We start from the raw sequence: 57,481 nt of genomic DNA, 5'->3' as shown, positions 1-57,481 counted from the left end.
CGGGGCGGTCGCGGACGCTGACCCGCAAGGAGGCATTCGACGCCTTTTCGATGATCCTGCGCGACGAGGTTGAACCGATTCAACTTGGTGCATTCCTGCTGATGTTGCGGTATCGGGCGGAAACACCCGAAGAACTGGCCGGAATGATTGAGGCGGTACGCGATATTGCCCGTCTTGAACCTGATGACAGCGATATCCCGGCAGCCTGCCATCCGATGCTGGACTGGCCGTCTTATGCCGCAGGCAAAAGCCGTGGCCTGCCGTGGTATGTGTTGTCGGCATTGTTATTGTCGCGCAATGGCGTGCCGATCCTGATGCATGGTTACAATTCGCATCTGGTCAATGGCATCGGGGCCGAGGCGGCATTCAAGGCGCTGGGCCTGCCGATTGCCATGTCAGCCGAAGAAGCGCGGTCTGATATCGCGTCCCGGGGCATTGCCTATCTGCCGTTACGTCATATCCATGCGAAATTGCAGGAACTGATTGGTTTACGTCCGCTTTTGGGGTTGCGCACCCCGGTCAATACCCTGTTGCGCCTGATGAACCCGTTACAGGCACGGGCGGCGTTTTTGGGGGTGTTTCATCCGGCGTTTCTTGATATCCATCGCGAAACCGGCAAATTGCTTGCCCTGCCGCGTATTGGCGTGATCAAGGGCGGCGGCGGCGAGGCCGAACGCACCCCGTTCAAGCATGTCGATCTGCGGTTGCTTGACAAGGGCGAGTTATCCGATCTGCGTTGGCCTGCCTTGTTGAACCGGGTGGACAAGCCCGATGAGGATACCGGCCCGGTGAAGATGGATTATTTCCTGTCGGTATGGCAGGGAAAAACCAATGATCCGGCGGCTATCGCCAAAATCAAGGGCAGTGCGGCAATGGGCGCCTTTTTGGCCGGAAAGGCCGAATATGTTGACGAGGCCGAAAGCCTTGTTGAAAGCTGGTGGCAGAACCGCGACACCGATCTTTGATCAGAACGACGAACCTGGTTCTTGTAAAAACGCTATTTCTTCGGGCGTGGAAACCCGCCCGAGAATGGCATTGCGGTGCGGATAACGTCCGAAACGGTCAATGATGCGTTTATGCTTCACTTCGTAATCCAGTTTATCCTCAAGCCCCGGCTGACCGAACAGTTTCAGGGCGACATCGTGGATGATTTCCGATTCCGAATGCATATAGGGCATATATAAAAATGCCTTTTCTGCCGGTTTGGTCAGGCGGGTATCGAGTTTCTGCGCCACAGCTTCCTGCGCCAGCATCAGCGCCATCGGGTCGGCGGCAAAGGATTGCGGCTGATCGCGGAAAATATTGCGGGAAAACTGGTCCAGAATGATGATTTCCGCCAGACGGCCGTGAATGGTATTGCGCCATTGATAAAGTTCACCCGCGCAGGCCGCGCTGTGAAAATCGGCAAACCGTTCCTGAATATGCCGGTCAAATGCCAGATCCTTGACGAACCACTGTGCCGGTTCAAGTTCCTTGAACCAGAAGACCAGAATTGTTTCGGGTTTCATGAACATGCCCCTTTTCCAAAAATTGCGGCTTGCAGGGTAAGGGCAGGACGCATGATCGGCAAGGGGCAGAAAAACCTTATTGGGTGTCTTGCTTTTTGGCGCGGCTGGTGCAGCCCGACTTGCTGATCTGATCGGTGATTTGGCCCGATGACAGTTTGACGGTACGGGTGGCGACCTGATCCAGAAAATTGCGATCATGGGAAATAATCACCATCGCCTGGGGCAGGTTTTTTAAAATGCCGGTCAATCGATGTTCGACATGGACATCCAGACCATTGGTCGGCTCGTCCAGCAAGAGGACCTCCGGCTCCATCGCCAGAACCGTCGCCAATGCCACCAGCCGCTTTTCCCCGCCCGACAACTGATAGGTGATGCGATCTTCAAACCCTTCAAGGCCGAGTTTTGACAGGATATTGCGGGCAATCTGATCGGCATCAAGCGGGCTATGGCCCAGATTAAGCGGGCCAAAGGCAACGTCTTCAAGAACCGTCGGGCAAAATAACTGATCATCGGAATCCTGAAACAGCAACCCGACCCGCCCGCGAATGGCACGAAAATCATCCTCGTTCCGGCATGGTTTGCCAAAAATATCAATTTCGCCCGACGTGATGCGGATCAAGCCCATCATCGCATGAATCAGGGTGGTTTTTCCCGCGCCATTGGGGCCGGAAAGGGCAATTTTTTCGCCTGCAAACACATCCAGATTTGCGCCGCGCAGGACAGGGCGTTCTTTGACAAAGGAAAAATGGATGTTGCGCATCCGGATCAAAGCAGCGGCGGCCATAAAAATTCCATCCAGATGATTGTCCCAAGAATGAAGGCCATCATAACCGCAAAGCCGACATCACGGGCCTGTAACGCAGGCATCGCCCCCAGATGCAGCCGCCCGTCATAGCCGCGGCATTTCATGGCTGCCAGAATGCGTTCAGAGCGGTCATAACTGCGCACCAGCAACATGCCAAACAAATAACCGATCGTGCGCCATGTGTGCATATTGCTGCGCAATTTAAAAGCCCGCGCCCGCATCGCCAGACGCAGGCGCAGATATTCCCGGTGCAGAACGTCGATATAGCGCACGGTGAACAGGAAAAGCTGCACCAGTTTGTTGGGAATACGCAGCGATTCAAGTGCGCGGCCCAGTGTTACCGCATCCAGCGAGCCCAACAGCGCCAGCACCATGAAAATCACGGCATTGGCTTTTAACGCAATCAGAATAGCGCGCAGGAAACCTTCATAAGATGCAACAAATCCGAAAATGGTAAAAAGCGGCGTTCCCGGATAACTGAAAGGCAACATCAACAACATGACAATGATGAAACCATCCATTGTCATCACCATGCGCAAGGTGCGCGGCCAGTTCGGGCGGGACGTGCTTTTGATCGCCACCGCCAGCCCAATCATCACCAGCAGCGGTTGCCAGCTTGAAAAGCCGACGGCGGCAATGGCAAAGCAAAAGGTCGCCAGCAAACGCATGCGCGGGTCAAAGCGCCCGGCCAGACCGGATATGTCATGTGTTTGCAGAACGGTGCGTTTGTCGCTCACATCGGGTCCTTGTGATTGGTCACGATGACTGGCCGGGGCGACTGCGCCACCAGACGAACGCCCCGAAAATCCCGACGATAAAGCCAATGCCACCCAGAATGTCGGAAAACCGTACCTTGTCTTCATAGGATACCAGTTGTTCACGCAGCGGGCGCACCTGTTTGGCCACGGCAGAACTGACCAGATCGGCAAGCTGGTCCTGATCCAGCATCACCATGCCGGAATGGGATGTGCCCGATGCCAGAGCAGGTGACGATGCAACGGTCGGGGCCGGTTTTGCTGTGTCGGTGATCAGGCTGGTGATGATGGCCGGGATGTCGGCCTTGGCCGCAGGCAGGCTGTCGGACAATTCATCGGCGGCGACTTCGTATTCGGCGACATGGCCGTCATGGGTATCGGCGCGAATGATATAATCCTGCCGCTGATCGACCTGATAGAGAAACTCACCATCGTTATTGGTGCTGCCCTGAAACAGAACGGTACCATTGGCGTCCACCACCTCGATACCGGCATTGCGCGGGCGACCGCCACCGCCAAAATAGGCGTATCCTTCGATGATGTCGCCATCGCCAAGGGCAAAGACATGGAAACTGTGTGCCCATCCGGCCTGTGGTGACAGAACCGACAGGGCAGCCAGCAGAAAAACAACATAACGCATGATGCCAGACAACCTTTCAGGCCGGGCTGCCCGCAACCTGCATCGGCGAGAGCAGGGCAGGACGGACTTTTTTAATCAAAACAAGGGCGGCGGCGGTCAAAACCCCTTCAACCACCATCACCGGCACATGCGCAATAAAGACCAGCTTGGCCGCAGGGATGAATTCCTGTCCGCTCAGTGCCAGGGAAATGCCGACAAATACACTGGTCAAGGCAATTGCCAGCGATCCGGCGGCAAAGCCGATCCCCCATAACCATTTGCCATCGACCCGGTTCAACATGAAGCCGAAGGCCAACCAGACCAGAACGCCGGGCAGGGCGATATTGACGGTATTGATGCCCAAAACAGTCAGGCCACCAAACCCGAAAAACACCGCCTGCAACAGCAAGGCAATCAGCAAGGCCGGAAACGCCGCCCAGCCCAGCATCAATCCGGTCAGGCCATTGAGGATCAGATGCACGCTGGAAGGGCCAATCGGCACATGGACCAGTGACGCCACGAAAAACACCGCGCTGAGTACAGCGACGCGCGGCATGGTTTCGATATCCATGCGTTTCAGGCCATAGGCCACGGCGGCAATCCCAAGGACAGCCCCGGTGGCGACAACTTCGGTCGATAAAGCCCCATCAACGATATGCACCATCTTTCTCCGGTCTGTTTGTGATCAATCCATATCCGATGTGTGAGCCCAGATCACACCACCGCGTTCAACCGGCAGGTCGGATTGACCATCGGGTGACTTCAGGGTGCCGTCTTCGATCAGGGCGGCAAAGCCCCACCAGCCGGCATGGGGCATGGCATAGGAAAACACACCATTGCCATCGGCCTTGACGATCTGGGTGGCAAAACTGTCGCCGGGCAGGGACACCGACCCGTCATTGGCGAATTCGACCTCGATTTCGGCAAAGGGCACCGGATCGCCATTATGGCGGACAATGCCCTGAAACAGATTGCCGGTCCACAGACCATAGGGCCGGGTCAGGGGATCGATTTCGACAGGGAAACCAACCATTGCATCCCAGTTATCCCCGGCACCAAAGGCGTCGATTACGGTTTTGGTGTAAAGGATGATGTATTTTTCTTCGGCACTTTCGTAATAGGGGGCCGGTTCGACGTAAAAAACATAACCGCCGGGCCGTTTGATCGAGATTTCGGCGCTAAAGGCGGATTGCCCGTCAACCGTTTTTGGGGTCAGTTGATCCAGAAGATCGGTGTTTTTCCCGTCCAGCATATACCCGAATTGCGCCGGAAAGGCCATTTCCATTGCCGGACCCTGTGTGCCCGGATGGGTCAGAGACAGATCGAAACGGACATCGCGTCCGGTTGAAGGATCGACAATATTGCTGGAGGGATAGAGCGTTTGAAAATGTGCGGTCGCCGGTGATGCGGCCAGCACGGAAATACTGGCCCCAAAAAGCAGGCTGATTTTGATGTGTTTGAATAACATTTAAGGCATAACCCTTTGCAAACAGGAGTTATGCGGGAAGCAAGCGGAAAGGTTGAGAAATCGCGCAAAACGCCATTTCCGCGCCGTTCCACCGGTACACCCCGCCCGGTACAGCAGTTTTGGACAGGGCAGGTTTCCTGGCTCGTGAGACCGGTTTCCGCCTTCCCAGATGGTTGCGCCATCCAGTGGCCGTTGGAAACCACATTCACTTACAGTTGCGGGGGCAGCCCCGGAATAAATGGCATTGCGCCATCGCACCGAATTCCCTTTTCGTCCGGTATCAGATACCGGACCACCTCTATCCGATGCGGAGACTAGCGATGCAGGCGATACAAAGTCAAGAGCCGCAAGGCCGAAAATCATATTAATACCCAAAAAGTATGAAAGCCCGACATGGAAGGGTCGGGCTTTCACGATATTGGCTACGGCATATCTGTTGTTTTGACCCAGATGACACCGCCGCGTTCGACTGGCACCGCTTCGCCATTTTCCGGCGACGGCATGGTGCCGTCTTCGATCAGGGCGGCAAAGGCCCACCAGCCGCCGCGCGGCATGGCATAGGAAAACACGCCATTGCCATCGGCCTTGATCACCTGCGTTGAAAAACTGTCATTGGGCAGGGTGATGCTGCCATCATTGGCATATTCGACCTCGATTTCGGCAAAGGGAACCGGATCGCCATTATGACGGACGACACCACTGAAAATATTACCGGTCCAGATGCCATAGGGCCGGGTCAGAGGTTCGATTTCCACCGGAAATCCGACCATCTGGTCCCAGTCGCTGCCATCGGCAAAGGCATCAATGATGGTTTTGGTATATTGGATGATAAATTTGCCTTCGGAGGGTTCAAAATAGGGAACCGGTTCAACAAAAAAGGCATAACCGCCGGGTTTTTTCAGCGATACCGTGGCGTCAAAAGCCGTCTTTCCGTCAACCTGTTTCGGCGTCAGGGAGGATTTCAGATCGGTTTTTACACCGTCATGCTGCATGCCAAATTGAATCGGTTCAGACATTTTCATCGCCGGACCATTAGTCATCGGATGGGTAAAGGTCAGATCAAATGTCACATCGCGGCCGGTGGACGGATCCACGACATTGGTGCTGGGCACCATTTTCTGAAAATGGGCATGGGCAGGAGCGATGAGTGACGCCGTTACGGCGAAAATTGCGACGGTTTGGATCAACCCTTTGGCAGGAGTCATGAAACAGCTTCCCTGAAAATCGGTTTTGCGGATGCGGTCAAGATACCGCGATGCGGAATGGCAGGACGCTAGGCGGCAGAGAAAACAGCGTCAAGTCCTTGAAATACATAAAATCATAAATTTATAAAATTCGTATGATTCACAAGAGCTTGTAGATTCCAATGGCGTACCGGTTTTCCTGCGATAGGATGCAAACAGGCATTTGCCATACGTGAAACAGGACAGACTCGATGACTCCTTTTGCCAGTTCCGCTTTCCGTTCTTTGTTTTCGGCCCAGGTGACGGCCCTGATCGGCACGGGGTTGACGACGGTTGCGTTGTCGTTGCTGGCCTATGATCTGGCCGGTGGGCAGGCCGGGGCCATTCTGGGATCGGTTCTGGCACTCAAGATGGTGGCTTATCTGGTGATTGCACCGGTGGCCGGGGGAATGGCGCATCTGGTGCCGCGTAAAATCTGGCTGGTCGGACTGGATGTGGTCCGGGCTGTGGTCGTGTTGTGTTTACCCTTCGTCGATCAGATCTGGCAGGTTTTTGTGCTGGTTTTTGTCGTCAATGCCGCATCTGCCGCCTTTACGCCGGTTTTTCAGGCGCTGATCCCCGATATCCTGACTGACGAGGCCAGCTATACCAAAGGTCTGTCCTGGGCCCGACTGGCCTATGATCTTGAAAGTCTTGCCAGTCCGGTAATGGCCGCGGTGCTGCTGGCCTTCTGGCAATATGACAGTCTGTTTCTGATCAACGGTCTGACCTTCGTCGTGTCGGCCTTGCTGATCCTTGGTACCCCGGTTCCGGCGGCGGCCCGCACCGACCGCCCAGGCGGATTTTACGCCAATACGATTTTTGGCCTGTCTGCCTATTTGAAAACGCCGCGTTTGCGCGGGTTGTTGGCACTGCATTTTGCTGTGTCGTGTGTCGGGGCGATCATCATCGTCAATACAGTTGTTCTGACCCGATCGTTTTTGGATGGGGATGCACAATTGACCACCGTGTTTCTGGCCTGCGCCGGTGGCGGCAGCATGGCCGCCGCCCTGTTATTGCCGCGGTTTATCGATCACATCGGTGAACGTAAACTGATGACCGGCGGGGCGGTGCTTGCCGGTCTGGCGATACTGGCAGCCTCGGTCATGGCGCAGGCAACGGTGCAGGTTGTCTGGGCCTATGCAATGGCGTGGACCGTTGCGGGGATCGGCATGTCGGTGGCGCAAACGCCGGGTGGGCGTCTGGTGCAACGTTCTGCCGGGGCCGGGGATCGTCCGGCCTATTTTGCGGCCAATTTTGCCCTGTCGCATGGCGGCTGGCTGTTTGCCTATTTACTGGCCGGGTGGGTCGGCAGCCGGTTTGGCCTGGCGGCGGCCTTTTGGGTGTCAGGCGGGGTGGCGTTACTGGCGGTGGGAGGATCATTACGGCTTTGGCCGCGTCATGATCCCCTCGAACTGACCCATGCCCATGAAGGTATCTGGCATAATCATGATCATGACCATGACGATCCGCACCATCATCATGAACACGGGACAGATGGCGAAGATGCGCATACGCATCCCCACAAACATTACCATCCGCCGGTGGTACATACGCACCGCTTTGTGATCGACAGCCATCATGCCCACTGGCCGGTGGAACATGGCGAACGGGTATGACCTGACCGTTCGCCATGTCGGGGTTTTATCGGGTCTGGTCGGCAATTGGCAGGGTGATGTTATCTTCATCACTTTCGGTCTGTTCTGCCCGGTGCTTTGCGCGCCAGTCTTGCAGAAACAAAAGGATCGGGGCGGCGATAAAGATTGATGATGTGGTGGCGATCAAAACGCCAAACACCATCGGCACGGCAAAACTTTCAACCGCACTGCCACCCCAGATTGCCATCGGCAACATGGCAAACAGGGTGGTCAGGGACGTAAAAGCACACCGCGCCAGCGACTGGTTAATCGACATATCAATAATTTCGCGCATCGTTTTTTTGCGAAACAACCGCATATTTTCGCGCATCCGGTCATAGACCACCACCTTGTCATTGACCGAATAGCCGATCAGGGTCAGCAAGGCGGCAATCGCCGTCAGGTTAAAATCCAGCCCCATAATGGCAAAAAAACCGATGGTCTTGGTGACATCGAGTATCAGGGTGACAATCGCCCCGACGGCAAACGGCCATTCAAACCGCCACCAGATATATCCCAACATCGCCAGACAGGCCAAAACCACCGCGGTTAATCCCGATGTCGCCAGTTCGCCACTGACTTTCGGGCCGACGACTTCGGTGCGTTCGATTCTGGCATCCGGGGCAATTTTTTGCACCGCCTGTTTCAGGGCCTCGACCGTGGCGGTTTGGGCCAGTTCCCCGCCCGGTTGCCGCTCTACCCGGATCAGGGTGTGATTGTCAGTGCCGATATCCTGCAAACTGATTTCACCCAGCCCAAGCTGATCCAGCGCACCGCGCAGGGTGGTAAGGCCCGGTGCAGAGCCATCGCCCGGATTGCTGGCGATTTCCATCTGAATGCCGCCTTTGAAATCAACGCCGTAATTCAGGCCCGGTTTCAGGAATAATCCGACAGATGCCAACGACAATATAATCGACATGCCAATGCCAAAAAAACGGGCCTTCATGAAGGACAGGCTGGTTTTTTCGGGGAAGATCCGCATCATCGGTTCGATATGCAGGGTCTTCATGCGTTTGCGCCAGACAATTTCCGTCATGATAACGCGCACAACGGCCACGGCGGTAAACATTGAAATCAGAATGCCGAGCCCCATGGTAATGGCAAACCCGCGCACCGGTCCCGATCCGAACTGGAACAGCAGGGCGGTGGCGATCAGGGTGGTGACATTGGAATCAATAATCGTGGCATAGGCCCGTTTGAAGCCGGCATCCAGGGCGGCAAAGGCCGATAACCCCTTGCGTGTTTCTTCGCGGATGCGTTCATTGATCAGGACATTGGCGTCCACCGCCAACCCGATTCCCAGAATGATCCCGGCAATACCGGGCAGGGTCAGGGTGGCACCCAGGAGGCTGAGAACGCCAAATGTCAGTACCACATTCATACCCAATGCCAGATTGGCAATCATGCCCCAGCGACCATACAAAAACACCATCAGGGCGACCACCAGTGCAAAACCGGCGATCCCGGTATAAAGCCCCATTTCAATGGCATCCCGGCCCAGATCCGGGCCAACGGTGCGTTCTTCGATTACGGTCATCGGGGCGGGTAGCGACCCGGCACGCAAAAGGGCAGACAGCGTGACGGTTTCACCGACTGAAAAATGGCCGCTGATCTGGCCGGAACCACCGGTGATCGGTTCGCGAATGACCGGCGCGCTCAAGACCTTGCCATCCAGAACAATGGCAAAGGGTTTGCCAACATTGGCGCGCGTTATGGTGGCAAACTGGGCAGAACCACTGGTATCAAACCGGAAAGAGACAATCGGTTCATGGGTTTCGGGATTGAAACCGGCATGGGCGTCGGTCAAATGATCACCGCCAAGGGCGACGGTTTTTTCAACGGCATAACGGCTGGTGCCATCATTGCCGGGCAGGATCATTACTCCGGTGGGGATGCGTCCGGGATTTGTGCTATTGGCATCAACCTGATCGGCCAGCAGGTGAAAGCTCATCTTCGCTGTACTGCCCAACAGGGTGCGTACCTGTGACGGGTCCTGCACGCCGGGTAACTGAACCAGAACGCGGTCACTGCCGATACGCTGGATGCCTGGTTCGCTGACGCCGACCTGATCAATACGTTGCCGGATGATTTCAAGGCTTTGCTGGGCGGCGGCATCGACACGATTGCGGATGCCTGCCTCGGTCAGGGTCAGGTGGATGGTCTTGTTGTTGGGGGTGGTCAGGGTAAATTCCGGTGTCCGGGTGTTTTTGATGGTTTCAACCGATGAACTGATCACCGCGACCAGCGCCTTAAGCCCGTCATCACGCGAAACACCGGTGGGCAGGGTGATGGTCAGGCCATCGGCATCGGTACGGATATTTTGCCCGCGAATACCGGCCTGTCGCAAATCGTTGCGGGCTTCGTCGCTGGCAGCTTGCAGGCGTTCGGCGATCATGGCCTTGGTGTCAATTTCCAGAACAAGATGCGACCCGCCCTTTAAATCAAGTCCAAGGGCGACCTGACGGGTTGGCAGAAAATCGGGCCATTTTGCCAGTTGATCGGCAGTAAACAGATTGGGAAGGGCGGTGATCAGCCCGATCAGCAGGATCAGGGCATAGGACACCATGCGCCATTTGGACGTTCGCATGAAAATACTCCGGGCAGACGGGCTGCCATGCAAGATGAGACGATTTCAAAAAGGAAAATCAGCCGCCAGAAAGGCGGTTGTCGTCACATGCGGGTCGGAGGGGCGCGTTGAGAAAAAGGCCTGTGAACGGCTGTATGGGGTGCCGATGAAACTGCCAATTCCGCTGCGACAGGCCGAAGGGCGGGCCGCAAGACCAGGTCGGCAGGGCTGATGACAGGATCGCTGGTATCGGCCAAAGACCCGGTGGCAGGGTCCGGTATCAATCGTGTCGGGTTTGAAATGATCCGTGCGGCATCACCGGGCAGAAGGGCCAGTTGCATTCCGGCATTATGATGAATGCCATGCAGTGGCGTGTCTGCGCCATTGAACTGGATCAGGTTCCCTTGACGCATTCCGGCATTGGCACCCGACAAAAACAGCGCACAGGCCAATACCCAGAACAGAAGGTTCCGGTGTTTTGAGACAAGGCAATTACGCAGTTTTTCAAATGTCATGGAACGAACCATCGCCAGAGACCCGGCGGATATGGGCCTGAATCATATCGGATACAAGCGATATTTCTGTTTTTTCGGGAATTTTGAAGAATGCCCGGACCAGGATCAATGAAGGACGTCAACTTAAATCAGGGATGTCCGGTGATGACGTAAGCGTAAATTTATTGACTTTGACGTTGCGTTGTTGCGATGCTTGCCACCTGCATTCATTTATAAGAAAAAGAACATGAACGAGAAACTTTACAGCATTACCGAACTGGCAGAAGAGTTCGATATTACACCCCGTGCCATCCGTTTTTATGAAACCAAGGGTCTGTTGTCTCCGCAACGCGCCGGGGCGACCCGCGTCTATAATTATCGTGACCGCGCCCGTCTGGTGCTGGTTTTGCGTGGCAAACGCCTTGGCTTTTCGCTGGAAGATATCAAGGAATATATCGATCTTTACGACGCAGACCGGACACGTAGCGAACAATTGGCGCATCTGATGCTGGTCGGGCGCAAGCGTATTACCGAACTGGAACAGCAACTTGATGATGTTCAGACAACTTTGGCCGAATTGCGCGTGATCGAGGCCGAGGCCGCCGACGCCCTGCGCGCACGGGGGCTTGACCCGGAACGTGCCCTTGCGGAAATCGCGCAAAAACTTTTGGTCGAGGCGATCTGAAACACAACAGCCCCGCAACAGTAAAATGATACGGGGCTGTTTGATTTCGGGCCGGATCAGACCGCGGGGGGCGGCAGATCAAGGGGCAGGGTGACTTCAAAAACTTCTTCATCGGCCAGATACCGGCGCGAGAAACCGAGTTTTTCACACAGGGTCAACATACGTCGGTTGTCGGGCAATACTTGCCCGACAAAATTCTGAACGCCTTTGGCCCGGCAAAACTCAATCATTTTTTCCATCAGAATACGGCCAAGTCCGCGCCCCTTAAGGTCGGATCGCACCATGACGGCATATTCGGCATTTTCGTTTTTGGGATCGATGGCGACCTGGACAATGCCCTGAATCTGGTCTTTTTCCGGGCCATCCATGACGGTTGCGACGAATGCCATGGCACGGTCATAGTCAAGCTGGGTCTGGCGTGCCATTTCGGAATGCGGCAATTCCCGGACCGAACCAAAAAACCGGAAATGGATATCTTCGGGGGTCAGTTTCGACATGAATTGGTAATGAGCCGGTTCGTCTTCCGGTTTGATCGGCCGCAACATATAGGTTGTGCCGTCTTCCAGAACGATTTCCTGTTTCAGGTGGCGCGGATAAGGGTGGATTGCCAGACGCTGGTCATCGCTTACGACTTTGGGCGTTACCTTGATGCGGGCATCAAGGGCAATGACGCCGGTCTGATCAATCAGAAGTGGGTTCATATCAAGTTCAACCACTTCGCCCAGATGCACCACCAGTTGCGACAACCGCACCAGCGTCAGATACAGCATCTCAAGATTAACCGCCGGGACATCGCGATATCCCTTCAAAAGGTTGTAAATGCGTGTGTTTTCAACCAGTTCACGTGCGAGCTTCATGTTCAATGGTGGCAAGGCCATTGCCCGGTCGCGGACGACTTCGACCTCGACCCCGCCATGACCAAACAGGATCACCGGGCCAAAAATCGGATCGGTGGTCATGCCGACAATCAGTTCGCGGGCATTTTGACGTTTGACCATTTCCTGTACAGTAAAGCCGCGCAAACGGGCATTTGGAAACATCTTTTCGATGTTTTTAAGCATCTTGGTGCCAGCCATGCGGACTTCTTCGGCACTTTCCAGATTAAGGACAACCCCGCCGACATCGGATTTATGGCTGATATCGTCCGACAGGATTTTAAGGGCAACCGGGTAACCAAGGCTGTCGGCAGTGGTGACGGCTTCATCAACCGTTTCGACCGACAGGGTTTTCACCGTGTTGATGCCATAACATTCCAGAACCGCCTTTGCTTCGGGTTCGGTCAGCATGTCGCGACCGGCATGGATCGCCCGGTGAATAATAGTTCGGGCTTCTTCGGTGGCCGGGGTGAAATCCTGCGGGACTGATGGCGGTGTTTCCATCAGCACATCCTGCAATTTTCGGTAATTGACCATATGCTGAAAGGCGGCAACCGCCTGTTCAGGGGTGTTATAGGTCGGGAAACCGGCATTGTTAAACAGAGTGCGGGCCGCCGCCACCGTGGATTCCCCTACCCAGTTGGTCAGAATGTTCTTGCGCGTCCCCTTGACGGCCTCGATCACCCCTTGGGCGACTTCTACCGGGTCGGTGATGGCGGTTGGCGCATGCATGACCAGCAAACTGTCGATTTGCGGATCGGCCAGCAAATGTTCAATCGCATGGGCATAACGTTCGCCCGGCGCATCGCCAATGATATCGACCGGATTGGCCCGCGACCAGGTGGACGGCAATACCTTGTCTAGGTTTTCAATCGTCGTGGGAGACAATTCGGAAAGATGGCCATGCCGTTCGATCAGGGCATCAACGGCCAGAACGCCAATGCCACCGCCATTGGTCACAATGCCCAGCTTGTCGCCCCGGAAAGGTCGCATGCGCGACAGGGTTTCGGCGGCAGAAAACATCTCGGCGATGGTATAAACCCGCAAGACACCCGCCCGTTTGATCGCGGCATCAAACACATCATCCGCCCCGGCTAGCGCCCCGGTATGCGAGGCCGCGGCGGCGGCACCTTCGGCGAAACGGCCCGATTTGATGCACAGGATCGGCTTGTTGCGCGAGGCGGCACGGGCGGCTGAAATAAAGCTTCGCCGTTCATGAATCGATTCAATATAGAGCATGATCGATCGGGTTTCCGGATCCGATCCCAGATAATCAATCACATCGCCGAAATCGACATCGTCGCATTCGCCCAGCGAAATGAAATGCGAAAATCCGATGCCGCGCGCCGCAGCCCAATCAAGAACCGCCGTGCATAACGCACCCGATTGCGACACAAAGGCAATTTTGCCCTTGCTGGCACTTTGATGACTGAAGCTGGCATTCAGGCCAATCGGCGGCACCATCAGCCCCAGACAATTGGGGCCGAGAATCCGCATTTTGCATTGGGCAGCAACATCAAGCATGGCCTGCTTGACGCTGCGATTTTCGTCATAGGCCACGGAACCCAACCCGGCGGTCAGCACAATCGCGGCCATGCACCCCTTGGCGACCAAACATTCAATGGTTGGCACCACCCCGGCAGGCGGGACGCAGATCACCGCCATTTCCGGGACAACCGGCAGGCTTTCGACATCGGGATAGGCCAGAACACCCCCAATCGACTGACTTCGGGGATTGACCGGCATGATCGGCCCGTCAAATCCGCCTGCCAGCAAGTTGCGCATGATCACCTGTCCCACGGAACGCGGGCGGTTTGATGCACCGATAACCGCCACCGATGACGGTTTGAAAAGATGTTCGAGATTAACGGTACTCATGGCCGGGTTTCCCTGTTGTTGGGGTCAGGATGGTCACCCTTATATAGGGTGGAAATTCTGATTTCGCAGTTGCGAACAAAACCTAGGTCAGAAGACGGTATTTTGCCTTGTTCTGAATCAATTCAAATCTGCCATTCGCACCGGACGACAGAATTTCGCAATCCTGAAACAATAGGGGGAAAATCGGGGCAGGCGGGGGATTTTTCAATGAAACCGGAAATAATCAGTGCAGATGCGACGAATCATGGTCGTGATCATAGCGTTCGGAATCTTCGATCCATTGTTCAACTTCGGCCCGGTCCGTCATCGCCAGTGCGACTTCAAGATCGTTTTGAACATGTTCAAGACTGTCAAACATCGGGCACCAGCCAAAGGCCTGAATGCGTTCATCGGTATTCGATGAAATGGTGAAAAGGTCACCGTCTATATGGTGGACCATGCCGTGAATGACGTCATTCTTGCCGATCACCAGCCAGCCTTCGGTGGTGCCACCTGCGATTCCCAGACTGACTTTGCGCAGTTCTATTTTGACGGTTTTCTTCACAAACATCATCCTTCGCAAAGACAGGGGTAAAACAAAAGGGACCGAACAAATGTTCGGCCCCTCTTGAATTGGCTCCGGCAGCAGGACTCGAACCTGCGACCCAATGATTAACAGTCATTTGCTCTACCAACTGAGCTATGCCGGATCAGGCGACACACCGTGTCCGGTGCGTGGCAGGGGTATATAAAAACACCCCCGATGCCGCAAGCCCTTTTTTCTAAAAAATGACGGGAAATTATGCTTTTTTCGTTCTGTCTGGTTAATGGATTGAAAGGGACCGGGGACAAAATGAACCGCAATTATTTCAACAATCCTGCCTCGTTTGGAGAAACAGGCAAGAACACCGGGGATTCGGTCTATCGCCCTGAAACCCGAAACCGTCACTGTGATTGCTCCGGGATTATCAAGTATGGAGCATTCCAATGTCAGGACGGATCAGGAACAGTATTGGTGCGGCAATGGTGTTGACGGCCATGTCTGCGGGCACCGTATCAGTACAGGCGGATGAAACCCAATCACCGCATCCCTATGTGGGGATGTGGGTCACCAAAGATGGCCATGTCCGGCATCATCTTTTGCCAAACGGACGGTATGATGAGGCCCGCGGCCAGCGCGAAAGTGCGTATCAGGGGCGTTACGAGGTGCAAGGCGATCATATCGAATATTGGGATGATACAGGCTTTACCGCGGATGGCGATTTCCGCGATGGCGTACTGTATCACGCTGGCATGATTCTGTATCGCCAGTAAGGGCCTGATCGTCGTTCAGGGCACGGGATGTCCCTGGGCAGCAACCAGTATGGTGAACCAGTCCTGCCGGTCAAATTCAATACCACAGGCCTGCGTTGCATCAATGATTCGGGTTGGTTTCATTGTGCCCAGTACAGGTAAGGGCTGACAAGGCAGGTGCAGCAGCCAGGCAATAGCGACTTCGGCAACCCCCGGCAGGCCGTATTTGGCACGCAAATTTTCCAGAATCGGGCGTAAGCGCGCGGCGGCATCGTCATTCTGGCCGGAAAACAATCGGGCCCCGCCCAGTGGCGACCAGATCATCGGGAATACCCGGTGTTGCTGCATTTGATCAAAGGTGCCGTCAAAAATCGGTGCCAGTTCGACCACAGAACATTCGACCTGATTGGTCATCAATGGCTGGTCCAGTCGGCTTTGCAGCAAATCAAACTGTGACGGCGTGAAATTCGATACGCCAAAATGCCGGACCTTGCCGCTTTGGCGCAAGGTGGCAAAGGCATCAGCCACTTCATCGGCGATCATCAGCGGATCGGGGCGATGCAGCAACAGCGCATCAATATGATCGGTATGCAGATTGCGCAGCGAATTATCGATCGATTGCAGGACATGGGCCTTTGAGGTGTTGTAATGGCCGATACGGTGTTCCGGTCGGGCGTCGCCCAGAAGGGCAATATTGCATTTGGTGACGATTTCCATGCGCCTCCGCAAATGCGGGGCTTTGGCCATTGCCTGTCCAAAAAAGGATTCGCACTGATAACGACCATAAATGTCGGCATGATCGAATGTCGTAATCCCGTGATCAAGGGCGGTTTCAATCAACCGCAGGACATCATCTGCATCGGAAACGTCCTCGCTACCGCGCAGACGCCATGCCCCCCAGGCAAGTTGCGAAAATTCAAGATCCGCAGCCATTTTGCGGCGGGCAACCTGTGATTTCATGGCGATGTTCCCAAAATTGCGAATGTTCCCGGCATCATAGACGGCAAGACCCAAAAACAAAAACCTCCCGGGAGGTTATCCCGAGAGGCTTGTGGCTCCGGCAGCAGGACTCGAACCTGCGACCCAATGATTAACAGTCATTTGCTCTACCAACTGAGCTATGCCGGATTAGTGGAGGCGCGAGCCGGAATCGAACCGGCGTGCAAGGATTTGCAGTCCTCTGCGTAACCACTCCGCCATCGCGCCATAGTGCCATCGCGTTAGCAGGGCGGTGTATAGCCCTATCGAATGCAGGCCGTCAAGCACACAAATTTACATTTTTGAAACAAGGTCCTGCTGCGATATTCGGGTTACTTTATTTGACGGTCCAGCCACGGTTTCAAAACTGTTTCGCGTTCCGGGGTTGTGGTGAAATCCAGATTGACGATCCTGTCATTGGCGTTTTCGACCTCGAAGGGCAGGTTGGCGTCGATGCCTTTGATCCGGATGGTGCCGCGATCACCGCGCTTTAGCGTCTTGGCAAGGCGGACCTTGCTGCCGCCCAGCGAGATATCCATGGTTTCACCCTCAATTTTTTCGCCGTTGACGGTGAGCGTCGCCTCGACCGTCATATTGTAACGCGGATCGCGTCGCCGGTTGACTTCAGGGGTGGCGGTACGGACGATTTTAACCAGGGTGGCGCGCAAACTGGCGATGCTTTGATCAACTTCCCGGGCGATGCTGCTCATATTTTCGGCGCGTTCCAGATTGCTTTCAGCTTCGACCGAGACGTCATTGATTTTTTCGGTCACCTCGGTCGAGGCGGCGGCGGTTTCCACAATATTGCGGGCAATTTCCTGGGTGGCGCTGTCTTGTTGCCGGACTGAGGTTGCGACATGGGATGCCACTTCGTCGATCCGTCGAACGTCGCTGGTGATTTCCTGCACACTTTCGACCACGGAATCGGTTACCGTCCGGATTTCAGATATCTGGCGGGTGATTTCCTCGGTTGATTTGGCTGTCTGGTTGGCAAGGTTTTTGACTTCCTGTGCAACCACGGCAAAGCCTTTGCCGGCATCACCGGCACGGGCGGCCTCGATTGTGGCATTCAGGGCCAGAAGGTTTGTCTGGGCGGCGATATCGCCGATCAGTTGGGCCACCTCACCAATCCGGTCCACACTTTGTTTCAGCGACAGAACAATTTTTTCGGCTTCTGTGCCTGATTTGCTGGCATCGGCGGTGGTTTGGGTGGCTTCTTCGATCTGGCGGGTGATTTCCTGAATGGAGGCGGCAAGTTCCTCGGATGCGCCCGATACGGTTTCGGCATTGGCAAGCGCTTCCTGAGCGGCAGCGGCGACACTTTCCGAACTGGTGGAAACCCGGCCCGACGAATGTGCCATTTCGGTTGCGGCGGAACTCAGGCGGGTGGTTTGGCTGATGATCACCTCAACCACTTCCTGCAATTCACGTTCCACGGTTTCGGCAAGGTCTTCCAGTGCTTTGGTCCGCAGCGAACTGGCCTTTTCTTCGTTTTCTTCGCGTTCGATGATGCTGTAATTGATTTTGGCCTGCAAAACCCGCAATTGCTGGGTCAGAGCCTTGAAATCGGATACTTCGGGCAATCCGATCAGATAGGTGGTGTCGTTCCGGGCAATGGCATCAAAATGTTTTTGCATATCGACAAGCGGCTTGCGGAATTTGCGGACCAGCCACAGGCCATAAATCATGATCAGGGCGACAGTAGTCGCTAGCAGGATCAGCTTGACGACAACGGCGGTGACAAAATCGCCGGATGCTTCGTTAATCCGGGTTGCCGTCAGGTCGTTCTGAAGTTTTGACAATGCGCCGATTTTATCGGTCAGTGGGTCGATGGTTTGATAAAGTTCATCCAAAACAAGGGCGTCAAGGGCGGCTTTATCCTGTTTTTGCAGGATATTTCGCAAGCGGGTAATCAGGTCATCCGCACCGGGCAACATGGCTCGGATATCGGCGACAATCGGCGTTTCCTGGGGATGCAATTCTCGACTGAAATAAACGCCCAGATTTTCGCGAATGCGGTCTTCGGCCTCGTCAAGGCTGTCGATGCCCTGTTGCCAGTTGAAATTGCCATTGCGCACCTTGTGCGAGGCATCGACGACAAAGACGGCGTAATCATCCGATATCTGTTTGAGAAGGTTCAGTGGTTTGACGCGGTTTTCATACACATCATCAAGATATTGTGCCGTCTGATATATGCCCCACAACCCATAACCGCCAATAATCATCATCAGCACGATCATATTGGCAAATGTAACGGTCAGGCTGCCCTGAATGCTGGCCAAAAACCTTTTGAGTTTGGGGCGGAAACCGGTTTCGATGATTTCCCCGTCATCAAGGGCGATATTGTGTGCCGCACCCTTACGCATGTCGGCATAGACTTTTTCGGCATATGTCTTTTCGGCGTCTGACGGTTTTGACCGGATGGAAATGAATTCTTCGATTTTACCGTCTTTGAGGATCGGTGTCACATTGGCGCGGACCCAGTAATGGTCGCCGGATTTCGCCCGGTTTTTGACCAGCCCCTGCCACGGGCGACCGGCCCGGATGGTCGCCCACAGATTTTCAAAGGCAGCCTTGGGCATGTCGGGATGACGCACAAGATTGTGGGGAGAACCGATCAGTTCGTTTTCATCAAAGCCGCTGATTTTGATGAAGGCATTGTTGGCCATGCGGATTTTACCGCCGGTATCGGTGCGCGATACCAGAATGTCGCTGTCGCGCATTGGAACTTCACGATTGTTTACCGGCCCGTTATCCCGCATTTTTGTTCCCCGTCTGATGATCATTGTTGGGTCATAAATAGCACATCACTATTTCCAAAAATAAACTTTTGTATCGGTTGGTCATGCAAAAGTTTATCGCGGGACGCGAAGATAACGATATTTCAGGCAGGAAGATCAGGTTGCTATAATTCTGGGTTGCGATCATTTACTGCCATGATCGGTTCGGCGCATTCGAAATCGAGCGCAAGAAAGGCACCGGAACAGAAAAAGGCATCTTGTTCTGTTGTCAGTTGGCAAAGGGCTGACTATAAACAGATGGCAGTTGTGATTTCGCGTCCGGTATGGTTTCGGGTCACATAGGATTTCTCGCGGGAATGTTCAGGTCAGATATGATGGATTACCAAATCGCACGCCATAACATGGTGGAAAATCAGGTTCGTACCAACAAGGTCACCGATCCTTTGGTCGTGGCCGCGATGGAAGAGGTTCCGCGTGAACTGTTTCTACCGCAGGACCGGCGCGGCATTGCCTATGTTGACGAAGATATCCCGGTCGGGGATGGCCGGTTTGCGATGGAGCCGATGATCATTGCCCGGTTGATGCAATCTGCTGAAATTGCCACAACCGACGTCGCCCTGGTGATCGGGGCGGGTTATGGCTATAGTAGTGCCTTGTTGTCGCGCATTGCCGAAACGGTTGTGGCGGTTGAGAGCAATGCGGCGATGACGGCCTCTGCCGAGAAAACCTTTCAGGATAACAGCATTGATAACGTTATTGTGGTTGAGGGTGATCTGGCTGCGGGTTACGCGAAACAATCCCCCTATAATGTTGTGCTGTTTGACGGCGCGGTCGCCGAAGTGCCTGCGGCCATTCTCGATCAACTGAGTGAGGGCGGTCGTCTGGTCGCCGTCGTACGTGCCGCCGGGAAAGTTGGCGTTGCGCGCCTCTATGAACGGGAAAACGGTGTGGTCGGATATCGCGATCTGTTCGATGCCAATATTCCCTATCTGCCGGGATTTGAACCGGCAAAAAGTTTTGTTTTTTGATACGGGACGGCGCGGGCAGGCCATATGGTGCGTGATCTGAGATGTGTGGAACTTGCCGCCAGCCTTGAGAGCGACAATCCGATTGTGCTTCTGGATGTTCGGGAAAGCCGTGAATTTGAGATTTGCGCGATTGAGGGCGCAATTCATATTCCGCTGGGTGAATTGGCCGGGCGCCTTGACGAACTGGACGCGAACCGGCCTGTCGCGGTTTTGTGTCATCATGGAATCCGCAGTCGCCATGGTGGTATGTTGCTGGAAGCCAACGGTTTTAAAGATGTTTTTAACGTGACAGGCGGTATTGATGTCTGGGCGCTTGAAATAGCGCCGGACATGCCGCGTTATGACTGGTAAGAATGAGACGAAATGAACGTTGAAATGGGGTATGTGGATTTTTTTGTATCCAACCGCCTCTTTTCTTGGACATTTTCAGTTCCATCGTTACCATGTGGGCACTGCGCCGGGGTCGGGACTTGGTGTAGGACTTTAAAGGGTAGTTAAATGTTAAAACGGTTCTTGCTGACCTGCAGCATTCTGGCGACTTCGGGATTTGTATCGGCAGCAGTGTCTGCGGAAACACTCGAAGATGCTTTGATCAAGGCCTATCAGAGCAATCCGACGCTGGAAGCTGGCCGGGCTTCCTTGCGGGCAACCGACGAAGAGGCATCCCAGGCCCTTTCCAATTGGCGCCCGACAGTGCAATTGACCGGCGAAGCCGGTCTGCGCGAAATTGACAGTGAAATTGACGGCGGTGCGTCGTCAAACAACAGCCTGACCCCTTATACGGTTGGGCTTGATGTGACGCAGCCGTTGTATCGTGGTGGCCGGACCGAGGCGCAGACGCAACGCGCCGAAGCCCGCATCCGTTCGCAACGTTCGACCTTGCGGTCGACTGAACAGGATGTGTTCCTGGAAGTGGCGACGGCTTATTTCGATGTGCTGCGCGATACGGCGGTTGTCGAACTTAACCAAAACAACGTCCGCGTGCTGGAGCGTCAGCTTGAAGCAACGCAGGACCGGTTTTCGGTTGGTGAAGTCACCCGAACCGATGTTTCGCAGGCAGAAGCCCGTCTGGCCGGATCAAAAGCCAGCCTGATTTCAGCCCAGGGCAATCTGGCCAATACCCGGGCGCAATATGAACGACTGGTGGGTAATCCGCCGTCGGACTTGACCATTCCCGATCCGCTTTCAGGCTTGCCGACCGATGTCGGACAGGTTCTGTCGATGGCAGCCAGTCAGCATCCGGAAGTGATCAGTGCCCAATTTACCGAAGAAGCAGCCCGTCACGACATTCGTCTGAGTGAAGGTGCGCTTTATCCGCAAGTCAATCTGTCGGCAGGTGTTTCGCAGGCCTATGAAGCCTCGACCGAGGATCTGACCGCCGATACGGCCGAAATCATGGCTTCGGTCACGGTGCCGCTTTATCAGTCCGGTGCAGAATATTCCAATATCCGGGCATCGAAACAAACGGCCGGACAGGCGCGTGTCAATGTGGAAAGTGCCCGCCGGACAGTGATTGAAAATGCGACCAGTGCATGGGAAACGCTGGTGACAGCGCGTGCCAGCATCGAATCGCAACAGGCACAGGTTTCGTCTGCCGAAGTCGCCCTTGATGGTGTGCAGCGCGAAGCATCAGTGGGATCGCGTACCGTTCTTGACGTGCTTGATCAGGAACAGGAACTGTTGCAGGCGCGTGTTGATTTGGTTGGATCGCGTCGTGATGCCGCCGTTGCCGAATTTCAGGTCAAGGCCGCCATTGGCGCGCTGAATGCCATGGTGCTTGGCCTGCCGGTTGAATCCTATGATGTCGAAGCAAACTACAATAAAGTCAGAGACCAGTGGTGGGGAGCGGATTGATCCGCACCCCGATCCCTGACCGTTAATCAGGGGCGGTTTCGGATGGGTCCGGTGAAATAACTAGCGCGGAAGAAAACCAATGAGTGACGGGCAACAAGAACCTTCAATGGAGGATATCCTCCAGTCAATTCGCAAAATTCTTGCGGATGAAGGCGATGATGACAAAAAAGAGCCTGCGAAAAAGGCTGCGCCGAAGCCCGCGCCGGAACCCGAACCGGAACCGGAAGACGATTTCGACGAACTCGTGCTGGATGAAGAACCCGAAGAGCTTGAGCTTGAAGACGAAGAGCCCGAACTTCTGGACCTTGACGAGCCCGAAGAAGACGAAGTTGATCTCGACGATATGCTTGATTTCGACGAGGAACCGGAAGAAGAACCGGAATTGCCCGATGACATCATCGAAGATTTCGATGATGAACCGGAACCGCCGATTCCTGCCCGTTACGAAGAAGATGACGAACCAGCCCTGATTTCCGGCATGACCGAAAATTCGGCGGCAGGCAGCATGACGGAACTGGCGCAGGCGGTTGCCCGCAAACGGGCGATTGCGCTTGGCCTGAATGCCGGTCATGCCACACTGGAAGATCTGGTGCGCGACATGTTGCGCCCGATCCTGAAGGAATGGCTTGACGAAAACCTGCCCTATATGATCGAACGCCTTGTGAAGAAGGAAATCGAGCGGATTGTCAGCCGCGCCGAAGACCTGTAGGCGAGCCGAAAATTGATTATCAGCGGCGCGCCCTTGGTGCGCCGCTTTTTTCTTTATTGTCCCTTTAAAAACCCGCAGTGGATCAAAAGACCATGTTGGAGAAGACTTACAGCCCCGCCGAAGTCGAAGGCAAATTATACGATAAATGGGAAAAATCGGGGGCTTTTGCTGCCGACCCGGCATCAAAGGCCGATCCCTATGTCATTATGATGCCGCCGCCCAACGTGACGGGTAGCCTCCATATGGGCCATGCCCTGACCTTTACATTGCAGGATATCCTGATCCGTTATAACCGCATGCGCGGCAAGGATACCCTGTGGCAGCCGGGCACCGACCATGCAGGTATCGCCACCCAGATGGTGGTAGAACGGCAATTGGGTGAACAAAAGGTTTCGCGCCACGATCTGGGCCGCGACAAGTTCATCGAAAAAGTCTGGGAATGGAAAGAACAATCGGGCGGCACCATTATCGGGCAGTTGCGCCGTCTGGGCGCATCACCGGACTGGCCGCGTGAACGGTTCACGATGGATGAAGGTCTGTCGGCGGCGGTGCGCAAGGTGTTTGTATCGCTTCACAAGGACGGCCTGATTTATCGCGACAAACGTCTGGTCAACTGGGACCCGAAACTTCTGACTGCGATTTCCGACCTTGAAGTCGTTCAAAAAGAAGTCAAGGGCCATTACTGGCATTTCAAATATCCGATTGAAGGCCGCGAGGGCGAGTTTATTACTGTTGCTACCACGCGTCCGGAAACCATGTTGGGGGATACGGCTGTTGCGGTTCATCCCGATGATGAACGTTATCAGGACCTGATCGGCAAATATTGTATTCTGCCAATTGTTGGGCGGCGCATTCGCATTGTCGCCGACGAATATGCAGATCCTGAAAAAGGGTCGGGGGCGGTGAAAATCACCCCGGCGCATGATTTCAACGACTTTGAAGTCGGCAAGCGCAACGATCTGGAAAAAATCAATATTTTCAACGATCACGCCTGTCTGAATGACGATGTTCCTGAAGAATATCGTGGTTTGGATCGATTCAAGGCCCGCGAGCTGATCGTGGCGAAGATGGAAGAACTGGGCCTGCTCGACAAGATCGAGGATACGGTTCACATGGTCCCGTACGGGGATCGTTCCAATGTCGTGATCGAGCCTTATTTGACCGATCAGTGGTTTGTGAATGCCGAAGTTCTGGCGAAACCGGCCCTTGAGGCGGTTGAAGACGGTCGCATCCGGTTCGTGCCGAAAAATTGGGAAAACACCTATTTTGACTGGATGCGCAACATTCAGCCCTGGTGCATTTCCCGGCAATTATGGTGGGGGCATCGCATTCCGGCATGGTTCGGTCCGGATGGCACCTTTTTTGTTGAGGAAACCGAAGAAGAAGCAATGACGGCAGCCCGTGTCCATTATGGCAAGGATGTCATTCTGGATCAGGAAACTGACGTTCTTGATACGTGGTTTTCATCCGCCCTGTGGCCGTATTCTACCCTTGGCTGGCCGGACAAAACCCCGGAACTGGACAAATATTATCCGGGCGATGTTCTGGTTACCGGTTTTGACATTATTTTCTTTTGGGTTGCCCGCATGATCATGATGGGCATGCATTTTATGGATGGCAAGGTACCGTTCAAGGATGTGTATATCCATGCGCTGGTCCGCGATGAACATGGTCAGAAGATGTCCAAATCCAAGGGCAATGTCATTGATCCCCTGGAACTGATTGATGAATATGGCTGTGATGCCCTGCGCTTTACCCTGACGGCACTGGCCGCACAGGGACGCGATATCAAGCTGGCCGGATCGCGGGTCGAGGGATATCGCAATTTCGCAACCAAATTGTGGAATGCCGCGCGTTTCTGCGAAATGAATGAATGCAAACCGGTGGCCGGTTTTGATCCGCGTGCGGTTAAAACCACCCTGAATCGCTGGATTGTCGGCAAGGTTGCAGAGGCGGGCAAAGCCATTTCATCAGGGATCGAAAGCTATCGCTTTAACGATGCCGCCAGTGGGGCCTATCAGTTTGTCTGGGGCACGTTCTGTGACTGGTATCTGGAACTGGCAAAGCCGGTTTTCATGGGTGATGATGCGGCTGCCAAGGCCGAAACCCGCGCAACAGCGGCATGGGTTCTGGATCAGATTTTGCTGATGCTTCATCCAGTAATGCCGTTTATTACCGAAGAATTGTGGGAACAGACTGCCGCCGATCGTTCGTCTCTTCTGATTTCGCAGAAATGGCCGGAACTGGGCGATGATCTGATTGATCGTGCTGCCGAGGCGGAAATTGACCTTGCCCTGCGCCTGATTGGCGAAATCCGTGCGGTCCGTTCGGAAATGAATGTGCCACCCGCTGCCGAAGTGCCGGTTTATCTGGTTGATGCATCGGATGCGATGAAAGGTGCCGTTACCGCACAGGATGCACAGGTCAAACGTCTGGCCCGTGTTGCCAGTGTTAATTTCGCCGGGCAGGGGGATGTGGAATCCATTGCCCGTGGCGCGATCCAGACGGTGGTTGACGGTGTTTCAGTGTTTGTGTCGGTGGCTGCCTTTATCGATATCGCGGCGGAAAAAGCCCGTCTTGATAAGGAAATCGACAAAACCGCGAAATATATCAAGGCGCAGGAAGGCAAATTGTCGAACGAAAGTTTTGTCAGCCGCGCCCCGGAACATATCGTGGCAACCGAAAAGGCCAAGCTTGCAGAAGCCCGCGAAACGCAGGCGAAACTGCAAGAAGCCCTTGCCCGCATCGCGGCCATGTAAGGGATTGCCTTGATATGGGCAGACAGGGGCCGGTCCGGGGATGGATCGGCCCTTGTTGTTTGTCGGTTTTCTGCTCGCCAATCGGGACGAATCGCATAGATTGGCGGGAACCTGATGGGATGCGGCATCCATGCTGATTGAAGAATGTCCTTATATCGAACCGCTTGATGCCTATGGCGCATTTGCCGCCTATGCCGACAGCCATTTACTTGATTCCGGCGACCGCGACCGCCATGCCTATATCGTTGTCAGCCCGTTACATAAAATTACCGCCAAAAACGGGCAGGTAATACAGGATGGTCTGCCGGTGCCGGGCAAGCCGATGGATGTTCTGGCGGCGCTTTTGGCGGGATTTGAACAGGATCATCGGGATGATCTGCCGCCCTTTCAGGGGGGGGCACTTGGGTATTTTGGTTATGAACTGGTGCATCAGCTTGAAAACCTGCCCCGTGCCGATACCGACTGGTTGGATGTGCCCGACATGGCGATTGGCATTTATGATGTGGTGATTGCCTTTGACCGGATTGACCGGCGCATGTGGCTGATCTCAACCGGTATCCCCGAATTCAGGGGGAGCAGACGCGATAAACGGGCGGCGGATCGTCTTGCGATGATCCGCAAATATTTGCGGCTGGCGCGTCCTTTGGGGGATGTGCCGACGGTTCCACATTGCCCGGATGTTACCCCGTGGCAATCGAATTTTGACCGGGAATCTTACGAGGCTGCCGTGGGCAGGGTGGTGGATTATATTCACGCAGGCGATATTTTTCAGGCCAATCTGTCGCAATGTTTCCGGGCGGAATACAGTATCGGCAATGTGCCGGATCGCTTTGGCCTGTATCGCCGTCTGGCCGATCTTAGTCCGGCACCTTTTGGGGCTTTTTTGAATTTTGGCGATCTCGCCATTGTATCGAATTCGCCCGAACGGTTTTTAAAGGTCACAGGCCGACAGGTTGAAACCAGACCGATCAAGGGGACGCGCCCGCGCGGCACAACCCCGATTGAAGATGCGAATTTTGCGCAGGAATTGATGGTTTCAGTCAAGGATCGGGCCGAAAATGTTATGATTGTTGATTTGCTGCGCAACGATTTGTCAAAAGTCTGCGCACCACATTCCATCAAAACCCCTGATATTTGTGCATTGGAAAGTTTTGCCAATGTTCATCATCTGGTCTCAACCGTGACCGGTAGCCTTGCCGATGGTAAAACCGCCCTTGATCTGCTGGAGGCTTGTTTCCCCGGCGGATCTATTACCGGGGCACCGAAAATCCGGGCGATGGAAATCATCACCAAACTGGAACAACTGACTCGTGGTCCTTATTGTGGGGCGATTGGTTTTATCGGTTTTGATGGGGGGATGGATACCAGCATTGCAATTCGTACTCTGACGATCCAAAGGGGCAGGATGGCGTTTAATGTCGGGGGTGGTATTGTGGCTGACAGCATTCCTGCGGCGGAATATGAAGAAACCCTGACCAAGGCGGCCCGCCTGTTTGCCGCGCTTGGTATCCCGGAAACCGGAGGCCGGACCGCGTGATCCTGCTGATCGATAATTACGATTCCTTTGTTTACAATCTTGCCCGTTATGTCGTGGAACTGGGGCAGGAGGTCAAAGTTGTGCGGAATGATCGTCTGGGGCCGCAAGATGTTCGCGATATCGATCCCGATGCCATTTTGTTTTCTCCGGGCCCGTGCAGCCCGGATGAAGCCGGGCGCAGTCTGGAACTGATTGCCGCTTTGTGGCCGGATTACCCGATGTTAGGGGTTTGTCTGGGCCATCAGGCAATTGCGCAGGCCTTTGGCGGGATTGTCAAACGCGCCCGCCGTCCGGTCCATGGCATGACATCGCGGATCACTCATAACGGGCAAGGGATTTTTCAGAACATCGATAATCCGCTGACTGTGACGCGCTATCACTCGTTGATTGTCGATTTGCCGGTCGATGGTCCGTTGATGATCACGGCACGGGGGCCGGAAGATGAAATCATGGCCTTTGCGCATCGAGATTTGCCGGTTTTTGGCGTGCAATTTCATCCCGAATCCGTCCTGACCGAACAGGGCCATGATTTGTTGCAAAATTTTCTGGATATCGCCTTGTCCGCAAAGGCCTGCCACCCAGACAAAACACGGAATACGTCATGAAAATCTGGCTGAACGGACAGATGATGGATACCGCCAATGCCCGGATTGATCCGATGGATCGTGGGTTTTTGCTGGGTGATGGCATGTTTGAAACCATGCGGGCACATCGCGGGATTGTCGCCTGGCTGAAAGATCATCTGACCCGGCTGTCCGACCATGCCAGCCAGATCGGTCTTGATCCTGCCGCCCTGCCAAGTGCATCGGACGTAACGCAGGCGATTGCCGGTTTGTGTGGCGATATGACCGATGCTGCAGTTCGCCTGACGGTGACGCGCGGCATTGGGCCACGCGGGCTTTTGCCGCCCGATCCGGTGGTGCCGACATGTCTGATTACGGCGACGGCTTTTACTCCTCGATCCCCTGATTCCTTTGTTTCACTGGCAATATCGCAAAAAATCAGGCGTAATCCGTGGTCGGTGGCAGGGCGGATCAAAAGTCTGAATTATCTTGATAATATCATCGCCCGGCAAGAATCCGCCGATACGGGAGCGGATGATGCGTTGATCCTGTCGGTGGATGGCAGTCTTGCCGAAACCGGTATCGCCAATCTGTTTATCCTGAAAAACGGGATTTTGCGGACACCTGATCCGGCAGGGGGGGCGCTTGGCGGGATTGCACGGCAGTTTGTTCTGGATTGGGCGATGTGCAACGGGATGGATGCCCGTGTTGAAACCCTGTGGCCCGATGATCTTGGCACGGCCGATCTGGTGTTTGTTTGCAATGCCCTGCAAGGGGTGCGGGCGGTTGGTGCCATTGATGGACGTGTTTTGACAATATCACCTGTGGCGGCGGGATTTCTGGAAAATATGGCGCAGGCGATTGAGGCCAGCCAGTGCTTGCAATCCTTATGATCCTTTTCTAAAGTGTCTGCGTTCGTTGCGGTCTGCAACGGACATGTCGTTATGAACACGGCGCTTATTCTCAGGGCAGGGTGAAATTCCCGACCGGCGGTAATCCTGTTTTTCAGGGAAGCCCGCGAGCGCCTGCTGGTTTTATGACCGGCAGGGTCAGCAGACCCGGTGTAATTCCGGGGCCGACGGTAACAGTCCGGATGGGAGAGGATAAAGCGTGACAGGGATTGGGTGATGAGACCCGAATTCTGTCTGCCTGTGACCGGATTCCGGAATTTTCGGGTTCGGCCCTTTCTTGCGCATGCCCTGATTCGTAAGCCGCCATCTATGGAGGACGGTTATGAATCAGTGTGTTCATCCAGTATCAAGCCTGTCACTGTTTGGTGACACCCAAAACCGCATGAAGACGGCCCTGGCCGATTTGCGTGCGGGCAAGGGGGTTTTGGTCGTCGATGATGAAGATCGCGAAAATGAAGGCGATCTGATTTTTTCGGCTGAACATCTTACCAATGAGCAAATGGCCATGATGATCCGCGATTGCAGCGGCATTGTCTGTCTGTGCCTGACCGACGAGGCGGCAACGGAACTTGATTTGCCGCCAATGGTCGCCAAGAACACATCAAGCATGGGAACCGGTTTTACAGTTTCTATCGAGGCCAAAGAAGGCGTTACCACTGGCGTTTCTGCGGCGGACCGGGTTGTGACGGTCAAAACGGCAACTGCCGACGGTGCAAAGGCCGACCATTTGGCGCGTCCCGGCCATGTTTTTCCGTTGCGCGCCCGACCGGGCGGGGTTCTGGAACGGCGCGGCCATACCGAAGGCACGGTTGATCTGATGCGGTTGGCAGGGTTGAAACCCGCCGGGGTGTTATGTGAACTGACCAACCCGGATGGCAGCATGGCGCGTCTGCCCGAACTGATTGCCTATGCCTTGGCCCACGACATGGTGGTGATCAGCATCGAAGATATTGTGGCCTGCCGCACATCGTTGCAACAGGCGGCAGAATAAGCAAAAAACGGGATGGCTTTAATCGGCCATCCCGTTTTGTATTCTTCATCTGTTATGAGCTGTCAGGCGTCATCAATCAGGCACCAGACCGGTGTGTGGTCGGACGCTTTTTCTTTTGCACGCGGATCGCGATCAATCCCTGATGCGCTTAGTCGGTCGGCGGCGGCCGGGGTCAGCAACAGGTGGTCAATGCGAAGCCCGTTATCCTTGTTCCACGCCCCGGCGCGGTAATCCCACCAGCTATATTGATGCCCGGCAGTGTTGAACGTCCGGAAAGCATCAGTGTAGCCAATATTCATCATGGTGCGCAGTTTTTTGCGCTCGATTGTCGAACACAACACCGTTTCGTGCAATTTTTCCGGATCATAAACATCATCATCATCGGGGGTGATGTTGTAATCACCACCCATGACGGCGGCTTCGCCACTGGCGAAAATCGTTTCAAACCGGGTAATCACCCAGTTCAGAAAATTCAGTTTATAGGCGAATTTTTCTGATCCGACCTCGGTGCCCATCGGCACATAGATCGAGGCAACCCGGATTGGATCGGGGGAGGCGATCAGGGCTTCGATATAACGGGCCTGATCATCATCGTCATTGCCGGGCAGACCACGTTCGACATCCTCAATCGGATATTTCGACAGAATTGCGACGCCGTTATAGGTTTTCTGACCATGCAGGGCGATATTATAGCCCATATCGCCGATTTCCATCGCCGGGAACCCTTCGTCAACGGTTTTGGTTTCCTGTAACAGCACGACATCAGGCGAGGAATCATGCAGCCATTCCAGAATATTGGGCAACCGGGCCTTGATTGAATTGACGTTCCATGTGGCGATTTTCATTAGGGCCTCGGTTCTGGCAGCGTGATGTTGAAAAAAACGGGACCTGTCGCAAAACAGATCCCGTTTCATGAACGGTTTAAACGCAGATGATCAAACCGAAAAACTGGTGCCGCAGCCGCAGGATGATGTGGCATTGGGGTTGTTGACCCGGAATGCCGCACCGACCAGTTCGCGGACAAAATCGACCTCGGCCCCGCCCAGAAGATCAAGCGAGGTGTCATCAATCACCATTTTGGCACCGTGATTCTCAAAAACATGATCTTCGTCGCTACGGTCAGAATCGAGCGAAAATTCATATTGAAAGCCACTGCAACCGCCGCCCGAAACCTGCAACCGTAACATCAGGGCCGCATTGCCTTCGCCCGCTGCCAGTTCCTGAATGCGTTTTGCCGCACTTTCCGTCATCTGCACATTTTGGGATGCTTCCGCCATCGAACTCTCCTTGACGTTCAACCCGTCGGGTATGGTTAATGATCCTTGCCCCGATCATATCACGGTGCGATCAACCTTCTAAGCCCAGTATTTAGCGCGCATGGCAGAAATGTCAAAACATCAGATTAAGGGGCAGCAGCCCTTGCTTGCGTTTTGTTGTGAAATGTCCGACAAGTCGGGCAGAATATTGGCTCAGGGTCGCACCCTGATATGCTGCAATCCCGAATTTAAAAAAGATATAGGCAAAGCCGTACGTCATGAATGTTTTCAGCCTGTTGAAAAGCGATATCGAAGGCCAGATTCTGGTTCTTGAAACAGAGGGAGTCCTGCCTGCCGGAACCGATTCTTCGCGCATTACCGTTGAACCGCCGCGTGATGCCGCACATGGCGATGCCGCAACCAATGCCGCAATGCTGCTTGGCAAAGCTGCCGGGCTGAAACCCCGTGATCTGGCTGAAAAACTGGCTGAAAAGCTGCGCGATATTGACCATATTGATCATGTTGAAATTGCCGGTCCGGGCTTTATCAATTTGCGCATGGCGGACCGTTTCTGGTTGTCGCAGGTCGTCGCGGTTCTTGAAAACGGTACTGCCTATGGCAATGGTGATCTGGGGCGTGGTGAACGGGTCAATGTCGAATATGTTTCCGCCAATCCGACCGGCCCGATGCATGTCGGCCATTGTCGGGGGGCTGTTGTCGGCGATGTTCTGGCCAATCTTCTGGCCAAGGCCGGATATGCAGTGACCAAGGAATATTACATCAATGACGCCGGGGCACAGGTTGACGTTTTGGCGAAATCCCTGCATTTGCGCTATCGCGAGGCTTTGGGCGAGAATATTGGCGATATTCCTGCCGGTTTGTACCCAGGCGATTATCTGGTTGAACCGGGTAAAAAAATGGCTGCCCGCGATGGCGACAAATGGCAAAAGGCCGATGAAAGCGCATGGCTGGAAGAATTTCGCCAGTTTGCCATTACTGAAATGATGGATTTGATCCGTGCCGATCTTGCCCTGATGGGGGTGGCCCATGACGTCTTTACCTCGGAAGCCAATCTGGTTGCCAAGGGAAAGGTACAGCAGGCATTTGATTTTCTTGAGAAAAAAGGCGATATTTATGTCGGCGTTCTGGAGCCACCAAAGGGCAAGACGCCCGATGATTGGGAACCGCGCCCGCAAACCCTGTTTCGGTCCACCGAATTTGGCGACGATGTTGACCGGCCTTTGAAAAAATCGGACGGCAGCTGGACCTATTTTGCGTCTGACATTGCCTGTCATTTTGACAAATATGAACGTGGTTTCAACACCATGATTGATGTGTTCGGGGCCGACCACGGCGGTTACGTCAAACGCATGAAGGCCGCAACCAAGGCAATTACCGGCGGCGAAGGTGACCTTGACGTCAAATTGTGCCAGCTTGTCAATTTGCTGGAAAATGGCGAACCTGTGAAAATGTCCAAGCGGGCCGGAACGTTCGTTACCCTGCGCGATGTGGTGGAACGGGTCGGCAAGGATGTCGTGCGGTTCATCATGCTGACACGCAAAAACGACGCGACGCTGGATTTCGATTTTGCCAAGGTTACCGAACAATCCCGCGATAACCCGGTATTTTACGTGCAATATGCCTATGCCCGGGTCAAATCGGTGTTCCGTCAGGCTGCTGAAGCCTTTCCGGAAGGGGATTTTTCCGATGTGGCCCTCAAAAAAGCCGATCTTGGTCTACTGACATCGGTTGATGAAAAACATTTGGTGCGGCGCATTGCCGAATGGCCGCGCATTGTCGAACAGGCCGCTATTGCCCACGAGCCCCATCGTATTGCCTTTTTCATGACAGAAATTGCGGCTGATTTTCATGCCTTGTGGAATAAGGGGCGCGATACGACGACCCTGCGTTTCATTGTTGCGGATGATCTGGCGACAACGACGGCGCGACTGGCAATGATCCGGTCGTTTGCATTGGTGATTGCATCGGGTCTTGATGTCGTTGGCGTTGCGCCAGTAGAGGAGATGTAAGACATGACCGACGGACAGGGTGATCCCTTGCGGGCAGAACAACGCCGAAACCCGACTGAAAAAAAGACCGGTGGCATGATGAAAGGTATCGTCACCGCCGTCGTCGGTCTTGTGATTGTTGGCGGCGGCCTTGGGGCAGCGGCGTGGTGGTTCTATGATCAGGGACACCCGGTTCAGGATGAAAGCAACCTGCCGATCCTATTACCCGAACCAGGCCCGGTCAAGGTGCGCCCGGATAACCCCGGCGGCATGGAAGTTCCGCATCGCGACACGACGATCTATGGGCAGCTTGATGATAGCGAACAGGACCCGTCGGTATCGTTGCAGGAACTACCCGATATGCCCAAGGCCCCTGAAATGGCCGAAACCATGCCAGAAGATAGCGATCCGGCATCAGTCGAAGCCGATGATGCCGCGCCAACCGGCTTGACACCGCCACCGGTTCCGACCCCGGATGCCATACCGTCGATGGATGGGGCAGGGATGGCGGAAACCGCAGAACCTGTGAAACCTGAACCGGCAGTGCCGGCAGAAGAAACCGCAAAACCCGCTGATCCGGCACCTGCGCCTGCTGTGACCGCAAGCCCGGCCCCTTCGGGTAACTATCGCGTGCAGCTTGCTTCGGTGAAAGAAGAGGCGGGAGCGACAAGCGAATGGAAGAGAATTTCTTCCAAAAACAGTGATGTGTTGGGCAATCTTCAAATGTCGGTTCAGCGCACGGATCTGGGCGACAAGGGGATTTTCTATCGGTTGCAGGCAGGGCCGCTGGCCGATGCGACGGCGGCGGAAAAGCTGTGTGCGACCCTGAAAGAACGCAATGTGGGGTGCCTCATTGTCCGGCCTTGAAGTTCGTAAACCACGCGCCTGTATTTTGGGGGTCGAAGCGACTGCCCTGACACCATGGGAAAAGGGATTTTTCCGCGAAGCCGATCCTTATGGTTATGTGCTGTTTGCCCGTAATGTCGAAGACCGCGACCAGTTGCGCCGCCTGACCGGCGATTTGCGTGATGTGTCGGGTAATACCAATCTGCCGGTTCTGATCGATCAGGAAGGTGGGCGGGTGATGCGCCTTAAGCCACCACACTGGCGCAAAATGCCGGCGTCGGGAGTCTTTGGCGACTTGTTTGCCACTGCCCCCGACGATGCCCGCGAGGCAGCCTATGTCAATGCGCGTCTCAGTGCCGCTGATCTGCGCGAGGTTGGGATCAGTGTTTCCTGTGCGCCGGTGCTTGATATCCGCCTGCCGGGCATGAGCGACGTGGTCGGTGATCGTTCCTATGGTACCGATATCTCCCAGATTGTGATGCTGGCCAGTGCCGTTGCCGCCGGTCTGATGGATGGCGGGGTTATTCCGGTGATCAAGCATATCCCCGGACATGGCCGGGCACAGGTTGACAGCCACAAGGATTTGCCGGTGATTACAACCGATCTGCAAACCTTGCAAGCCACCGATTTTGAACCGTTCCGCCAGATGAAAGACGCCATCGCGGCCATGTCGGCGCATTTGTTGTTTACCCAAATTGATGACCAGCGGGCCGGAACCGTATCGCCAACCGTGATTGGCAAAATCATCCGTGAGGATATTGGTTTTAAGAATCTTCTGATCAGTGATGATTTGTCGATGGAGGCGCTGGGTGGGTCATTGGCCAGCCGGGCCGGGGAATGTCTTGCGGCGGGATGCGATATTGCCTTGCATTGCAATGGTAAACGCACGGAAATGGAACAGGTTGTCTCCATGTCGCCGCTGTTATCCGGACAGTCCCTGATACGGGCGCAGAAACTGACCAATCAGATTGCGTCTTTTAACGTGCCCCGTGCTGATAGTGTGATGCTGGCCGATTGGAACGCCCGTCTGGCGAGCCTGTTGCAGCCGGTCTGGAAGGCCGCAGGAGAAACCGCGTGAACGATGTCTGGGCGATGATAATTTCGGCATCGACATGGGTGTTGCCGGTGCTTTTGGCCGTGACCCTGCACGAGGCGGCGCACGGTTTTGCCGCCAAACTGTTTGGCGATGATACCGCCCAGCGTGCGGGGCGGCTTAGCCTCAATCCCTTGCGGCATATCGACCCGGTGGGGACGGTTCTGATCCCGGGCCTGTTGCTTTTGACCGGCAGCCCGTTTTTGTTTGGTTATGCCAAGCCGGTGCCGGTGGCGTTTCATCGCCTGCATCCACAACGTCTGGGCATCATTGGTGTTGCGATTGCCGGTCCGGCCACCAATATCGGGCTGGCGATTGCGTCGGTGTTGCTATGGGCATGGTTGCCGGGCTTTTCCCCAGCAGTCGATTCCTGGTTGACGACGACATTGCAACAATCGCTGATTCTGAACTGCATTCTGGCGGTGTTTAACATGTTGCCGATTCCGCCGCTGGATGGCGGGAGGGTTTTGACGGCGATTTCACCGGCACCGATGGCGCGTGTGTTGATGCGAATGGAGAAAACAGGTTTTTTCCTGCTGATTGGCCTGATTTTTCTGTTGCCGCTGGTCACTGCCCAGCTTGGCATTAATCTGCCGGTGTTTCAGTGGCTGGTGGGGGAACCGGCATATTGGCTTGCCAACAGTCTGGCGAATATGTTCGGCTAGACCGGAACAACGGATCGCAAAAAGGGGGGAGGGATGGCCGAAACGATCAGCGATGATGTCAGCGACGACGCCTTTGACCTGCCCCCTGTGGATACGCCAAGCCTTGCCGAACGCCTGATCCTTGATCTGGATGGATTTGAAGGACCAATTGACGTTCTTCTGGAACTGGCCCGTGATCAGAAGGTCGATGTCATCAAGATATCGATCCTGCAACTGGCCGAACAATATCTGGCTTTCATCAATGCCGCCCATGATATGCGCCTTGAACTGGCGGCGGATTATCTGGTGATGGCTGCGTGGCTGGCATATCTGAAATCGCGTTTGTTATTGCCCAGGCAGGATGATGACGGCGAAGAGCTCAGCGCCGAAGAAATGGCCGAATTGTTGGCCTTTCAGCTTAAACGGCTGGAGGCGATGAAGGCGGCGGGTGCACAGCTTTTGGCTCTTCCCAATCTGGGACGGGATTTTTTTGGCCGCGGCGATCCCGAAGAAATCCGGGTGACGACTGCCTCGGTCTATGATGCATCGCTGTATGATTTACTGAGTGCCTATGGGCATATCATGCGAGCGGCCGGGGCCAAGACCCTCGAGATCGAGGCGTTTGATCTTTATGCGATGGATGATGCCATTCGACGTCTGCGCAATCTGTTTGGCGGGCGGCTTGTGCCGCAATGGACCACCTTGATGCAATTCATGCCACGTGGTTTGGGGTCACCGCTTAAGGCCCGGTCGGCTTTGGCCGCACATTTTGTTGCCAGCCTTGAAATGTGCCGGGACGGGGAACTGGAAATTTCGCAGGAAAAAACATTTGGCCCGATTATGTTGAGATCGCCGCAAACACGGCGCGATCCGATCCGGCCTGATGCGGACGAACCCTATGATTTTACGGCGGGGGAAACTGACGATGGTCGATGACATCCAACTGGAAATGGTCGGGATGGCCGCCAGACCCGAGATTGATTTTCAACATCTGCGCATTGTCGAAGCCGTGCTGTTTGCCTCCAGCGAACCGTTGGGTGAAAAAGTGCTGGCAGCCCGATTGCCCGAAGACGCCAAAATTAATCTGATTTTGAAAGAATTGCAGACAACCTATTCGGATCGTGGGGTTAATCTGATCCGGGCCGGGGATAAATGGGCCTTTCGTACCGCAACCGATCTGGCTGGTGATTTGCATATCGAGGTCGAAAAAGCCCGCAAACTGACCCGTGCCACTTTGGAAACCCTTGCGATTATCGCTTATCACGAGCCGGTAACCCGGTCTGAAATCGAGGAAATTCGTGGTGTGGCCCTGTCGAAAGGTACACTGGATATCTTGCTGGAAGCCAAATGGATCAGGCCCAAAGGCCGCAAACGTGTTCCTGGACGACCGATTTTGTGGGCGACAACCGATGATTTTCTGGATCATTTCGGCCTTGAAAACCTTGACGATCTGCCGGGGCTTGCCGATTTGAAGGCCGCCGGGTTGCTGGATTCCCGTCCGGGAATGGGGAGGTATGGCGCAGATTCTGGCGATGATATCCTGCCGCCTGTGGTCGAAGACGATGCGCAAATCGCCGATGATATTGTTGAAGAAACCCTGTCAGCACATAATCTTGCCGATCTGGATGCCACCATTTATGCCGGTGAAACTGACACTACGCGGGAATGACAAAAATACTGTGTCCTTGCAAAACCGGGCATCGCGCATTAAATCTGAGGAAGATTTTGCATCGCAATCGCATGTTTTACCCGCCGCTGGCCGCCGCAAGACAAAGAGAGTTTGATGACGATTGGTCTTAGCCTGCAACATGTCAGCCACGAATTTGGCGGTACGCCGGTTTTACACGATGTGAATGTCGATGTCGCACCGGGGGAAATGGTCTGTCTTTTGGGACCGTCGGGATGCGGCAAGACAACGGCACTGCGGCTGGCGGCCGGTCTGGAAAAACTGCAAACCGGTACAGTACGAATCCACGATGAAGTCGTGGCGGCTGCCGGTCAGTATCTTGAACCGGAAAAACGTGGCGTCGGTCTGGTTTTTCAAGATTATGCCCTGTTTCCCCATCTAGATGTGGCGCGTAATATCGGGTTTGGTCTGCGGCATTATGATGATGCCCGCCGCAAACAGGCGGTGATTGACGCCCTGAAACGGGTCGGGATGGAGGATTTTATTCATTCCTATCCCCATCAGTTGTCGGGCGGACAGCAGCAACGTATTGCCCTTGCCCGTGCGCTTGCCCCGACGCCGCGTGTAATGTTGCTGGACGAACCGTTTTCGGGGCTGGATGTTGCCCGCCGGTCCGAATTGCGCGACACGACATTGCATGTATTGAAAAATGCCGGGATTGCGACCGTCATGGTTACGCATGATCCCGAAGAAGCCATGTATATGGCGGACCGTATCATTGTGATGAATAATGGACGGGTGATGCAGGATGGCACCCCCGAAGAACTTTATTTCCGTCCGGCCAATCATTTCGTTGCGTCTTTTTTTGGCGAGGTCAACCGGTTTGCCTCAAAGGTGGAAAATGGCGTGGTATCAACCCCGCTCGGCGATATCACCGTTGGCGATGTGGCCGATGGCACCGAGGTTGATGTGCTGGTGCGACCCGAAGGATTGCGGATCGGGCAGGTGATCAATGGTCATGATATCCGGGCCAATGTCGATGCTGTACGGTCATTGGGCGGGGTTAGCCTGATGCATTTGTCGCTGGCAGCCGGGCCACATGTGCATGCGCGGGTGCCGCGCAGGATTTTCCCGCTGAAAGCCGGTCAGGTCTCTATTACACTTGATCCCGAGATGACCTTCGTGTTTCCTAGGGGTTGATAACGGGTTTTGTAATAACAGCGCGTTGCGTAGCGGATGGCTTTCTGCCATTATCGCGGCGCTCTGTCGCAGGACAGAAAACAGTTTTGGAGAATATGGGTTATGGGTATCGGCGTTTGGCAAATCGTTCTGATTCTGGCGATTGTTCTGATCATTTTTGGCGCAGGAAAATTGCCAAAAGTGATGGGGGACATGGGCAAGGGCATCCGCAGCTTTAAGGCCGGTATCAATACCGACGATGACGAGAATGCACCGAAAAAAACCATCGAAAGCAATGCCTCTGCCTCGGTTTCTGCCGAAAGCAAGGACAAGGATTCCGTTAAATCCTGATCGTCTGTCCGGATCGTCTCAGATAGGCGCATTACATGTTTGATATCGGCTGGACCGAAATGGCGCTTGTCGCCATCGTCGCCTTGTTTGTCGTGGGCCCGAAAGACTTGCCCCATGTTCTTTACAAACTGGCGGGTTACTGGAAAAAAATGCGGGGGATGGCCCGCGAATTTCAGGGCGGCATAGATAACATCATCCGCGAGGCCGAACTTGATGACCTGCGTAAGCAGGTCACCAGCAAATCCAGCCCGACCGATTTTCTTGAAAAACATATCGGCGAAGGAGCCGATAAAAAACCTGCGCCGAAAAAAGAGCCCGGTGCCTCCGACATCCCTGCTTCTGTGACGGATTCTGATCAAAAGAAACCGGGCGAAACGCCGGTTGTCAAAAATGACAAGCCGGAGAAACAGGCGTGAACATGCAAAGCCAAGACAAGCAGATGCCGATCATGGAGCATCTGATCGAATTGCGGAATCGCCTGACATGGGCGGTTCTGGCGCTTTTTATCACTTTTGGTATTTGCTATTTCTTTGTCGAAGACATCTATGGCTTTTTGGTGCGGCCTCTTGCCGAGGCGATGGGGCCGGGCGAAAACCGCCGGATGATCTATACCGCCCTGACCGAGGTGTTTTTCACCTATGTCAAAGTGTCGTTCTTTGCTGCCTGTTTCCTGTCTGCGCCGGTATTTCTGGGGCAGCTTTGGGCCTTTGTCGCGCCGGGGCTTTATAAAAACGAACGGTCTGCCTTTTATCCGTTTTTGTTTGCGACACCGGTGCTGTTCGCGGCAGGCGGGGCGCTGGTGTATTATTTCATCATGCCTCTGGCCTGGACCTTTTTCCTCAGCTTTGAAACCAGTGGTGCCGGAACCGGTGGCATGGCGATCCAGCTTGAAGCCAAGGTTGGCGAATATCTGTCGCTGGTGATGAAACTGATCTTTGCGTTTGGTCTCAGCTTTCAGTTGCCGGTCCTGCTGACCCTGATGGCGCGAGCCGGGATTGTCACGGCGGAATCTTTGGCAAAGCGGCGCAAATATGCAGTTGTTATTGCCTTTGTCATGGCCGCAATCATGACGCCGCCTGATCTGATTTCACAGGTTGGCTTGGCGATTCCGATTGTTATTCTTTACGAAATTTCGATTGTGATGGCCCGTCTGGCCGAACGCAAACGGGCACGCCGCGAAGCCGAAGAAGAGGCCGAAGAGGCAGCAGAGCAGGCCGAAACGACAAAAAATGCGTCCGACGATGGCGTTGATGCCCAGGCGGCAGCCGCAGCGTCAATGCACGAAACGGATACAAAACCGGAGACGAAATCTTCATCCGATTCTTCTGCGTTGCCTGACACAAGCAAGGGAACGGATCGTGACGAAGATGATTTCAATAACGCCCGGTAACGCAACGAACAATGACTGAGCAGCCTTTTGATGGGGTAGGCCAGGGGGCTGCCCCGTCGTATAAAAGCCCGAAAATTTGACAGATAAGGTGCTGTTACATGCACGACATTAAATGGATTCGCGAAAACCCCGACGCCTTTGACGCCGCGATGGTGGCGCGCAAGCAGGATATAACAGCCCAGCGTCTGATGGATATCGACGCCGAACGTCGCCGTCTGATGACAGAACATCAGGAAATGCTGGCGCGGCGCAAAAATATTTCCGGTGAAATTGGCAAGGCCAAACAGACCGGCGGTGATGCCGATGCCCTGATGGCCGAAATGTCGGGCCTGAAAGACCGAATCAAGGATGCCGAAGACGGGCAGGCCGCCCTGAACCAGCAACTTGACCTGTTGCTGTCATCCTTGCCCAATGTGCTGGATGCCAGTGTTCCGGCGGGTGTCGATGAAAATGACAATGTTCAGATTCGCCAATGGGGTACGCCACGCGATTTTGATTTTGCGCCGCTGGAACATTATGATCTGGGCGAAAAACTGGGCATGATGGATTTTGAAACTGCCGCCAAATTATCCGGGTCACGGTTTGTCATTTTGCGTGGCGGTCTGGCACGGCTGGAGCGCGCATTGGCGCAATTCATGCTGGATTTGCATGTCGGCGAACATGGTTATCAGGAAACCACCACCCCGATGCTGGTGCGCGACAATGCGATGTTTGGCACGGGGCAATTGCCTAAATTTGCCGAAGATTCGTTTAAAACCACCAATGATATGTGGCTGATCCCGACATCCGAAGTTACCCTGACCAATCAGGTGGCGGGCGATATCCTGGATGAAGAACATTTGCCGTTGCGTTATACCGCGCTGACGCAGTGTTTCCGTTCCGAAGCCGGGTCGGCCGGACGTGATACCCGTGGCATGATCCGCCAGCATCAGTTTTCCAAAGTGGAAATGGTGTCGATTGTTGATCCGGACAGTTCGGATGCCGAACTGGATCGCAAGACCCGCTGTGCCGAAACCGTTTTGGAACGGCTTGGCCTGCCCTATCGCACCATGGCGCTGTGCGCAGGCGATGTTGGTTTTTCCGCCCGCAAAACCTTTGATATCGAAGTATGGTTGCCCGGTCAGGGCAAATATCGTGAAATTTCATCCTGTTCCAATACCGGCGATTTTCAGGCGCGCCGCATGAATGCGCGGTGCCGCAAGGCGGGCGACAAGAAAACCCGTTTTGTCCATACCCTGAACGGGTCGGGGCTGGCAGTTGGGCGGTGCCTGATTGCGGTGATGGAGAATTATCAGCAGGCGGATGGGTCGATCCGGGTGCCCGATGTTCTGAAACCCTATATGGGGGCGGTCGATGTTATCGCGCCGCAGGCATAAGGCAGTTTAATGGTCGATCTGAAAAAAGCCCGTATCCTGATCTGCAATGATGATGGCATTGATGCGCCGGGAATCAAATTGCTGGAACAGATTGCCCGTCAATTATCCGATGATGTCTGGGTTGTTGCCCCGGCAATTGAACAAAGTGGGGCGGGGCATTCCCTGACATTGCGCCATCCCTTGCGCATTCGCCAGCGCGACAAACAGCATTTTGCTGTCGATGGGACGCCCACCGATTGCATCTTGCTGGCCTTGCAACAGATTATGCGGGACAGTCCGCCGGATATTGTGCTGTCGGGAATTAACCGGGGCGGCAATCTGGGCGAGGATGTGACTTATTCCGGAACCGTGGCCGCTGCGATGGAGGCAACCTTGCTGAATGTTCCGGCGATTGCCTTTTCGCAGTATTTTTCCGGCAATGCCATCGACTGGTCGGTGGCAGAACGGCATCTGGCTGATGTGACGCGCACCCTGATCAAGACCGGCTGGCCCAAGGGGGTTCTGATCAATGTGAATTTCCCTGAATCCGAAAAGGATGGCGGGGCGCGGATTCGTGTGACAACACAGGGACAGCGTAAAATTGGCGACCACATTGCCGAACGGCTTGATCCACGCGGCGAGCCTTATTACTGGATCGGGGCCATCTTGGCCGACTTGCCAGAAGATGAAAATTCCGATTTGCGGGTGATTGACCAGGGCGATATTTCTGTCACACCGATCAGCCTTGATTTCACCCATTATCAGACCCACGCCAAATTGACGAAAGCATTTCCGTGACTCACCCGATCATGACCCGCAAACCGGAAATTGACGCGCTATTGTCGATCCTGCGTGATGACGGGATCCATGACGAAGCGGTTCTTGAGGCGATTGCCAAAATTCCGCGCGATATTTTTGTGGCCGAGCCCTTTGTCCGCCGGGCGTGGGAAAATGTCGCCCTGCCGATCAGCAAGGGGCAAACCATCTCGCAACCTTATGTTGTTGCCCTGATGACCCAGGCGTTGGAACTCAATGACCGCATGAAGGTTCTGGAAGTCGGCACTGGATCGGGATATCAGGCGGCCATTCTGGCGTTGCTGGCACGGCGTGTTTATACCCTTGAACGACAAAAACCATTGCTGCGCGAGGCCGAAGACAAGTTTCGCCAACTGGGCCTGCATACAATTTCCACCCTGCATGCCGATGGTGGCCTTGGCTGGCGGGCGCAGGCACCGTTTGACCGGATTATCGTGACGGCATCGGCACAGGATGTACCGCCGGTTCTGGTCGATCAACTGGCGATTGGCGGCATTATGGTGGTGCCGGTGGGCGAGGTGTCGCACACCCAGCTATTGCTTCGGGTTATGCGGACTCCAACCGGTATTGATGTCACCGAACTGATGCCGGTGCGTTTTGTTCCGATGCTGGCGGGTACCGAAGAATTTTAAGAGTTTTCAGGCGAAACACCTGATCTGCTTACAGAATGTTAACGGCTTTGGGCGGAAAATCCGCCCTATGATGGAAAAAGCTGTCAAACAGGTCGTTTACATATCCCGCACGCTGTTGATTGTCTGTGGGACAACGGCGGCGCTGGCGGGCTGTTTACTGAACTCAACGCCTGTGCCTGTCGTTTACGGGGATGGTGCGTCTTACAGCCCTGACAAAATGCCCGCACTTAAAAATGGCGAGCGGGTGATTACCGTGCAGCGTGGTGATACGGTATCTGCCTTGTCACAACGTTACAGCACCAATTTCCAAACCTTCGTTGCGCGTAATGAATTATCGGCCCCTTATGTTATCCATCCGGGGCAACGTCTGGTCCTGCCGCCGTGGGAACCGGCAAGCGCGACGGCAACAGTACAGGCACGACCCCAAAAAAAACCAGCAACTACAAATGTTACCATTGCCGGGCGTTCTGAAACCGTGACGACGATGTCCCTTGACACGCCCGTTTCAGGCAATGATGTCAGCACAGATGCCGGGCCGGCTCATCCTGTCTCTGCCGGAAAGGCCGAAATACCGGCACCGGGCATGAAGCCGCAGGAATATGCCGCCCGTGCCGAACAGCGTTTTGCCTCGGCAAACAGCTGGCAAACCGATAGTCGGCCTGCGGTCGCGGCCCCAACGCCGGTCGCCAGCAGCACCAACAGCCTGAAACAGGATGCCAGTCTGATGACCCCGGCGGCCCGGGCGGGGTTTATCTGGCCGGTGGAAGGCAAGATTATTCTGGGATACGGGGCCGGGGCCGGTGGCCTGTTTAATGATGGCGTCAATATCGCCGCAGATCGCGGAACGCCGATAATGGCCGCCGATAATGGTATTGTGACTTATGTTGGTAATGAATTGCGTGGTTTTGGCAATCTGATCCTGATCAAGCATGAGGGCGAATATGTTACCGCCTATGCGCATACCGAAAACCCGATGGTGGCGCGCGGCGATGTGGTCAAACGCGGGCAAAAAATCTCGACGGTCGGCAGCACGGGGGCGGTGTCTCGCCCGCAATTGCATTTTGAAATTCGCCATGGCCGAAAATCCCGCGACCCGATGGCGCATCTGCCGCAATTGATGGCTGCCCGTTAAGAGCGATCTAAAAAACAGCCCTGCACCTGGCGGAGCTGTTTTTATTTTGTCAGAATTCCGAATTTTTCAGCGCAGATTTTTGCCGGTTTCCCCGGCAATTTCCTGAATGAATTGCCATGCGACTCGCCCGGAACGGCTGCCGCGTGTAACGGTCCATTCCTTGGCCCGCGCCAGCAATGTTTCCTGCGGCATATCGATGCCAAATTCCTTGGCATAGGCCTCGATGATGGCGAAATAGACATCCTGGGTGATGTTATGAAAACCCAGCCACAGGCCGAAACGATCCGATAGCGACACTTTTTCCTCGACCGCCTCGGACGGGTTGATGGCAGTTGAGCGTTCATTTTCGATCATGTCGCGCGCCATCAGATGACGGCGGTTCGACGTCGCATAAAAAATCACATTATCCGGGCGGCCTTCAATACCGCCTTCCAGAACCGCCTTCAGCGATTTGTAGGATTCGTCATGCAGATCAAACGACAGGTCATCGCAGAACAAAACGGTTTTGCGACCACTGTCTTGCAAGATATGCAGTAATGTCGGCAGGGTCGGAATATCTTCGCGGTGAATTTCAACCAGCGCCAGCGCGCCGGGATTTTCGGCATTGATTTTGGCATGCATCGCCTTGACGATTGAACTTTTGCCCGTGCCGCGGGCCCCCCATAACAGGGCATTGTTGGCGGGCAAGCCATCGGCAAAGCGTTTGGTGTTGTTATAAAGGATCTGTTTTTGCTGCTCGATCCCCTGCAACAGGTCAATTTCGATGTGATTGACGTTTTTCACCGGGTGCAAATAACCGGTATCGGCATGCCAGACAAAGGCATCGGCCAATGACAGGTCGTTTTGCCGCGGGGCAGGCGGTGCCAGTCGTTCCAGGGCACTGGCGATGCGCTCAAGCAGCGGCACCAGTTTGTTCATGTCTTCACTCATTGAGGCCTCTTAGGGTGGTTTCCATCAGCATATTGGCGGGTATGATGCCGACCGTAGCATAGGCAATACCCGCCACAACAGGGTAATGATGCGCGATATTCTGTGAACTGGATTATGGTAGCAGCCTGACCGACCAGTTATATAGTCAGGGCAAAATCGCGTTCTTCCTTGCACTGACGCGCTTCCCCGTTATATTCCGGCAGTTGATTGGTTTTGTTGTTTTGAATTAGGAGTTCCTGATGTTGATTTCGCCTGCTTATGCTCAGGGCGCTGGTGGTGGTGCGGATATGCTGACAAGCTTCCTGCCGCTGATCCTTATTTTCGTTGTTTTCTATTTCCTTCTGATCCGCCCTCAGCAGAAGAAACAGAAACAGCATAAGGAAATGCTGGCTGCGATCCGTCGTGGCGACAAGATTGTTACCGCAGGTGGCATCATTGGCACCGTTGCCAAGGTTATCGGCGATGACGAAGTGTCGGTCGAGATTGCCGAAGGCGTCAAAGTCAAGGTTGCCCGTGGCATGATTTCCGCCGTTTTGTCGAAAACCGAACCGGCCAAAAGTAGCGCGGACGACAAGGACGACGAAGAAGAAGAGATCAAAAAAGACTGATCTTTCGCAAATTTTACAGGCGGGACCTTCGGGTTCCGCCTGTGTCTTGTGGGCAGATTGACGAACGATCCTGCCCCGAAATTTGTTTGACGATACGTTTCCCGGACATCTCTGGTTACAGGACACATGCTTTATTTTACCAAATGGAAAGTTGCACTGGTTCTGCTGGTGTGTGCTTTGGGCGTGATTTACGCCGCCCCCAACTTTCTGCCAAAGGGATCATTCTCTTCGGACAGTGACTGGATGCCGGGCAAACAAATCAGCCTGGGCCTTGATTTGCGTGGCGGTTCGCACATGCTGCTGGAAGTCGGGGTCGATACGGTCATTCGCGAACGCTATGACACGCTGTCTGACAGCATCCGCAATGTACTGCGCGAAGAACGTATTCGTTATCGCGGATTGCGCGGGGCGGAAACCGGTGCATCGGTGACGATTGTCGATGATGGTGATGTCGAACGCGCCCGGACCGTCATTCGGGGCATTGAACCCGATACCGAAATTGGCGGTGAGGGTAGTCATATCACCGTGACCTATACCGAACTGGCGCGTCAGGAACTGATCAGCCGCGCCATCGCCCAGTCGCTTGAAGTGGTGCGTCGTCGTGTTGACGAACTGGGCACGACCGAACCGTCGATCCAGCGTCAGGGCGAAGACCGCATTGTCGTTCAGGTCCCCGGCCTTGATGATCCGTCGCGGTTGCGGGCGATCCTTGGCCGGACCGCCAAAATGAATTTCCATTTGCTCAATGACAGCAAAACCCCGGCAGAAGCCCGTGCGACCGGCATTCCAGCCGGGGCCATGATTTTGCCATCGGCGGATTCCGGAGACCGCGCCGCCGGGATCACCGAATATCTGGTGGATCGTCGCGTTGTGGTATCGGGTGATAACCTGATTGATTCGCAGCCGACTTTTTCCGAAGGACGCCCGGTGGTGTCTTTCCGGTTTGATACGGCAGGCGGGGCGCGGTTTGGCGATCTGACCAGCAAGAATGCGGGGCGTCGTCTGGCGATTGTGCTGGATAACGAGGTGATTTCCGCCCCGCGCATCAATGAACCGATTTTGGGTGGTAATGGCATCATTACAGGCCAGTTCAGTGTGCAGGAAGCCAATGACCTGTCACTATTACTGCGTGCCGGTGCCTTGCCCGCCCCGATGCAAATCCTTGAAGAACGGTCGGTTGGGCCGGGATTGGGGCAGGATTCGGTCGAAGCCGGTGAAATCGCCGCCATTCTTGGCCTTGTGTTCGTGATTGCCTTTATGGTGATCAGCTATGGCCGCTTTGGCGTCTTTGCCAATGTCGCACTTTTGATGAATCTGATGCTGGTTCTGGCGATCATGTCGGCCTTGCAGGCGACTTTGACCTTGCCGGGGATTGCTGGCATCGTTCTGACCGTCGGTATGGCGGTTGACGCCAATGTTCTGGTGTTTGAGCGCATCCGCGAGGAACGGCGTAATGGGCGTACCATCATCAATGCGATTGATGCGGGTTATCGCAATGCGATGTCCACCATTCTTGATGCCAATATCACGACACTGATTGCCGCTCTCGTATTGTTCAGCTTTGGCTCTGGCCCGATCAAGGGCTTTGCCGTGACGCTGTCAATCGGGATTATCACCTCGATGTTCTCGGCGATCTGGCTGACCCGTTTGATGGTTGCTGTTTGGGTCAAACGCCGTCGTCCGACGGAACTGGTTCTGTGAGGAAGGGAGCAAGCACGTAATGAAACCTTTGCATCTTGTTCCGGATGACGTGAACGTCCCGTTCCTCAAATTCCGGAAGATTTTTTATATTCTGTCTCTGGCGATGGTGCTTGCTTCGGCGGCATTGTTCTTCACCAAGGGGTTGAATTTCGGCATTGATTTTCGGGGCGGTGTCCTGATTGAAATCAAAACAGACGGCCCGGCCGATATTTCCGCCTTGCGCGATAATCTGGGCAGTCTTGGCCTTGGCGATGTGACGATTCAGGAATTCGGCGCGCCCGATGATGTCCTGATCCAGTTGCAGCGACAGGATGGCGATGAACAGGCTCAGATGGATGCTTTGGCGCAGGTGACGACTGCCCTTGGCGAGGATGTTACCATCCGGCGAACCGAACTGGTTGGCCCCAAGGTTGGCGGCGAATTGAAAGAAGCCGGTCTTTATTCCGTGATCATCTCGCTTTTGCTGATCATGGTTTATATCTGGTTCCGGTTTGAATGGCAGTTTGCGGTTGCCTCGGTTGCCGCCCTGTTGCATGACGTCATCATTACCATTGGCGTTTTTGTGATTACCGGCATTCAGTTCGATCTGGCAACCCTTGCTGCGGTTCTGACTGTTGCCGGTTATTCGATCAACGATACCGTGGTGGTGTTTGACCGCATTCGCGAAATGTTGCGCAAATATCGCAAGATGGAAATTCCCGAATTGCTCGATATGGCGATCAACACCACGTTGTCGCGCACAACCATGACGTCCTTTACGACGATTCTGGCGCTGGTGGCATTGTTTGCGTTTGGTGGCGAGGCGATCCGGGGGTTCACCTTTGCCCTGATTATCGGCATTGTGATTGGCACCTATTCGTCAATCTGCGTGGCGGCACCGCTTTTGCTGGTTCTGCGGGTTCGCCGCAAATTGCCGGAAGATGAAGAAGGCAAGGAAGCCGCCAGCAAGGCCTGATTGGGCTGATTTTCTGTTGCGGACATTTACAAAAAGGCCGGGTTCGTGCAACAACGACCCGGCCATTTACGTGTTGTCGCCCTGCCAACAACAAAGAGATAGCGCCATGTCGATTGATATTACCCCCACGATCCTGCCCGGTCGCAAACTGATCACCAGTTATGGCGACGGGTTGTTCCGGTTTGGCGAAGAAACCATTCAGGGATCGATTTTCCTGTTCCCGACGCAGGTTCAGTCATGGCCCTGCCAAAATGCAGAAAATCTGAGCGCGGAATCATTTGCCCCGGTGATCGCACAGGCGGATGAGGTCGATATCCTGTTGTTGGGGATGGGGCCACGGATGTTGCCGGTTTCAACCGCGTTACGAATGGCCTTGAAATCCCACGGCATCGTCATTGAACCGATGGATACCGGGGCGGCTTGCCGGACCTATAATGTACTTTTGGCCGAAGAACGGCGGGTTGCGGCGGCATTGATTGCGGTGTGATGCAAAACAGTGGTGCAAACCTGCTGGGCACTGGCAATTGCGGCGGCAGGACCGGGTGCCATATCGGATGCAAAAACATCACCACACAGAAAGAGATTGCGCCACGGTGATACCATTTTCGGGCGCAAGGCCGCCATGCCCGGCGTAAATTCCGGAAAGGCCATATCCTGTATGACAAACCGGTAATCGGGGCAGGGCTGTTCTGCTGCCTCAGGGTTTATCAGGCTGATGGCCTGTTGCCACACTGTCCTGGCAAGGTGGTTCTCGGGAATGGTGTCAGCGATCACCAGATCGCAAGCAAGGGTAACATGCAGGGTCTTGCCGCTATGGCAAACTGAACCGATCAGGTCATCATCGACCAGCCAGCCTGCCGGATGTGTTGCAGGATCATTTATCTTGAAAACAAACGCCCGTCGCCGGGCCGGTGCCGGGGCAATGCCCAGATCGGGAATGGCGGCATATAAATCGGTTGGGGGCAGGGCAACAATCACGATATCCGCAGGATCAAGAATGATTTGCGTTTCGCCAAACAGCAAATCCGTCGCATGATCGGCGGTGCTGTCAATGTCATCCAGCCGGGCATTTTCGACAATTACCCCACCCATTTCGATAAAATGCGTTTTCAGACACGGCAAGGCAAAACGATGCATGGCATCGGCATTCATCGCGGAAAAAACCGGTTCGCGGGATTTTATAATCAGGTCGCGCCATCGCGGCATAATGATTTTGCCAAGCAGGGCCGCTGAACAGCGTTGCAAGGATGTCACCAGCAGAAAATCGGCCAAAGGCCCCAACAGCGATACCGGCGTTGCGGCTTCTGTTATCTTAACCCCTTGATCCGGATCGGCATAGCGCAGCGCCCATAATCGGACCGCGAGATCAAGGCGTTCGGCCCAATTTGTGCACGAGGAGATGAGGCCTGTCGCCAACCCGTCCTTCAGAACATGCCATGTATCTTCATCTGATTCGACCATGACATGGGCGGGCGTGATCAGGTCATCGGGCATGTCGGACCATTGCGCAAAAAAAACCGAAAGCCTTTGATCCGGATCATAAAAAATGTCGGGTTCGGATGAAAGTGGTGTTTTCCAGTCGGGATCAACACGGCGGGTCCAGCGGCTGCCAAAGGAAGTTCCTGCATCATACAGTGTTACGTTTGCCCCGGCCTTCGCCAGCAGCATTGCCACGGCCGATCCTGCGAGTCCGGCACCAATGACGTGAATTCGGCAAGGCTGGGATGATGTCATATCGCCGTCGTTATTTTGTTGTTATACAAGGCCGCACGCCATTAAACGGCTGATCCGTATTCAGAACAAGTCACGTAACACAGACATCATGATGACCGACAAAATACCAGACCTTTCCTATTGCGCCGATTATGTCCGTCGTCATGACCGGGATCGTTTTCTCTGTGCGCTGTTTGCCCGCCCGGAACGGCGCGAGGATTTGTTTGTTCTTTATGCCTTTCATCAGGAAATTTCAAAAACCCGCGAAATGGTCAGCGAGGCCATGCTGGGCCATATTCGCCTGCAATGGTGGCGTGATACGCTGGCGGGCATTGATGATGGCGAGGTACGCAAACACGAAGTTGTCGAACCATTGGCGGCGATGATTGCGGCGGGACGTGTGGCGCGCAAGGACCTTGAGGCCGTGATCGATGCCCGCGAATTTGACCTGGCCGATACCGCACCGGAAAATATTTCGGCCCTGGAACAGTATGTTGATCAGACATCCGGGCATTTGGCGGCAGTCGCGGCGGGTTTGCTCGGCGCGACAGATGCGGCGGCGCAGGATGCCGCCAGACGGGCGGGGATGGCCTATGGCATGGTGGGCATCTTGCGGGCCATGGTGTTTCATGGTCGTGCCAAACGCCTTTATATGCCGCAGGACCGGATTGCAAAACACAAGGTTTCGCAGGGCGATCTGTTTGAGTTTCGCAGTACCGAACCGGTCAGGGCACTGGTGCGCGAACTGGCCAAAACGGCACAATCCCACATAAAGGCCGCCCGCCAAATGCGCCGGGCCTTGCCCAAAACGGCATTGCCTGCGGCGTTACCGCTGGTTCTGGCCGAAGGATATCTGAAAAAACTGGAAAAAAGCGGATTTGATCCCTTTTCGGCGGAATTCGGACTGGCGCGACCGGCCAGTTTTATGCTGACATTACGGGGCATTATCGGGCGTTTATAGCGGGCAGGGCTTTACAATATCAAAATTGCCCATAAATCAATATCAATGGGAACCTGATCAATGCAGGATTATGGTTTCGGGGCCGGTGTCGAAAGGCAAAAGAGGTTATGATGAAGGCATTGCGTACGATTTACCTACCGGTTCTTGTTGCCGTCATTCTGCTGGTCGGCGGCGTATCGGCTGCCCGTGCCGAATCGATTGATCCTTTTATCGGTGAATATCACGGTGCGGCGATTGATTATGGCCAGGATGAACTGAAGGCCCGCGACCTTGATGTCAGCATCAAACAAAATGCCAAGGGGTTCAGCATCGATTGGTCAACCGTGATCTACAAGGATGATGGCAGGGAAAAGCTGGCCAAATTGTCGATTGATTTTTATGAATCAGACCGCCCCGGCATTTATGGCAGCGCCATGCGTACCGGCCTGTTTGGCAAACGTGTTCCCAATGATCCGATGCAGGGGGAGCCGTTTGTCTGGGCGCGCATTGTGAATGGTACCCTGACTGTCCATGCGCTGTATATCACCGAAAATGGCGGTTACGAGATGCAGGTCTATGACCGGACCCTTGATCAGGATGGCAATATAGATCTGGTGTTTGAGCGGTTCCGCGATGGCGAAGCCATCCGGGCGATCAAGGGCAAGCTGGAACGGCAGTAACCACCCCCGGAACCGCGGAAATCCGGGCATTGCAGATTAATTTGAATATTTTTGAAAAAAGTTCTTGATTTGTTCTTTTTGCTGTGGCATAAGAGAAAAATCAACGGGGCAAATGCGCCCGGACCGAAATCCGCAAGGCTTGTACCTTGCGGGTTTTTGCGTTTGGCGACAGAGGAAAGAGACGATGATGATGCAGCGGCAAAAACACGGACAGGGCGGCGGGTTAACCCACAGGATCATGACAGGCGGGTGGAAGAGTCATTACGGAGGTAATGCGCGGGCGGTCTGACCCGGCCATTGGTCAGGACGCCCGAGGTGCGCCTTGTTGGTGGAGGGCCTGCCCGATGCTACCCGGTGCAACCGGGCGTCGCCGGACAGTCCGGACATTGTCGGTGGCAGGCAGGGATTCCGCATGGCGAAGCCATCCGTGCGATTGAGGGCAAAGGCCCGGCAGGAGCGTCAATGGTCACCGGTCGGTTCCGTGAACTTGAACAGGTGCGGCATCCACCACAGAAAAACCATCATCCCGCCCAGTTCGATCAGGGATTGGCAGACAATGACGATGGCCGCAATTTCCCAACCGGATGGCAAAGCCAGGGCGACGGGCAGGATGACAAAGGAATTGCGGGTTCCCAGACTGAAGGCCAGTGTTCGGGCCTGTGCCGTGGGCAGGTGCAGGATCGTTGCCAGAAGTTTGGCGATCAGTGCCGCCATCAGCAAAAATACCGCAAACAGTGGTGCGACGATGGTCAGAACGCCGACGGCATTGATGACGTGCTGAATATGGGCCGCCGCAATCAGGAAGACGACCAGTGCCAGCAAGGGCACCGGTCCCCATGCCAGACGGTCGCGCCAAACCTGCCGGGCCGGGCGGTGTTCCATCCATCGTTCTGTCAGGGCGGCCAGTACCAGTGGCACCAGCACGACAAAAACCGCAGGCCAGATATCGCCGGGTGACACGGCAACCGTGATGCCGGAACCCGCCATCAGCCACAGATAAACCGGCAGCAGAACCAGTTGCAGCAACAGATTAAGCGGGGTGATGGCAAGGGTGCGGGGGGCATCCCCGCCACCCAGATGGCAAAAAGTGATGAACCAGTCGGTGCAGGGGACAAGCAAAACCAGCAGTACGCCCAGCCGCAAGGCCGGATCGGCGGGCAGAAACTGGATCAATCCCCATGCCAGCAATGGCAATAAAACGAAATTGCCGATCAGAACCGCGCCGACAAAGCGGTGATCGCGAAACGATTCCCGGACATGCCATAACGGCACCTGCACAAAGGTCGTATAAAGCAGCACGATTAAAACCGGCCACAGCAAGCCTTCCAGAACCGGAATGATTGCCGGCAATGCTGCCCCGGTCACAAGCCCGGCAAGGATGGCGCACAGATAAAACCAGACCTGATGGCGTTCCATTGTCAGGCGGTTCATCAATATGCGTCTTCCTTAGCTGTTGATACTGGCAAGCCAGTCGTCAAATAGCGGGATGGCGCGGTCGGTATAAAGTTTCTTGCGGTCGCGGCCCTTGACCCGTTTGGTTGGTTCAACCGGCGGGAACAGACCGAAATTGACATTCATCGGCTGAAACGTGCTTTCATCCGCGCCGCCGGTAATGTGGTTCAACAACGCCCCCATTGCGGTTTCCAGCGGCGGTGCCGGAATATCGCGGCCCTGTTTTTCGGCAAGGGCGAACCGTCCGGCCATCAGTCCGACGGCGGCACTTTCGACATAGCCTTCGCAGCCGGTGATCTGCCCGGCAAAGCGAATGTCCGGGCGGATTTTGAGGCGCAATGTCGGGTCCAGCAGGCGTGGGGAATTGAGGAAGGTATTGCGGTGAATGCCGCCCAGACGGACGAATTCGGCATTTTCCAGCCCCGGTATCATCCGGAAAATATCGGCCTGTGCGCCGTATTTCAATTTGGTCTGAAACCCGACGATATTGTAAATCGTGCCCAGTGCATTGTCCTGACGCAATTGCACGATGGCGCGGGGTTTGCGCGTCGGGTCATGCGGGTTGGTCAGGCCGACCGGCTTCATCGGGCCGTGGCGCAGGGTTTCACGCCCGCGTTCGGCCATGACCTCGATCGGTAAACAGCCGTCAAAATACGGCGTGTCTTTTTCCCAATCCTTGAATTCGGTTTTTTCACCGGCCAGCAGGGCATCGATAAAGGCGTTATATTCCGCCTCGTTCATCGGGCAATTGATGTAATCCTTACCATCGCCCTTGTCATAGCGCGACTGGAACCATGCCTTGTCGAAATTGATGCTTTCCTTATAGACAATCGGGGCAATCGCATCAAAAAACGCCAGCGATTCCTCGCCGGTTGCCGTCCGGATTGCCTCGGCCAGCGGGCCGGATGTCAGCGGGCCGGTGGCAATGATCGTCTGTTCCCATTCCTGTGGCGGCAAACCGGCAATTTCGCCCCGTTCCAGCGTGATCAACGGATGGGCGACCAGCGCATCGGTGACGGCCTGTGAAAAGCCTTCGCGGTCCACCGCAAGGGCGGCCCCGGCCGGAACCTTGTGCGCATCGGCGCATTTGATGATCAGTGATCCGGCCCGGCGCATTTCATCATGAATCAGGCCAACGGCATTATATTCGCGGTCATCGGACCGGAACGAATTGGAACAGACCAGTTCGGCGCATTTGTCGGTTTGATGGGCGTCGGTTGGCCGGGTCGGGCGCATTTCATGCAGGATCACGGGCACACCGGCCCCGGCCAGTTGCCATGCGGCTTCGCTGCCGGCCAATCCGGCACCAATGATATGAACGGGTTTGACGGTGGTCACGTTTCCGAATTCCTTACACAAAAACAATCGGGGGCAAATCCCCGAAATCTGGCCCTGACATAGCGGCACCTTTGGGGGAAATTCAAGTCTCTTGCGTCATTTTTGCCCGGAAAAGAAAAATCGGGAAAATTTTATCACAAATCGCTGTGTCCTGCGTCCTTGTTCCAAGGTCTTGTCATTCAGTCGGGAAATTGCAGGGGACCATCATGAGCTATCCCCACAGGCCATATGGTTACGAGCCGGGGCAATGCCCGGTGGTCGGGCTGGTTCCGATGCGCCGATACCGCTATGGCCCGGATGATAGGTCATGTGAGGGGCAGGCAGATCATAAACCATCCGAAACCGACAAGTTTGACCAGTTGTTGCAAGTCTTGCTGATGCGGGCCGGATTGCCGGGCGGCATAATATCCCTGTCGGGCAGTGGGGGTCTTTCGGATCAGCATATCGAACAATTGGTGGATTATGTGGCGGCGACCGGCCACGGTTGGCGGTTTGGCCATACTTTGCGCCTGTTTTTACGCTGGTGGCGCAGCGATGCGGTATCAACCCCGGCGGCACAGGCCAAACGCCGGTCGGACGCCCTTGTCATGCTGGGTGCGATGATTCATGGCAAGGACAGGTTTGTCCGGGATTATCTGGCCGATCTCCATGATCAGGAACCCTCGGTCAAGGCCCCCCGTCATTGGGTGTCACAGCCTATATTTGCGGCCATGCTGGCATTGATCCTGTCGCCGGTGATCCTGATGATCGGGATTTATGTGTTTATCGGGCTGGATCATCTGATCAGCATCGGGCAGGGACGATTGTTTGGGTATTCGTATGATTTGCTGTTTTATGTCGGCAGTTTCGGGGCGATTGGCGCGCTGGTCAGCATGATGATGCGGCTGGGCCGCAGTGACGACTGGGCCAGCGCAACGGCGGGTTCGGCGTTTTTAAGTTTCCTGTTTCGGCCCTGTCTGGGGTTTTGTTTTGCCCTTTTGGCCCTGTTGTTGCTGAGTGCGGGGATATTGCCGATCTCGCTTGACCGGTTGCATGGCCTTGCCGATATGGATGAAGTCACATCGGTACAGGGCAGCGGGCAAATGGCCGTGGTGCTGATCGCGGCCTTTTTGTCGGGGTTTAGCGAGCGGCTTGGCCCGGCCCTGATCAACCGTGTCGAACGGCGGGTTGGTGATGAGGGCCGGGGGCTGTGATCCTGGTTATTTGGGCCGCAAATGGCGTTTCAGATAATGACCGGTATAGCTGCGATCATTGGCCATGATGTCTTCGGGTGTGCCGCAACCGACAACCTCGCCGCCGCCATCGCCGCCTTCGGGGCCAATATCAATGATCCAGTCGGCGGTTTTGATGACGTCCAGATTATGTTCGATCACCACCACCGTATTGCCCTGATCGACCAGATGATGCAGCACTTCCAGCAATTTGCGGATATCATGGAAATGCAGGCCGGTGGTCGGTTCATCCAGAATGTAAATCGTCCGCCCGGTGGCGCGTTTTGACAGTTCCTTGGCAAGTTTGACCCGCTGTGCCTCGCCACCGGACAGGGTGGTGGCCTGTTGCCCCAGATGGACATAACTTAACCCCACCTGTTTGAGGGTTTCCATCTTGTCGCGGATGGATGGCACGGCCTTGAAAAATTCGGCCCCTTCTTCAACTGTCATATCAAGAATGTCGGATATCGATTTGCCTTTAAACGAAATATCCAGCGTTTCGCGGTTATATCGTTTGCCTTTGCACTGATCACAGGTGACATACACATCGGGCAGGAAATGCATTTCGATCTTGATGACGCCATCCCCCTGACAGGCCTCGCACCGGCCGCCTTTGACGTTGAAGGAAAAACGACCCGGTTTGTAACCGCGCGTTTTGGCCTCGGGCAATTGGGCGAACCAGTCGCGGATCGGCGTAAAGGCCCCGGTATAGGTTACCGGGTTGGAACGCGGGGTTCTGCCAATCGGGCTTTGATCGATATCGATGATTTTGTCGATATGTTCCACGCCGCTGATGTCGTCATGGGCGCCGGGATGGGACCGGGCATTGTGCATGCGTTTCGCCAGCGCCTTATACAGGGTTTCAATCACCAGACTGGATTTGCCGCCGCCTGAAACCCCGGTCACGCAAATGAATTTGCCCAGCGGGAATTCTGCCGTGACATTTTGCAGGTTATTGGCCCGTGCGCCGGTGATTTTGATCGCCTTGCCATTGCCCTTGCGCCGGATATCGGGAACGGGGATTTTTTCAATCCCGACCAGATATTTTCCGGTCAGGCTGTCGGGGTTTTTCTGAATTTCTTCGGGGGTGCCCTGTGCAACAATCCGGCCCCCATGAATCCCGGCACCCGGCCCCATATCGACCACATAATCGGCGGCCATAATGGCGTCTTCGTCATGTTCGACCACCAGAACAGTATTGCCAAGATCGCGCAGGCGTTTGAGGGTTTCCAGCAAACGGTCATTGTCGCGTTGATGCAGGCCGATGGACGGTTCATCAAGCACATACAAAACCCCGGTCAGGCCCGACCCGATCTGCGAGGCCAGACGGATGCGTTGGCTTTCGCCGCCCGACAAGGTGCCCGATGTGCGTGACAGGCTGAGATAATCCAGCCCGACATCGCGCAGGAATTTCAGGCGGTCGTTAATTTCGCGCAGGATACGCCGGGCGATTTCATTTTCCTTGTCGCTTAATTTGTCCGACAGGGCACCGAACCAGTCCGCCGCCTTGCCAATCGACAGGCCGGTGATATCGGAAATCGTGCTGTGATCAATCTTCACAGCCAGGGCTTCGGGTTTCAGGCGATGGCCGTGACAGACATCGCAATCCGATACCGCCTGATATTTCGCCAGTTCGTCACGCGCCCACTGGCTGTCGGTTTCGCGCCAGCGCCGCGCCATATTGGGAATGACGCCTTCAAAGGGCCGGGTGACCTTGTAACTGCGCGACCCGTCATCATAGGTGACGGTGACGTCTTCGGTGCCGGA

Annotated in this window: 54 protein-coding genes, 3 tRNA genes and 2 riboswitches (2 of these 59 cut by a window edge); of the genes, 34 read left to right on the top strand and 23 right to left on the bottom strand. The window is 54.8% G+C overall.

The window, feature by feature from the left end; genetic code table 11:
- A protein-coding gene (locus Q8O73_RS07815) for a glycosyl transferase family protein (protein WP_305557154.1) crosses the window boundary here: on the top strand, positions 1-965 show its 3' portion. 94 nt of this gene lie to the left of the window's left edge; 965 of the gene's 1,059 nt are visible here — the last part of the coding sequence; the start codon falls outside the window, past its left edge; its stop codon occupies positions 963-965.
- On the opposite strand, the gene Q8O73_RS07810 is transcribed toward Q8O73_RS07815, so the two are convergent.
- From Q8O73_RS07810 to Q8O73_RS07780, 7 genes are all read right to left on the bottom strand, one after another.
- Entirely contained in the window at positions 966-1,508 is a 543-nt protein-coding gene (locus Q8O73_RS07810) for a DUF924 family protein (RefSeq protein WP_305557151.1), read from the bottom strand.
- Positions 1,509-1,584: 76 nt separating this feature from the next.
- The gene (locus tag Q8O73_RS07805) at positions 1,585-2,292 is read right to left on the bottom strand and encodes an energy-coupling factor ABC transporter ATP-binding protein (protein ID WP_305557148.1); all 708 of its coding nucleotides are present in this window, start codon (positions 2,290-2,292) and stop codon (positions 1,585-1,587) included.
- Entirely contained in the window at positions 2,274-3,050 is a 777-nt protein-coding gene (gene cbiQ / locus Q8O73_RS07800; protein ID WP_305557145.1) for a cobalt ECF transporter T component CbiQ, read from the bottom strand. The genes Q8O73_RS07805 and cbiQ overlap by 19 nt, the downstream gene beginning before the upstream one ends.
- 19 nt (positions 3,051-3,069) lie before the next feature.
- Positions 3,070-3,708 carry a hypothetical protein gene (locus tag Q8O73_RS07795; RefSeq protein WP_305557142.1) on the bottom strand — a complete coding sequence of 213 codons (639 nt, stop codon included), beginning with the start codon at positions 3,706-3,708 and terminating at the stop codon, positions 3,070-3,072.
- 16 nt (positions 3,709-3,724) lie between these two features.
- Positions 3,725-4,351 carry a cobalt transporter CbiM gene (gene cbiM, locus Q8O73_RS07790; RefSeq protein WP_305557139.1) on the bottom strand — a complete coding sequence of 209 codons (627 nt, stop codon included), beginning with the start codon at positions 4,349-4,351 and terminating at the stop codon, positions 3,725-3,727.
- A 21-nt stretch (positions 4,352-4,372) separates the two neighbouring features.
- A complete protein-coding gene (locus Q8O73_RS07785) occupies positions 4,373-5,155 on the bottom strand; it encodes a DUF4198 domain-containing protein (protein WP_305557136.1) in 783 nt (260 codons plus the stop codon).
- Positions 5,156-5,264: 109 nt separating this feature from the next.
- A riboswitch (cobalamin riboswitch) is annotated at positions 5,265-5,462 on the bottom strand.
- Between the two features lie 115 nt (positions 5,463-5,577).
- On the bottom strand, positions 5,578-6,360 hold the full coding sequence (locus Q8O73_RS07780; RefSeq protein WP_305557133.1) for a DUF4198 domain-containing protein: 783 nt from the start codon (positions 6,358-6,360) through the stop codon (positions 5,578-5,580).
- 230 nt (positions 6,361-6,590) lie between these two features.
- Here Q8O73_RS07780 and Q8O73_RS07775 point away from each other — a divergent pair, with 230 nt between their 5' ends.
- Positions 6,591-7,997, top strand: a complete 1,407-nt coding sequence (locus Q8O73_RS07775; protein WP_305557130.1) for an MFS transporter — start codon at positions 6,591-6,593, stop codon at positions 7,995-7,997.
- A gap of 25 nt (positions 7,998-8,022) precedes the next feature.
- On the opposite strand, the gene secD (Q8O73_RS07770) is transcribed toward Q8O73_RS07775, so the two are convergent.
- A complete protein-coding gene (secD, locus tag Q8O73_RS07770) occupies positions 8,023-10,602 on the bottom strand; it encodes a protein translocase subunit SecD (protein WP_305557127.1) in 2,580 nt (859 codons plus the stop codon).
- Between the two features lie 83 nt (positions 10,603-10,685).
- Positions 10,686-11,096, bottom strand: a complete 411-nt coding sequence (locus Q8O73_RS07765) for a hypothetical protein (protein ID WP_305557124.1) — start codon at positions 11,094-11,096, stop codon at positions 10,686-10,688.
- Between the two features lie 226 nt (positions 11,097-11,322).
- On the opposite strand from Q8O73_RS07765, the gene Q8O73_RS07760 reads away from it, so the two are divergent.
- Positions 11,323-11,760 (top strand): MerR family DNA-binding transcriptional regulator, encoded by a 438-nt coding sequence (locus Q8O73_RS07760; RefSeq protein ID WP_305557123.1) that lies wholly within the window; start codon positions 11,323-11,325, stop codon positions 11,758-11,760.
- A gap of 56 nt (positions 11,761-11,816) precedes the next feature.
- Here Q8O73_RS07760 and Q8O73_RS07755 read toward each other — a convergent pair whose 3' ends face one another.
- The 3 genes from Q8O73_RS07755 to Q8O73_RS07745 form a co-directional block, all read right to left on the bottom strand.
- Positions 11,817-14,513, bottom strand: coding sequence for a bifunctional acetate--CoA ligase family protein/GNAT family N-acetyltransferase (locus Q8O73_RS07755; protein ID WP_305557120.1), 2,697 nt, complete (start codon positions 14,511-14,513; stop codon positions 11,817-11,819).
- 223 nt (positions 14,514-14,736) lie between these two features.
- Entirely contained in the window at positions 14,737-15,057 is a 321-nt protein-coding gene (locus Q8O73_RS07750; RefSeq protein WP_305557118.1) for a hypothetical protein, read from the bottom strand.
- 69 nt (positions 15,058-15,126) lie between these two features.
- Positions 15,127-15,202: transfer RNA gene (locus Q8O73_RS07745), tRNA-Asn, on the bottom strand.
- A 277-nt stretch (positions 15,203-15,479) separates the two neighbouring features.
- Between Q8O73_RS07745 and Q8O73_RS07740 the strand changes: the two genes are divergently transcribed.
- Positions 15,480-15,806, top strand: coding sequence for an Atu4866 domain-containing protein (locus Q8O73_RS07740; RefSeq protein ID WP_305557116.1), 327 nt, complete (start codon positions 15,480-15,482; stop codon positions 15,804-15,806).
- Positions 15,807-15,821: 15 nt separating this feature from the next.
- Here Q8O73_RS07740 and Q8O73_RS07735 read toward each other — a convergent pair whose 3' ends face one another.
- The 4 genes from Q8O73_RS07735 to Q8O73_RS07720 all read right to left on the bottom strand — a co-directional run bounded on the left by Q8O73_RS07735 (position 15,822) and on the right by Q8O73_RS07720 (position 19,486).
- A complete protein-coding gene (locus tag Q8O73_RS07735; protein ID WP_305557114.1) occupies positions 15,822-16,745 on the bottom strand; it encodes an aldo/keto reductase family oxidoreductase in 924 nt (307 codons plus the stop codon).
- A gap of 92 nt (positions 16,746-16,837) precedes the next feature.
- Positions 16,838-16,913: transfer RNA gene (locus Q8O73_RS07730), tRNA-Asn, on the bottom strand.
- A 4-nt stretch (positions 16,914-16,917) separates the two neighbouring features.
- A tRNA-Cys gene (locus Q8O73_RS07725) sits at positions 16,918-16,991 on the bottom strand.
- 104 nt (positions 16,992-17,095) lie between these two features.
- Positions 17,096-19,486 carry a methyl-accepting chemotaxis protein gene (locus Q8O73_RS07720; RefSeq protein WP_305557112.1) on the bottom strand — a complete coding sequence of 797 codons (2,391 nt, stop codon included), beginning with the start codon at positions 19,484-19,486 and terminating at the stop codon, positions 17,096-17,098.
- 392 nt (positions 19,487-19,878) lie between these two features.
- Between Q8O73_RS07720 and Q8O73_RS07715 the strand changes: the two genes are divergently transcribed.
- From Q8O73_RS07715 to ribB, 9 genes are all read left to right on the top strand, one after another.
- Positions 19,879-20,532, top strand: coding sequence for a protein-L-isoaspartate O-methyltransferase (locus tag Q8O73_RS07715; protein ID WP_305557923.1), 654 nt, complete (start codon positions 19,879-19,881; stop codon positions 20,530-20,532).
- A 24-nt stretch (positions 20,533-20,556) separates the two neighbouring features.
- The gene (locus tag Q8O73_RS07710) at positions 20,557-20,883 is read left to right on the top strand and encodes a rhodanese-like domain-containing protein (protein ID WP_305557110.1); all 327 of its coding nucleotides are present in this window, start codon (positions 20,557-20,559) and stop codon (positions 20,881-20,883) included.
- A gap of 147 nt (positions 20,884-21,030) precedes the next feature.
- Positions 21,031-22,386, top strand: a complete 1,356-nt coding sequence (locus tag Q8O73_RS07705; RefSeq protein WP_305557108.1) for a TolC family outer membrane protein — start codon at positions 21,031-21,033, stop codon at positions 22,384-22,386.
- Between the two features lie 79 nt (positions 22,387-22,465).
- Positions 22,466-23,095 (top strand): DUF2497 domain-containing protein, encoded by a 630-nt coding sequence (locus Q8O73_RS07700; RefSeq protein WP_305557106.1) that lies wholly within the window; start codon positions 22,466-22,468, stop codon positions 23,093-23,095.
- 92 nt (positions 23,096-23,187) lie between these two features.
- The gene (locus Q8O73_RS07695) at positions 23,188-25,854 is read left to right on the top strand and encodes a valine--tRNA ligase (protein WP_305557104.1); all 2,667 of its coding nucleotides are present in this window, start codon (positions 23,188-23,190) and stop codon (positions 25,852-25,854) included.
- A gap of 130 nt (positions 25,855-25,984) precedes the next feature.
- Positions 25,985-27,391, top strand: a complete 1,407-nt coding sequence (gene pabB, locus Q8O73_RS07690; protein WP_305557102.1) for an aminodeoxychorismate synthase component I — start codon at positions 25,985-25,987, stop codon at positions 27,389-27,391.
- Positions 27,388-27,996: an aminodeoxychorismate/anthranilate synthase component II gene (locus Q8O73_RS07685; protein WP_305557100.1), complete on the top strand. Its 609-nt coding sequence runs from the start codon at positions 27,388-27,390 to the stop codon at positions 27,994-27,996. The genes pabB and Q8O73_RS07685 overlap by 4 nt, the downstream gene beginning before the upstream one ends.
- Positions 27,993-28,847 (top strand): aminotransferase class IV, encoded by an 855-nt coding sequence (locus Q8O73_RS07680; RefSeq protein WP_305557098.1) that lies wholly within the window; start codon positions 27,993-27,995, stop codon positions 28,845-28,847. Before Q8O73_RS07685 ends, Q8O73_RS07680 begins: the two co-directional genes overlap by 4 nt.
- Positions 28,848-28,909: 62 nt before the next feature.
- Positions 28,910-29,063, top strand: a riboswitch (FMN riboswitch).
- A 124-nt stretch (positions 29,064-29,187) separates the two neighbouring features.
- On the top strand, positions 29,188-29,856 hold the full coding sequence (ribB, locus tag Q8O73_RS07675; protein WP_305557096.1) for a 3,4-dihydroxy-2-butanone-4-phosphate synthase: 669 nt from the start codon (positions 29,188-29,190) through the stop codon (positions 29,854-29,856).
- A 62-nt stretch (positions 29,857-29,918) separates the two neighbouring features.
- Here ribB and xth read toward each other — a convergent pair whose 3' ends face one another.
- Entirely contained in the window at positions 29,919-30,701 is a 783-nt protein-coding gene (gene xth / locus Q8O73_RS07670; RefSeq protein WP_305557094.1) for an exodeoxyribonuclease III, read from the bottom strand.
- 90 nt (positions 30,702-30,791) lie between these two features.
- The gene (erpA, locus tag Q8O73_RS07665) at positions 30,792-31,133 is read right to left on the bottom strand and encodes an iron-sulfur cluster insertion protein ErpA (RefSeq protein WP_305557092.1); all 342 of its coding nucleotides are present in this window, start codon (positions 31,131-31,133) and stop codon (positions 30,792-30,794) included.
- A 257-nt stretch (positions 31,134-31,390) separates the two neighbouring features.
- Between erpA and argS the strand changes: the two genes are divergently transcribed.
- The 14 genes from argS to Q8O73_RS07595 all read left to right on the top strand — a co-directional run bounded on the left by argS (position 31,391) and on the right by Q8O73_RS07595 (position 44,186).
- Entirely contained in the window at positions 31,391-33,142 is a 1,752-nt protein-coding gene (argS, locus tag Q8O73_RS07660; RefSeq protein WP_305557090.1) for an arginine--tRNA ligase, read from the top strand.
- Positions 33,143-33,145: 3 nt separating this feature from the next.
- A complete protein-coding gene (locus Q8O73_RS07655) occupies positions 33,146-33,988 on the top strand; it encodes an SPOR domain-containing protein (RefSeq protein WP_305557087.1) in 843 nt (280 codons plus the stop codon).
- The gene (gene nagZ / locus Q8O73_RS07650; RefSeq protein WP_305557085.1) at positions 33,960-35,045 is read left to right on the top strand and encodes a beta-N-acetylhexosaminidase; all 1,086 of its coding nucleotides are present in this window, start codon (positions 33,960-33,962) and stop codon (positions 35,043-35,045) included. Before Q8O73_RS07655 ends, nagZ begins: the two co-directional genes overlap by 29 nt.
- Positions 35,042-35,725 carry a site-2 protease family protein gene (locus Q8O73_RS07645; RefSeq protein ID WP_305557083.1) on the top strand — a complete coding sequence of 228 codons (684 nt, stop codon included), beginning with the start codon at positions 35,042-35,044 and terminating at the stop codon, positions 35,723-35,725. The genes nagZ and Q8O73_RS07645 overlap by 4 nt, the downstream gene beginning before the upstream one ends.
- A gap of 33 nt (positions 35,726-35,758) precedes the next feature.
- On the top strand, positions 35,759-36,640 hold the full coding sequence (locus Q8O73_RS07640) for a ScpA family protein (protein ID WP_305557081.1): 882 nt from the start codon (positions 35,759-35,761) through the stop codon (positions 36,638-36,640).
- Positions 36,630-37,373 carry an SMC-Scp complex subunit ScpB gene (gene scpB / locus Q8O73_RS07635; RefSeq protein ID WP_305557079.1) on the top strand — a complete coding sequence of 248 codons (744 nt, stop codon included), beginning with the start codon at positions 36,630-36,632 and terminating at the stop codon, positions 37,371-37,373. The genes Q8O73_RS07640 and scpB overlap by 11 nt, the downstream gene beginning before the upstream one ends.
- Before the next feature lie 114 nt (positions 37,374-37,487).
- Complete coding sequence (locus Q8O73_RS07630; RefSeq protein ID WP_305557077.1) at positions 37,488-38,531, top strand: ABC transporter ATP-binding protein; 1,044 nt, start codon at positions 37,488-37,490, stop codon at positions 38,529-38,531.
- A gap of 102 nt (positions 38,532-38,633) precedes the next feature.
- Complete coding sequence (tatA, locus tag Q8O73_RS07625; protein WP_305557075.1) at positions 38,634-38,861, top strand: twin-arginine translocase TatA/TatE family subunit; 228 nt, start codon at positions 38,634-38,636, stop codon at positions 38,859-38,861.
- A gap of 35 nt (positions 38,862-38,896) precedes the next feature.
- Complete coding sequence (gene tatB, locus Q8O73_RS07620) at positions 38,897-39,277, top strand: Sec-independent protein translocase protein TatB (RefSeq protein WP_305557073.1); 381 nt, start codon at positions 38,897-38,899, stop codon at positions 39,275-39,277.
- Positions 39,278-39,279: 2 nt separating this feature from the next.
- Positions 39,280-40,251: a twin-arginine translocase subunit TatC gene (gene tatC, locus Q8O73_RS07615; protein ID WP_305557922.1), complete on the top strand. Its 972-nt coding sequence runs from the start codon at positions 39,280-39,282 to the stop codon at positions 40,249-40,251.
- A 98-nt stretch (positions 40,252-40,349) separates the two neighbouring features.
- Positions 40,350-41,627 carry a serine--tRNA ligase gene (gene serS / locus Q8O73_RS07610; RefSeq protein WP_305557070.1) on the top strand — a complete coding sequence of 426 codons (1,278 nt, stop codon included), beginning with the start codon at positions 40,350-40,352 and terminating at the stop codon, positions 41,625-41,627.
- 9 nt (positions 41,628-41,636) lie between these two features.
- Positions 41,637-42,404: a 5'/3'-nucleotidase SurE gene (gene surE / locus Q8O73_RS07605; RefSeq protein ID WP_305557068.1), complete on the top strand. Its 768-nt coding sequence runs from the start codon at positions 41,637-41,639 to the stop codon at positions 42,402-42,404.
- An 11-nt stretch (positions 42,405-42,415) separates the two neighbouring features.
- Positions 42,416-43,054, top strand: coding sequence for a protein-L-isoaspartate(D-aspartate) O-methyltransferase (locus Q8O73_RS07600; protein ID WP_305557921.1), 639 nt, complete (start codon positions 42,416-42,418; stop codon positions 43,052-43,054).
- 67 nt (positions 43,055-43,121) lie between these two features.
- Positions 43,122-44,186: a peptidoglycan DD-metalloendopeptidase family protein gene (locus Q8O73_RS07595; RefSeq protein ID WP_305557066.1), complete on the top strand. Its 1,065-nt coding sequence runs from the start codon at positions 43,122-43,124 to the stop codon at positions 44,184-44,186.
- 66 nt (positions 44,187-44,252) lie between these two features.
- Here the strand turns inward: Q8O73_RS07595 and Q8O73_RS07590 are convergent, their stop codons facing one another.
- A complete protein-coding gene (locus Q8O73_RS07590) occupies positions 44,253-45,116 on the bottom strand; it encodes an ATP-binding protein (protein WP_305557063.1) in 864 nt (287 codons plus the stop codon).
- Between the two features lie 239 nt (positions 45,117-45,355).
- Here Q8O73_RS07590 and yajC point away from each other — a divergent pair, with 239 nt between their 5' ends.
- From yajC to Q8O73_RS07570, 4 genes are all read left to right on the top strand, one after another.
- Positions 45,356-45,724 carry a preprotein translocase subunit YajC gene (gene yajC, locus Q8O73_RS07585; protein WP_305557061.1) on the top strand — a complete coding sequence of 123 codons (369 nt, stop codon included), beginning with the start codon at positions 45,356-45,358 and terminating at the stop codon, positions 45,722-45,724.
- A gap of 126 nt (positions 45,725-45,850) precedes the next feature.
- Positions 45,851-47,425: a protein translocase subunit SecD gene (gene secD / locus Q8O73_RS07580; protein ID WP_305557059.1), complete on the top strand. Its 1,575-nt coding sequence runs from the start codon at positions 45,851-45,853 to the stop codon at positions 47,423-47,425.
- Positions 47,426-47,444: 19 nt separating this feature from the next.
- Positions 47,445-48,380, top strand: a complete 936-nt coding sequence (gene secF, locus Q8O73_RS07575; protein ID WP_305557057.1) for a protein translocase subunit SecF — start codon at positions 47,445-47,447, stop codon at positions 48,378-48,380.
- Positions 48,381-48,486: 106 nt separating this feature from the next.
- Positions 48,487-48,867, top strand: a complete 381-nt coding sequence (locus tag Q8O73_RS07570; RefSeq protein WP_305557055.1) for an Mth938-like domain-containing protein — start codon at positions 48,487-48,489, stop codon at positions 48,865-48,867.
- Here the strand turns inward: Q8O73_RS07570 and Q8O73_RS07565 are convergent.
- A complete protein-coding gene (locus Q8O73_RS07565; protein WP_305557053.1) occupies positions 48,810-50,114 on the bottom strand; it encodes an FAD/NAD(P)-binding protein in 1,305 nt (434 codons plus the stop codon). The two genes, Q8O73_RS07570 and Q8O73_RS07565, sit on opposite strands and share 58 nt — an antisense overlap.
- Before the next feature lie 91 nt (positions 50,115-50,205).
- Between Q8O73_RS07565 and Q8O73_RS07560 the strand changes: the two genes are divergently transcribed.
- Positions 50,206-51,054 carry a phytoene/squalene synthase family protein gene (locus tag Q8O73_RS07560; RefSeq protein ID WP_305557051.1) on the top strand — a complete coding sequence of 283 codons (849 nt, stop codon included), beginning with the start codon at positions 50,206-50,208 and terminating at the stop codon, positions 51,052-51,054.
- A gap of 107 nt (positions 51,055-51,161) precedes the next feature.
- Entirely contained in the window at positions 51,162-51,713 is a 552-nt protein-coding gene (locus tag Q8O73_RS07555; RefSeq protein WP_305557049.1) for a hypothetical protein, read from the top strand.
- Between the two features lie 459 nt (positions 51,714-52,172).
- Here the strand turns inward: Q8O73_RS07555 and Q8O73_RS07550 are convergent, their stop codons facing one another.
- Positions 52,173-53,144, bottom strand: a complete 972-nt coding sequence (locus Q8O73_RS07550) for an arsenic resistance protein (RefSeq protein WP_305557048.1) — start codon at positions 53,142-53,144, stop codon at positions 52,173-52,175.
- 15 nt (positions 53,145-53,159) lie between these two features.
- Positions 53,160-54,503: a methylenetetrahydrofolate--tRNA-(uracil(54)-C(5))-methyltransferase (FADH(2)-oxidizing) TrmFO gene (gene trmFO / locus Q8O73_RS07545; RefSeq protein ID WP_305557046.1), complete on the bottom strand. Its 1,344-nt coding sequence runs from the start codon at positions 54,501-54,503 to the stop codon at positions 53,160-53,162.
- A gap of 206 nt (positions 54,504-54,709) precedes the next feature.
- Between trmFO and Q8O73_RS07540 the strand changes: the two genes are divergently transcribed.
- Complete coding sequence (locus tag Q8O73_RS07540) at positions 54,710-55,696, top strand: hypothetical protein (RefSeq protein WP_305557045.1); 987 nt, start codon at positions 54,710-54,712, stop codon at positions 55,694-55,696.
- Positions 55,697-55,702: 6 nt separating this feature from the next.
- On the opposite strand, the gene uvrA is transcribed toward Q8O73_RS07540, so the two are convergent.
- A protein-coding gene (gene uvrA, locus Q8O73_RS07535) for an excinuclease ABC subunit UvrA (RefSeq protein ID WP_305557044.1) crosses the window boundary here: on the bottom strand, positions 55,703-57,481 show its 3' portion. Its footprint extends 1,050 nt past the window's final position; the window shows 1,779 of its 2,829 coding nt (coding positions 1,051-2,829); its start codon lies off the right edge, out of view — the gene reads right to left on this strand; it ends in the stop codon at positions 55,703-55,705.

The organism is Thalassospira sp. (assembly GCF_030690045.1).
In the GTDB taxonomy this organism is placed as follows: domain Bacteria; phylum Pseudomonadota; class Alphaproteobacteria; order Rhodospirillales; family Thalassospiraceae; genus Thalassospira.
This window is presented reverse-complemented; position numbering and strand designations above follow the sequence as displayed.

Excerpts from the sequence above, each read along its gene's own strand:
- ribB (WP_305557096.1), top strand. The coding sequence starts at position 29,188 with ATGAATCAGTGTGTTCATCCAGTATCAAGCCTGTCACTGTTTGGTGAC.
- Q8O73_RS07705 (WP_305557108.1), top strand. The coding sequence starts at position 21,031 with ATGTTAAAACGGTTCTTGCTGACCTGCAGCATTCTGGCGACTTCGGGA.
- Q8O73_RS07600 (WP_305557921.1), top strand. The coding sequence starts at position 42,416 with ATGACCCGCAAACCGGAAATTGACGCGCTATTGTCGATCCTGCGTGAT.
- secD (WP_305557127.1), bottom strand. The coding sequence starts at position 10,602 with ATGCGAACGTCCAAATGGCGCATGGTGTCCTATGCCCTGATCCTGCTG.
- serS (WP_305557070.1), top strand. The coding sequence starts at position 40,350 with ATGCACGACATTAAATGGATTCGCGAAAACCCCGACGCCTTTGACGCC.
- secD (WP_305557059.1), top strand. The coding sequence starts at position 45,851 with ATGCTTTATTTTACCAAATGGAAAGTTGCACTGGTTCTGCTGGTGTGT.
- Q8O73_RS07565 (WP_305557053.1), bottom strand. The coding sequence starts at position 50,114 with ATGACATCATCCCAGCCTTGCCGAATTCACGTCATTGGTGCCGGACTC.
- scpB (WP_305557079.1), top strand. The coding sequence starts at position 36,630 with ATGGTCGATGACATCCAACTGGAAATGGTCGGGATGGCCGCCAGACCC.
- erpA (WP_305557092.1), bottom strand. The coding sequence starts at position 31,133 with ATGGCGGAAGCATCCCAAAATGTGCAGATGACGGAAAGTGCGGCAAAA.
- Q8O73_RS07715 (WP_305557923.1), top strand. The coding sequence starts at position 19,879 with ATGGATTACCAAATCGCACGCCATAACATGGTGGAAAATCAGGTTCGT.
- Q8O73_RS07680 (WP_305557098.1), top strand. The coding sequence starts at position 27,993 with ATGAAAATCTGGCTGAACGGACAGATGATGGATACCGCCAATGCCCGG.
- Q8O73_RS07755 (WP_305557120.1), bottom strand. The coding sequence starts at position 14,513 with ATGAGTACCGTTAATCTCGAACATCTTTTCAAACCGTCATCGGTGGCG.
- Q8O73_RS07550 (WP_305557048.1), bottom strand. The coding sequence starts at position 53,144 with ATGAACCGCCTGACAATGGAACGCCATCAGGTCTGGTTTTATCTGTGC.
- Q8O73_RS07765 (WP_305557124.1), bottom strand. The coding sequence starts at position 11,096 with ATGACATTTGAAAAACTGCGTAATTGCCTTGTCTCAAAACACCGGAAC.
- surE (WP_305557068.1), top strand. The coding sequence starts at position 41,637 with ATGGTCGATCTGAAAAAAGCCCGTATCCTGATCTGCAATGATGATGGC.
- Q8O73_RS07695 (WP_305557104.1), top strand. The coding sequence starts at position 23,188 with ATGTTGGAGAAGACTTACAGCCCCGCCGAAGTCGAAGGCAAATTATAC.
- tatC (WP_305557922.1), top strand. The coding sequence starts at position 39,280 with ATGCAAAGCCAAGACAAGCAGATGCCGATCATGGAGCATCTGATCGAA.
- Q8O73_RS07540 (WP_305557045.1), top strand. The coding sequence starts at position 54,710 with ATGAGCTATCCCCACAGGCCATATGGTTACGAGCCGGGGCAATGCCCG.
- Q8O73_RS07710 (WP_305557110.1), top strand. The coding sequence starts at position 20,557 with ATGGTGCGTGATCTGAGATGTGTGGAACTTGCCGCCAGCCTTGAGAGC.
- Q8O73_RS07590 (WP_305557063.1), bottom strand. The coding sequence starts at position 45,116 with ATGAGTGAAGACATGAACAAACTGGTGCCGCTGCTTGAGCGCATCGCC.
- Q8O73_RS07810 (WP_305557151.1), bottom strand. The coding sequence starts at position 1,508 with ATGAAACCCGAAACAATTCTGGTCTTCTGGTTCAAGGAACTTGAACCG.
- Q8O73_RS07785 (WP_305557136.1), bottom strand. The coding sequence starts at position 5,155 with ATGTTATTCAAACACATCAAAATCAGCCTGCTTTTTGGGGCCAGTATT.
- Q8O73_RS07795 (WP_305557142.1), bottom strand. The coding sequence starts at position 3,708 with ATGCGTTATGTTGTTTTTCTGCTGGCTGCCCTGTCGGTTCTGTCACCA.
- Q8O73_RS07640 (WP_305557081.1), top strand. The coding sequence starts at position 35,759 with ATGGCCGAAACGATCAGCGATGATGTCAGCGACGACGCCTTTGACCTG.
- Q8O73_RS07780 (WP_305557133.1), bottom strand. The coding sequence starts at position 6,360 with ATGACTCCTGCCAAAGGGTTGATCCAAACCGTCGCAATTTTCGCCGTA.
- Q8O73_RS07775 (WP_305557130.1), top strand. The coding sequence starts at position 6,591 with ATGACTCCTTTTGCCAGTTCCGCTTTCCGTTCTTTGTTTTCGGCCCAG.
- Q8O73_RS07805 (WP_305557148.1), bottom strand. The coding sequence starts at position 2,292 with ATGGCCGCCGCTGCTTTGATCCGGATGCGCAACATCCATTTTTCCTTT.
- Q8O73_RS07700 (WP_305557106.1), top strand. The coding sequence starts at position 22,466 with ATGAGTGACGGGCAACAAGAACCTTCAATGGAGGATATCCTCCAGTCA.
- pabB (WP_305557102.1), top strand. The coding sequence starts at position 25,985 with ATGCTGATTGAAGAATGTCCTTATATCGAACCGCTTGATGCCTATGGC.
- Q8O73_RS07720 (WP_305557112.1), bottom strand. The coding sequence starts at position 19,486 with ATGCGCGACAGCGACATTCTGGTATCGCGCACCGATACCGGCGGTAAA.
- nagZ (WP_305557085.1), top strand. The coding sequence starts at position 33,960 with ATGTGGGGTGCCTCATTGTCCGGCCTTGAAGTTCGTAAACCACGCGCC.
- tatB (WP_305557073.1), top strand. The coding sequence starts at position 38,897 with ATGTTTGATATCGGCTGGACCGAAATGGCGCTTGTCGCCATCGTCGCC.
- cbiM (WP_305557139.1), bottom strand. The coding sequence starts at position 4,351 with ATGGTGCATATCGTTGATGGGGCTTTATCGACCGAAGTTGTCGCCACC.
- Q8O73_RS07735 (WP_305557114.1), bottom strand. The coding sequence starts at position 16,745 with ATGAAATCACAGGTTGCCCGCCGCAAAATGGCTGCGGATCTTGAATTT.
- Q8O73_RS07560 (WP_305557051.1), top strand. The coding sequence starts at position 50,206 with ATGACCGACAAAATACCAGACCTTTCCTATTGCGCCGATTATGTCCGT.
- Q8O73_RS07760 (WP_305557123.1), top strand. The coding sequence starts at position 11,323 with ATGAACGAGAAACTTTACAGCATTACCGAACTGGCAGAAGAGTTCGAT.
- argS (WP_305557090.1), top strand. The coding sequence starts at position 31,391 with ATGAATGTTTTCAGCCTGTTGAAAAGCGATATCGAAGGCCAGATTCTG.
- Q8O73_RS07555 (WP_305557049.1), top strand. The coding sequence starts at position 51,162 with ATGATGAAGGCATTGCGTACGATTTACCTACCGGTTCTTGTTGCCGTC.
- Q8O73_RS07740 (WP_305557116.1), top strand. The coding sequence starts at position 15,480 with ATGTCAGGACGGATCAGGAACAGTATTGGTGCGGCAATGGTGTTGACG.
- secF (WP_305557057.1), top strand. The coding sequence starts at position 47,445 with ATGAAACCTTTGCATCTTGTTCCGGATGACGTGAACGTCCCGTTCCTC.
- Q8O73_RS07630 (WP_305557077.1), top strand. The coding sequence starts at position 37,488 with ATGACGATTGGTCTTAGCCTGCAACATGTCAGCCACGAATTTGGCGGT.
- tatA (WP_305557075.1), top strand. The coding sequence starts at position 38,634 with ATGGGTATCGGCGTTTGGCAAATCGTTCTGATTCTGGCGATTGTTCTG.
- xth (WP_305557094.1), bottom strand. The coding sequence starts at position 30,701 with ATGAAAATCGCCACATGGAACGTCAATTCAATCAAGGCCCGGTTGCCC.
- Q8O73_RS07570 (WP_305557055.1), top strand. The coding sequence starts at position 48,487 with ATGTCGATTGATATTACCCCCACGATCCTGCCCGGTCGCAAACTGATC.
- Q8O73_RS07595 (WP_305557066.1), top strand. The coding sequence starts at position 43,122 with ATGATGGAAAAAGCTGTCAAACAGGTCGTTTACATATCCCGCACGCTG.
- yajC (WP_305557061.1), top strand. The coding sequence starts at position 45,356 with ATGTTGATTTCGCCTGCTTATGCTCAGGGCGCTGGTGGTGGTGCGGAT.
- Q8O73_RS07655 (WP_305557087.1), top strand. The coding sequence starts at position 33,146 with ATGACCGACGGACAGGGTGATCCCTTGCGGGCAGAACAACGCCGAAAC.